General features: G+C 73.5%; 48 protein-coding genes and 1 pseudogene (2 of these 49 cut by a window edge). 19 read left to right on the top strand and 30 right to left on the bottom strand.

The features are described 5' to 3' along the window. The 4 genes from ACZ466_RS04745 to ACZ466_RS04730 form a co-directional block, all read left to right on the top strand. Positions 1 to 319, top strand: the final stretch of a protein-coding gene (locus tag ACZ466_RS04745; protein ID WP_378282053.1) for a TIM barrel protein. It extends 539 nt beyond the left edge of the window; the window shows 319 of its 858 coding nt (coding positions 540-858); its start codon lies beyond the left edge, outside the window; the stop codon is at positions 317 to 319. A 79-nt stretch (positions 320 to 398) separates the two neighbouring features. Next, a complete protein-coding gene (locus tag ACZ466_RS04740; protein WP_378282054.1) occupies positions 399 to 1,430 on the top strand; it encodes a sugar ABC transporter substrate-binding protein in 1,032 nt (343 codons plus the stop codon). 40 nt (positions 1,431 to 1,470) lie between these two features. After that, entirely contained in the window at positions 1,471 to 2,520 is a 1,050-nt protein-coding gene (locus ACZ466_RS04735; protein ID WP_378282055.1) for an ABC transporter permease, read from the top strand. Continuing rightward, positions 2,517 to 3,356 carry an ATP-binding cassette domain-containing protein gene (locus ACZ466_RS04730; protein ID WP_378282056.1) on the top strand — a complete coding sequence of 280 codons (840 nt, stop codon included), beginning with the start codon at positions 2,517 to 2,519 and terminating at the stop codon, positions 3,354 to 3,356. Before ACZ466_RS04735 ends, ACZ466_RS04730 begins: the two co-directional genes overlap by 4 nt. A gap of 54 nt (positions 3,357 to 3,410) precedes the next feature. On the opposite strand, the gene ACZ466_RS04725 is transcribed toward ACZ466_RS04730, so the two are convergent. From ACZ466_RS04725 to ACZ466_RS04710, 4 genes are all read right to left on the bottom strand, one after another. Further along, positions 3,411 to 4,106: a ferric reductase-like transmembrane domain-containing protein gene (locus ACZ466_RS04725; RefSeq protein WP_378282057.1), complete on the bottom strand. Its 696-nt coding sequence runs from the start codon at positions 4,104 to 4,106 to the stop codon at positions 3,411 to 3,413. Then, entirely contained in the window at positions 4,096 to 4,671 is a 576-nt protein-coding gene (locus tag ACZ466_RS04720; protein WP_378282058.1) for a hypothetical protein, read from the bottom strand. The genes ACZ466_RS04725 and ACZ466_RS04720 overlap by 11 nt, the downstream gene beginning before the upstream one ends. Before the next feature lie 69 nt (positions 4,672 to 4,740). Next, entirely contained in the window at positions 4,741 to 5,064 is a 324-nt protein-coding gene (locus tag ACZ466_RS04715) for a hypothetical protein (RefSeq protein WP_378282059.1), read from the bottom strand. Positions 5,065 to 5,082: 18 nt separating this feature from the next. Continuing rightward, positions 5,083 to 5,850: a sulfite exporter TauE/SafE family protein gene (locus ACZ466_RS04710; protein WP_378282060.1), complete on the bottom strand. Its 768-nt coding sequence runs from the start codon at positions 5,848 to 5,850 to the stop codon at positions 5,083 to 5,085. Between the two features lie 181 nt (positions 5,851 to 6,031). On the opposite strand from ACZ466_RS04710, the gene ACZ466_RS04705 reads away from it, so the two are divergent. Further along, a complete protein-coding gene (locus ACZ466_RS04705; RefSeq protein ID WP_378282061.1) occupies positions 6,032 to 8,293 on the top strand; it encodes a hypothetical protein in 2,262 nt (753 codons plus the stop codon). A gap of 6 nt (positions 8,294 to 8,299) precedes the next feature. On the opposite strand, the gene ACZ466_RS04700 is transcribed toward ACZ466_RS04705, so the two are convergent. Together ACZ466_RS04700 and ACZ466_RS04695 are read right to left on the bottom strand one after the other, a co-directional pair. Then, on the bottom strand, positions 8,300 to 8,974 hold the full coding sequence (locus ACZ466_RS04700) for a response regulator transcription factor (protein WP_378282062.1): 675 nt from the start codon (positions 8,972 to 8,974) through the stop codon (positions 8,300 to 8,302). Further along, positions 8,971 to 10,116 (bottom strand): sensor histidine kinase, encoded by a 1,146-nt coding sequence (locus ACZ466_RS04695; protein ID WP_378282063.1) that lies wholly within the window; start codon positions 10,114 to 10,116, stop codon positions 8,971 to 8,973. Before ACZ466_RS04695 ends, ACZ466_RS04700 begins: the two co-directional genes overlap by 4 nt. 105 nt (positions 10,117 to 10,221) lie before the next feature. Here ACZ466_RS04695 and ACZ466_RS04690 point away from each other — a divergent pair, with 105 nt between their 5' ends. Beyond that, a complete protein-coding gene (locus tag ACZ466_RS04690; protein ID WP_378282064.1) occupies positions 10,222 to 11,805 on the top strand; it encodes a DUF1349 domain-containing protein in 1,584 nt (527 codons plus the stop codon). On the opposite strand, the gene ACZ466_RS04685 is transcribed toward ACZ466_RS04690, so the two are convergent. Then, complete coding sequence (locus ACZ466_RS04685; protein ID WP_378282065.1) at positions 11,693 to 13,873, bottom strand: MMPL family transporter; 2,181 nt, start codon at positions 13,871 to 13,873, stop codon at positions 11,693 to 11,695. The two genes, ACZ466_RS04690 and ACZ466_RS04685, sit on opposite strands and share 113 nt — an antisense overlap. Positions 13,874 to 13,983: 110 nt before the next feature. On the opposite strand from ACZ466_RS04685, the gene sigJ reads away from it, so the two are divergent. Beyond that, positions 13,984 to 14,886 (top strand): RNA polymerase sigma factor SigJ, encoded by a 903-nt coding sequence (gene sigJ / locus ACZ466_RS04680; RefSeq protein WP_378282066.1) that lies wholly within the window; start codon positions 13,984 to 13,986, stop codon positions 14,884 to 14,886. Positions 14,887 to 14,890: 4 nt separating this feature from the next. Here the strand turns inward: sigJ and ACZ466_RS04675 are convergent, their stop codons facing one another. Beyond that, positions 14,891 to 16,024, bottom strand: a complete 1,134-nt coding sequence (locus tag ACZ466_RS04675; RefSeq protein WP_464042890.1) for a serine/threonine-protein kinase — start codon at positions 16,022 to 16,024, stop codon at positions 14,891 to 14,893. Positions 16,025 to 16,297: 273 nt separating this feature from the next. Between ACZ466_RS04675 and ACZ466_RS04670 the strand changes: the two genes are divergently transcribed. Further along, the gene (locus ACZ466_RS04670; RefSeq protein ID WP_378282068.1) at positions 16,298 to 17,116 is read left to right on the top strand and encodes an NmrA family NAD(P)-binding protein; all 819 of its coding nucleotides are present in this window, start codon (positions 16,298 to 16,300) and stop codon (positions 17,114 to 17,116) included. Positions 17,117 to 17,194: 78 nt separating this feature from the next. Beyond that, positions 17,195 to 18,258: pseudogene (locus ACZ466_RS04665) on the top strand (IS701 family transposase); the annotation flags it as partial. Positions 18,259 to 18,610: 352 nt separating this feature from the next. On the opposite strand, the gene ACZ466_RS04660 reads toward ACZ466_RS04665, so the two are convergent. From ACZ466_RS04660 to ACZ466_RS04650, 3 genes are all read right to left on the bottom strand, one after another. Beyond that, positions 18,611 to 18,889, bottom strand: a complete 279-nt coding sequence (locus ACZ466_RS04660) for a DUF397 domain-containing protein (protein ID WP_378282069.1) — start codon at positions 18,887 to 18,889, stop codon at positions 18,611 to 18,613. A 79-nt stretch (positions 18,890 to 18,968) separates the two neighbouring features. Further along, the gene (locus tag ACZ466_RS04655) at positions 18,969 to 19,160 is read right to left on the bottom strand and encodes a DUF397 domain-containing protein (protein ID WP_378282070.1); all 192 of its coding nucleotides are present in this window, start codon (positions 19,158 to 19,160) and stop codon (positions 18,969 to 18,971) included. Continuing rightward, positions 19,160 to 19,972, bottom strand: a complete 813-nt coding sequence (locus ACZ466_RS04650) for a helix-turn-helix domain-containing protein (protein WP_378282071.1) — start codon at positions 19,970 to 19,972, stop codon at positions 19,160 to 19,162. Before ACZ466_RS04650 ends, ACZ466_RS04655 begins: the two co-directional genes overlap by 1 nt. A 102-nt stretch (positions 19,973 to 20,074) precedes the next feature. Between ACZ466_RS04650 and ACZ466_RS04645 the strand changes: the two genes are divergently transcribed. Continuing rightward, entirely contained in the window at positions 20,075 to 20,494 is a 420-nt protein-coding gene (locus ACZ466_RS04645) for an ATP-binding protein (protein ID WP_464042887.1), read from the top strand. Positions 20,495 to 20,824: 330 nt separating this feature from the next. Here ACZ466_RS04645 and ACZ466_RS04640 read toward each other — a convergent pair whose 3' ends face one another. Next, positions 20,825 to 21,424 (bottom strand): hypothetical protein, encoded by a 600-nt coding sequence (locus ACZ466_RS04640; protein WP_378282072.1) that lies wholly within the window; start codon positions 21,422 to 21,424, stop codon positions 20,825 to 20,827. Between the two features lie 178 nt (positions 21,425 to 21,602). Here ACZ466_RS04640 and ACZ466_RS04635 point away from each other — a divergent pair, with 178 nt between their 5' ends. Further along, the gene (locus tag ACZ466_RS04635) at positions 21,603 to 22,538 is read left to right on the top strand and encodes a phosphotransferase (RefSeq protein WP_378282073.1); all 936 of its coding nucleotides are present in this window, start codon (positions 21,603 to 21,605) and stop codon (positions 22,536 to 22,538) included. 38 nt (positions 22,539 to 22,576) lie between these two features. On the opposite strand, the gene ACZ466_RS04630 is transcribed toward ACZ466_RS04635, so the two are convergent. Beyond that, positions 22,577 to 22,930, bottom strand: a complete 354-nt coding sequence (locus ACZ466_RS04630) for a hypothetical protein (protein WP_378282074.1) — start codon at positions 22,928 to 22,930, stop codon at positions 22,577 to 22,579. A 75-nt stretch (positions 22,931 to 23,005) separates the two neighbouring features. Further along, complete coding sequence (locus tag ACZ466_RS04625; RefSeq protein ID WP_378282075.1) at positions 23,006 to 23,815, bottom strand: TauD/TfdA dioxygenase family protein; 810 nt, start codon at positions 23,813 to 23,815, stop codon at positions 23,006 to 23,008. A 96-nt stretch (positions 23,816 to 23,911) separates the two neighbouring features. Here ACZ466_RS04625 and ACZ466_RS04620 point away from each other — a divergent pair, with 96 nt between their 5' ends. Continuing rightward, positions 23,912 to 24,565, top strand: coding sequence for a TetR/AcrR family transcriptional regulator (locus ACZ466_RS04620; protein ID WP_378282076.1), 654 nt, complete (start codon positions 23,912 to 23,914; stop codon positions 24,563 to 24,565). 10 nt (positions 24,566 to 24,575) lie between these two features. Here the strand turns inward: ACZ466_RS04620 and ACZ466_RS04615 are convergent, their stop codons facing one another. From ACZ466_RS04615 to ACZ466_RS04585, 7 genes are read right to left on the bottom strand one after another with little or no spacing between them, the layout of a single operon-like run. After that, positions 24,576 to 26,141: a serine/threonine-protein kinase gene (locus ACZ466_RS04615; protein ID WP_378282077.1), complete on the bottom strand. Its 1,566-nt coding sequence runs from the start codon at positions 26,139 to 26,141 to the stop codon at positions 24,576 to 24,578. Between the two features lie 14 nt (positions 26,142 to 26,155). Continuing rightward, the gene (locus tag ACZ466_RS04610) at positions 26,156 to 27,721 is read right to left on the bottom strand and encodes a serine/threonine-protein kinase (protein ID WP_378282078.1); all 1,566 of its coding nucleotides are present in this window, start codon (positions 27,719 to 27,721) and stop codon (positions 26,156 to 26,158) included. Between the two features lie 53 nt (positions 27,722 to 27,774). Continuing rightward, entirely contained in the window at positions 27,775 to 31,164 is a 3,390-nt protein-coding gene (locus ACZ466_RS04605; RefSeq protein WP_378282079.1) for a hypothetical protein, read from the bottom strand. A gap of 26 nt (positions 31,165 to 31,190) precedes the next feature. After that, entirely contained in the window at positions 31,191 to 34,334 is a 3,144-nt protein-coding gene (locus ACZ466_RS04600; RefSeq protein ID WP_378282080.1) for a coiled-coil domain-containing protein, read from the bottom strand. Further along, positions 34,331 to 35,032 (bottom strand): hypothetical protein, encoded by a 702-nt coding sequence (locus ACZ466_RS04595; RefSeq protein ID WP_378282081.1) that lies wholly within the window; start codon positions 35,030 to 35,032, stop codon positions 34,331 to 34,333. Before ACZ466_RS04595 ends, ACZ466_RS04600 begins: the two co-directional genes overlap by 4 nt. Further along, a complete protein-coding gene (locus tag ACZ466_RS04590; protein ID WP_378282082.1) occupies positions 35,029 to 35,583 on the bottom strand; it encodes a hypothetical protein in 555 nt (184 codons plus the stop codon). The genes ACZ466_RS04595 and ACZ466_RS04590 overlap by 4 nt, the downstream gene beginning before the upstream one ends. Next, positions 35,580 to 36,806, bottom strand: a complete 1,227-nt coding sequence (locus tag ACZ466_RS04585; RefSeq protein ID WP_378282083.1) for a hypothetical protein — start codon at positions 36,804 to 36,806, stop codon at positions 35,580 to 35,582. The genes ACZ466_RS04590 and ACZ466_RS04585 overlap by 4 nt, the downstream gene beginning before the upstream one ends. Before the next feature lie 169 nt (positions 36,807 to 36,975). Between ACZ466_RS04585 and ACZ466_RS04580 the strand changes: the two genes are divergently transcribed. Both ACZ466_RS04580 and ACZ466_RS04575 read left to right on the top strand, forming a co-directional pair. After that, positions 36,976 to 39,453, top strand: coding sequence for an ATP-binding protein (locus ACZ466_RS04580; protein ID WP_378282084.1), 2,478 nt, complete (start codon positions 36,976 to 36,978; stop codon positions 39,451 to 39,453). Between the two features lie 64 nt (positions 39,454 to 39,517). Further along, positions 39,518 to 40,456, top strand: coding sequence for an AMP-binding protein (locus ACZ466_RS04575; RefSeq protein ID WP_378282085.1), 939 nt, complete (start codon positions 39,518 to 39,520; stop codon positions 40,454 to 40,456). A gap of 15 nt (positions 40,457 to 40,471) precedes the next feature. Here ACZ466_RS04575 and ACZ466_RS04570 read toward each other — a convergent pair whose 3' ends face one another. Then, the gene (locus tag ACZ466_RS04570) at positions 40,472 to 41,905 is read right to left on the bottom strand and encodes an aldehyde dehydrogenase (protein WP_378282086.1); all 1,434 of its coding nucleotides are present in this window, start codon (positions 41,903 to 41,905) and stop codon (positions 40,472 to 40,474) included. Between the two features lie 151 nt (positions 41,906 to 42,056). On the opposite strand from ACZ466_RS04570, the gene ACZ466_RS04565 reads away from it, so the two are divergent. Then, the gene (locus tag ACZ466_RS04565; protein ID WP_378282087.1) at positions 42,057 to 42,689 is read left to right on the top strand and encodes a mycothiol-dependent nitroreductase Rv2466c family protein; all 633 of its coding nucleotides are present in this window, start codon (positions 42,057 to 42,059) and stop codon (positions 42,687 to 42,689) included. 22 nt (positions 42,690 to 42,711) lie between these two features. On the opposite strand, the gene ACZ466_RS04560 is transcribed toward ACZ466_RS04565, so the two are convergent. Together ACZ466_RS04560 and ACZ466_RS04555 are read right to left on the bottom strand one after the other, a co-directional pair. After that, positions 42,712 to 43,197: a cytidine/deoxycytidylate deaminase family protein gene (locus tag ACZ466_RS04560; RefSeq protein WP_378282088.1), complete on the bottom strand. Its 486-nt coding sequence runs from the start codon at positions 43,195 to 43,197 to the stop codon at positions 42,712 to 42,714. Then, positions 43,190 to 43,879: a RibD family protein gene (locus tag ACZ466_RS04555; protein WP_378282089.1), complete on the bottom strand. Its 690-nt coding sequence runs from the start codon at positions 43,877 to 43,879 to the stop codon at positions 43,190 to 43,192. Before ACZ466_RS04555 ends, ACZ466_RS04560 begins: the two co-directional genes overlap by 8 nt. 106 nt (positions 43,880 to 43,985) lie before the next feature. Between ACZ466_RS04555 and ACZ466_RS04550 the strand changes: the two genes are divergently transcribed. Both ACZ466_RS04550 and ACZ466_RS04545 read left to right on the top strand, forming a co-directional pair. Beyond that, complete coding sequence (locus tag ACZ466_RS04550) at positions 43,986 to 45,137, top strand: exonuclease SbcCD subunit D (RefSeq protein WP_378282090.1); 1,152 nt, start codon at positions 43,986 to 43,988, stop codon at positions 45,135 to 45,137. Next, entirely contained in the window at positions 45,134 to 48,175 is a 3,042-nt protein-coding gene (locus ACZ466_RS04545) for an AAA family ATPase (RefSeq protein WP_378282091.1), read from the top strand. Before ACZ466_RS04550 ends, ACZ466_RS04545 begins: the two co-directional genes overlap by 4 nt. A 20-nt stretch (positions 48,176 to 48,195) precedes the next feature. Here the strand turns inward: ACZ466_RS04545 and ACZ466_RS04540 are convergent, their stop codons facing one another. The 6 genes from ACZ466_RS04540 to ACZ466_RS04515 form a co-directional block, all read right to left on the bottom strand. Beyond that, positions 48,196 to 48,981, bottom strand: a complete 786-nt coding sequence (locus ACZ466_RS04540; protein WP_378282092.1) for an SAM-dependent methyltransferase — start codon at positions 48,979 to 48,981, stop codon at positions 48,196 to 48,198. A gap of 81 nt (positions 48,982 to 49,062) precedes the next feature. Further along, positions 49,063 to 49,383 (bottom strand): GroES family chaperonin, encoded by a 321-nt coding sequence (locus tag ACZ466_RS04535; protein WP_378282093.1) that lies wholly within the window; start codon positions 49,381 to 49,383, stop codon positions 49,063 to 49,065. A 9-nt stretch (positions 49,384 to 49,392) separates the two neighbouring features. Next, positions 49,393 to 50,331: an NAD-dependent epimerase/dehydratase family protein gene (locus ACZ466_RS04530; RefSeq protein ID WP_378282094.1), complete on the bottom strand. Its 939-nt coding sequence runs from the start codon at positions 50,329 to 50,331 to the stop codon at positions 49,393 to 49,395. Positions 50,332 to 50,361: 30 nt separating this feature from the next. Then, on the bottom strand, positions 50,362 to 51,324 hold the full coding sequence (locus ACZ466_RS04525) for a DMT family transporter (protein ID WP_378282095.1): 963 nt from the start codon (positions 51,322 to 51,324) through the stop codon (positions 50,362 to 50,364). A gap of 91 nt (positions 51,325 to 51,415) precedes the next feature. Continuing rightward, positions 51,416 to 52,195, bottom strand: coding sequence for an SDR family NAD(P)-dependent oxidoreductase (locus tag ACZ466_RS04520; protein WP_378282096.1), 780 nt, complete (start codon positions 52,193 to 52,195; stop codon positions 51,416 to 51,418). A gap of 21 nt (positions 52,196 to 52,216) precedes the next feature. Beyond that, positions 52,217 to 53,689, bottom strand: coding sequence for a flavin-containing monooxygenase (locus tag ACZ466_RS04515; RefSeq protein ID WP_464042879.1), 1,473 nt, complete (start codon positions 53,687 to 53,689; stop codon positions 52,217 to 52,219). Positions 53,690 to 53,817: 128 nt separating this feature from the next. Between ACZ466_RS04515 and ACZ466_RS04510 the strand changes: the two genes are divergently transcribed. Both ACZ466_RS04510 and ACZ466_RS04505 read left to right on the top strand, forming a co-directional pair. Next, positions 53,818 to 55,680 carry a DUF4132 domain-containing protein gene (locus ACZ466_RS04510; protein WP_378282098.1) on the top strand — a complete coding sequence of 621 codons (1,863 nt, stop codon included), beginning with the start codon at positions 53,818 to 53,820 and terminating at the stop codon, positions 55,678 to 55,680. Then, positions 55,677 to 56,888, top strand: partial view of a DUF4132 domain-containing protein gene (locus tag ACZ466_RS04505; RefSeq protein ID WP_378282099.1) — the 5' portion only. The gene runs 999 nt beyond the window's last position; only the first 1,212 of its 2,211 coding nucleotides appear in the window; the start codon lies at positions 55,677 to 55,679; its stop codon lies off the right edge, out of view. The genes ACZ466_RS04510 and ACZ466_RS04505 overlap by 4 nt, the downstream gene beginning before the upstream one ends.

Raw genomic sequence — 56,888 nt, 5'->3', positions numbered from 1 at the left:
CGACCCCCTGCTGCTGGCGCGGTTCGCCGCGCCGCGCGTCTCCCACGTCCACCTCAAGGACGTGGACGTGTCCCTGGCCGACCGGGTGCGGGAGGGGCGGACCTCCTACACCCGGGCCGTGCGCGAGGGCCTCTACCGGCCCCTGGGGCAGGGGGACATCGACATCTCCGGGATCATCCGCGCCCTGGAGTGCTCCGGCTACGACGGCTGGTACGTGATGGAGCAGGACGCCGTCATCACCGAGGAGCCCGAACCCGCCTCCGGGCCGTACGAGGACGTCCGCGCCAGTCTGGAGTACCTGTCGGAAGTGGCGGCATGAAAGTCACCACCGAAACGTAAGTCACTTCTGATACATACTCAGTTCATCCCAGACCATTCGGGGAGAACGGAGCCCAGCGATGAGCCGCACCCGGAGGCAAGCCGAGAGCACGAAGCGCACCGCGCCCAGACGCCCGCGGGCCCTGCCGGCCCTGGCGGCCGCCGGGGTGCTGGCCCTGGGCCTGAGCGCGTGCAGCGGTTCGGGCGGTAAGAAGGCCGAGGAGTCCGCAGGCACCGGAGGCGCCAAGACCGAACGGATGACCGTCGCCATGGTGACCCACTCCGGGCCCGGCGACACGTTCTGGGACATCGTCCAGAAGGGAGCGCAGGCGGCCGCGGCCAAGAGCAACGTCGAGTTCCTGTACTCGGCCGACCCGGACGGCGGCAAGCAGGCCCAGCTCGTCCAGACCGCCATCGACAAGAAGGTGGACGGCATCGTCGTCACCTTCGCCAAGCCCGACGCGATGAAGGACGTGGTCGCCCGCGCCGCCGCCGCGAAGATCCCGGTCGTGTCCATCAACTCCGGCGCCGACGTGTCGGCGCGGTTCGGGGCGGTCGCGCACTTCGGGCAGGACGAGTCGATCGCGGGCGAGGCCGCCGGGCGCGAGCTCGCCAAGATCGGCTCCAAGCGGGCGCTGTGCGTCATCCACGAGCAGGGGAACGTGGGCCTGGAGGACCGCTGCGCCGGGGCGAAGAAGACCTTCGGCGGGGAACTGGAGAACCTGTTCGTCCAGGGCACCAACATGCCGCAGGTGAAGTCGTCCATCACCGCCAAGCTGCAGGCCGACAAGGACGTCGACGGCATCCTCACGCTCGGGGCGCCGTTCGCCGCGACCGCCGTCGACTCGGTGAAGGAGACCAGCAGCAGGGCCAAGGTCGCCACCTTCGACATGAACAAGGACCTGGTGGCCTCGCTCAAGGCCGGGACCATCCACTTCGCCGTCGACCAGCAGCCCTACCTGCAGGGGTACGGGGCCGTCGACGAGCTGTGGCTGCTGAAGAACAACGGCAACGTGATCGGCGGCGGCCGTCCGGTGCTGACCGGGCCCGCCATCGTCACCAAGGACACCGCGGCGGCGATCGAGCAGTTCGCCAACCGAGGGACCCGATGAGCGGCGGAGCCGTCCGGGGGACCGCCGCCGGGGAGGCGGCATGAGCCAGGCCGTCGCCCCGCCGCCGGTCGCCGCGGACGAGCGCCTGGCCCGGAGTTCCCCGCTGCGCCGGATGCTGGGCCGCCCGGAGCTGGGGGCGCTGCTGGGCGCGGTCGCGGTGTTCGCGTTCTTCTCCGTCGTCGCGGACGCGTTCCTGCAGGCCGGGTCGTTCTCCACGGTGCTGTACGCGAGCTCCACGTTCGGGATCATGGCCGTGGGCGTGTCCCTGCTGATGATCGGCGGGGAGTTCGACCTGTCCGCCGGGGTGATGGTGACGACCTCGGCGCTGATCGCGTCGCTGGTCAGCTACCAGCTCACGCTGAACGTGTGGGCCGGGGTGGCGATCTCGCTGGTGCTCACCCTCGCGCTGGGGCTGCTCAACGGCGTCCTCTATGTCAGGACGGGGCTGCCGAGCTTCATCATCACCCTCGCCACGTTCTTCATGCTCGCGGGGGCCAACCTGGGCGTCACCAAGGCGATCACCGGCAACGTCGCCACCGACTCGATCCGCGACATGGACGGCTTCTCCTCCGCCCGCGCGGTGTTCGCCTCCGACGTCGACCTCGCCGGGGTCAACGTCAACATCACGGTGTTCTGGTGGATCCTGCTGGTCGCCGCGGCGACCTGGCTGCTGCTGCGCACCCGCACAGGGAACTGGATCTTCGCGTCGGGCGGCGCGGCGGCCAGCGCCCGGGCGGTCGGCGTCCCGGTCGACAGGACCAAGATCGGCCTGTTCATGGGGGTGGCGTTCTGCGCCTGGGTCTCCGGGATGCACCTGCTGTTCGCCTTCGCCTCCGTCCAGTCGGGCGAGGGCGTGGGGAACGAGTTCTTCTTCATCATCTGCGCGGTGATCGGCGGCTGCCTGCTGACCGGCGGCTACGGCTCGGCCGTCGGGGCCGCGATCGGCGCGTTCATCTTCGGCATGACCAACAAGGGGATCGTGTACGCCGAGTGGAACCCCGACTGGTTCAAGTTCTTCCTCGGCGCGATGCTGCTGATCGCCACCGTGGTCAACCTGGTCGTGCGGCGCAGGGTGGAGGACTCCCGATGACCGGGCACGCCCTCGTGAGCCTCGACGCCGTCGGCAAGAACCACGGCAACGTGATCGCCCTCCGCGAGGTCTCCCTGGACGTCGCCGCGGGCGAGGTGACCTGCGTGCTCGGCGACAACGGCGCGGGCAAGTCCACCCTCATCAAGATCGTCGCCGGGCTGCACCGGCACGACTCCGGCACCTACCGGGTGGAGGGGACGCCGGTCGCGTTCGACTCGCCCCGCCAGGCCCTCGACCGGGGGATCGCCACCGTCTACCAGGACCTGGCCGTCGTCCCGCTGATGCCCGTCTGGCGCAACTTCTTCCTCGGCTCGGAGAAGCGGAAGGGCCTCGGCCGCCTCGACACCGAGCACATGCGCCGCACGACCAAGGCCCGGCTCCTGGAGATGGGCATCGACCTGCGCGACGTCGACCAGCCCATCGGCACGCTGTCCGGCGGCGAACGGCAGTGCGTCGCGATCGCCCGCGCCGTCCACTTCGGCGCCAAGGTCCTGGTCCTGGACGAGCCCACGGCGGCGCTGGGGGTCAAGCAGGCCGGTGTCGTCCTGCGCTACATCGTGCAGGCCCGTGAACGCGGGCTCGGCGTCATCTTCATCACCCACAACCCCCACCACGCCTACCCGGTGGGGGACCGGTTCCTCGTCCTCAAGCGGGGCCGCAGCGTCGCCTACCGTGCCAAGGAGGACATCACGCAGGAGGAGCTGACCGCCCTCATGGCGGGCGGCGCCGAACTGGAGCAGCTCGCCCACGAGCTCCAGGCCGTCACCGACGGCGGCGCCGCCGCGGAGATGACCCAGGAGGCCGAGCGCCTGGGCATCACCCCCGACCGCGAATGAGCCCGGGCCCGGCGCCTTCCCGCCCCGCCCGGGCTTCCGGAAGGCGCCGGGTGCTCAGGGGGCGTCCCGCCGGTGGCGGCGCAGCGGCCTCACCACCAGCAGGTGGACGGCCGTCGCCGCGCCCGCCGCCAGTCCGGTGACCAGCAGAAACAGCTCCGCTACGCCGTCCAGGGGGCCGCGCAGCAGCACCACGTGCGCGAACGCCGTCCCGGTGATGGCCACGGCGAGCGCCGCGTGCAGGATCCGCCAGTTGGAGTAGTGCAGCCCGAGCCGCCGCCGGCCGAGCGCCAGTACCACCGACAGCGCCAGGCAGAACGCGGAGACGACGCCCAGCCTGCTGTAGGTGGGCGCGTCCAGGACGAGCGCGTCGGTGATGTCGTCGGGGCCGTTGGCGTACAGCAGCGCGATGTGAGCGGCCACCAGCCCCGTCACGGCGAGGCCGACGGCGCGGTGGAGGCGCAGCGGGCGGGCGCCGAAGACGCGGGCGAGCAGGCGGGTCCGGTTGGGCAGCGTGATCTGCATGATCAGCAGGGCGAGCGCCACGACCCCCGTCACCGAGGCGAGCGTCCAGGTGAACGAGCGCCCCTCCTGGAGCGGGCTCGCCACGACCGCGGCCACGGGAACGGCGACCAGGGCGGCGGCGAACGCCAGCCCGGCCCACCGGACCGCGCCGCCGCCCCGCTCCGCCGGGGGCGGTGCCGCGTGGACGCCGCGCGAGCGGGGGCGCGTGCCCTCGGCCCTATGCGCCACGGCGCTGGAGGACGAAGTCGACGGTGATGGACGGCTGGTCCTCGTCGTCCAGCACCGGCCGCAGGAACAGGGGTGCGTACGCGTCGTCGTCATAGGCGATGTGCACGTGCGGCTGCCCGAACATCGGGACGACCGGCAGGCTCTCCAGCCGGTACCGCCCCTGCGCGTCGGTCATCACGCTTCCCCGGTTGCTCGCCAGCGCCTCGTGGCCGCGCCTGGTGTGCATCCAGATCTGGACGCGCGCGTTCCGCACGGGCGCGCACGAACCCGCCTCCCGCACCGTCCCCGAGACCACGAAGCCGCGGCCCAGGTCGGAGACCACCGGCGCCCCGGCGGTGTAGCTGTTGTCGCCTCCCGGCATCGTCTCGGTCGCCGCGCACCGGCCGCCCCCGGCCTGCGGTCCCGAGGCCGACAGCTGGGCGCTGCCCGGCCCGTCGGACTCGCCGGTGACCAGCACCCAGGTGATCCCGGCCGCCAGCAGCAGGACCGCGAGTCCCGTGATGATCCGTCCCCGCACCGACGGCCCCCGCGTGCCCGCCGCGCGGTCCGGGTCGTCCAGCGTCATGAGCGCCCCCTCTCGATCCCCGTCCGGCCCGATCAAAACAAGCCGCGCCGAAAGAACCGATAAGGACGCTCACGCGCCAGCGTGCCCCCGGCCCTCCTCAGCGAGGCGCCAGCGCGTCGTGACGCCGTCCGGGCCCTCCAGGACCCCTTCGGACAGCGCCGCCTCGATCCGCTCGCGCACCTCGGCCTCGTCCGCCGGGTCGGCCAAGAACAGCACGCGCAGCCTCACCCGGTCGCCGTCGCGCTCGGCGGTGGTGCGGTGGGGCGCCAGCGGGCAGGGCGGCTCGTGCTCCCAGTGCCCGCACAGCGCGACCGTGACGGCCCCGCCCGGGGCCCGGACGTCCCCGCCGGGTTCCAGCAGAAGGACCGCCTCGTGGGCGAAAGACCGGCGCACCCGTCCAGTATGACCGGGTCAGCGGACGAGGAGCTGGACGATGGCCGTCCCGCCGACCACCACGATCAGCGACCGCAGCACCGCAGGGCTGAAACGGCGCCCGGCCACGGCCCCGGCCTGGGCGCCGATGGCCGAGCTCACCGCCAGGAGCGCCACGGCCGTCCAGTCGAACTCGGCGGCGAACAGGAAGAACGCGGCGGCGACCGCGTTGACGAGGGCGACGAACACGTTCTTCACCGCGTTGAGGCGCTGCATGTCCTCGTCGAGCAGGATGCCCATCAGGGACATGTAGATGATCCCCTGGGCCGCGGCGAAGTAGCCGCCGTAGACGCTGGCCAGCGCCAGCCCGGTGAACAGCAGCGGACCCCCGTCGGGGCGGGCGACCGCACCGGACCGTTCGCGGCGCTCGCGGAGCCTCCCGGCGATCCGGGGCTGGAGGACGACCAGGACCAGCGCGAGGCCCACCAGCACCGGCACGACCGCCTCGAAGACCGAGGCGGGCAGCACCAGCAGCAGCGCCGCCCCGGTGACCCCGCCGAGCAGCGACGCGGCACCGAGCCGCAGGACGCGCCGCCGCTGCCCGGCCAGCTCCCTCCGGTACCCGATGGCACCGCTGATGGAGCCGGGGATCAGGCCGAGCGCGTTGGAGACGGTGGCGGTGACGGGCGGCATCCCGGTCGCCAGCAGCACCGGAAAGGTGATGAGCGTCCCGGACCCGACGGCCGTGTTGATCGCCCCCGCGCCCAGCCCCGCCCCGAACACGGCGACCGCCTCACCCGGCGTCACGCGCGTACCGCCGCTGGCCGGACGGGTCGGGGGGAGACGTTCACGGAGCGCAGCATACGAGCCGATCGTTTCGCCCCCGATCGAAGGGTGGACGCACCGTCAAGGCGTCCGCCGGGTTTGCCGATGCCGCGACTCGAAGGACTGTCCCACGTGACGTGACCGGCCTTGGAGAGGTGCGCGTATGGCGGAAGGTGTCGAGGCTCCCCGGGACACCGAAGACGACGGCCGGGCAGACCCCGCTCCCAGCGTCGATGCCGAGAGCTTCGGAAAGGTGCTCGCGCTCACCGGACGATTGCTGGTCGGGAACCTGATCGCGCTGGTCACACCGGTGGCACTGCTGTCGGTGCTGGTGACCGCGACCGCGGGCGCGGCCGTCCTGCTGCGCCTGGACGGCCGGGCGCTGATCATCAACGGCGAGCTGCTCCTGGACGAGCCGCGCCAGGGGCTGCTGGTCACCGGCCTCGCGCTGACCGCCCTGGTGATGGCGGCGCACCTGGTCATGCTGGCGATGGTCGTGGTCATGTCGGCGGGCATCCTGCTGGACCGGCCCGTGGCCACCGGGAGCGCGATGCGGCGCGCGGTACGGCGGTCAGGCCCGCTGCTGGTGCTGCTGACCCTGGCGTGCGCCGCCGTGCTGGTGGTGACCCTGCTCGCCGCCCTCACGCCGCTGGCGGGAACGTGGGCGTACGTGCCGCTGGTCGCCGTCGTGGCCGCGGCGGCGGCGTGCCTGCTGCTGCTGACCGTGCCGATCGTCGTCCTGGAGAACGCCGGACCGCTCCGGGCGTCGATCCGGCTGTGGCAGATCGCCAAGGGGCGCCGGATGCACATGATGTGGAGCCCGCTCCTCATCGCGGTCGTGCCCCCGGCGCTGCTCAGCGCGGGCGCGCGATGGATCGCCTCGTACAACACGGGCATGGAGCACAGCCCGTGGGAAGTGGGGGTCCTGACCGTCATCAGCGTGCTGACGGTCGTCGTCCAGGGCACGGCCCTGACGGTGGTGACGCTGAACCAGTCACTCACGTACTGGGACGAATCGGGCCCTGTATGGCGTCGCCGCGGCCCGTCCCACACGATGGACCTGGACGAGGTGGCCGCCCGCCTCCCCGCCCCCGCCGAGGCGCGGAGGCGGAGACCTGCCCGCGCCGCTGTCCTGGCGGCACTGGCGGTGTTGGTGCTGGCGAGCCCTGGAGTCCTCTACCACCTGTACGTGGAGGCCAACCCGGTGGGGCTCCCCGACGTCGACTACCGGCGAACGGCACCTGCGGCCTTCGAGCACCGGCTCACGCTGCTCGAAGGCGACCGGGTAGCGGTGCTGGGCAAGAGCCGCGACCAGTACGACGACAAGATCCAGGTGTGCGATGACCGTGGCTGCCCCGGCGCCGCGGCCTACCGGTATCCGCGTCTGGACGCCGCGAAACGGGTTCGCGCGACCGGGCTGCCGGACGGTTCCATGGCCGTCGCGTGGATCCGTCCTGAGGACGGGTCCGCGAACCGCGTCCCGGACGGCGACGACCCTCGCCCCATGGCGGTCCGGCTCATGCGATGCACGGATCGGGACTGCCAGCGGGACCTCGAGAAGACCCCGGTCATCGCGCGGGGCCACGCCGCCGACATCACCGAGGAAAAGCGCGAGGCCGCGGTCGCCGTCACCACCTCCGGTCAGGGCGTGCTGGCCGCGGTCCTGCTGGACGCCGAGAAGGACGGCGACGACGAGCGCACCACGTTGCGGATCGTGCGCTGCGCGGACATGGCCTGCACGGAACCCCGCACGCTGATGACGACCCGGCTGGAGACGACCAGGGACTGGTACGACGACAACGACGCGCAACTGGAGATCACGACCGGCGCCGGAGGGCGCCCCGTCGTGGCGTTCGAGAACTACCGCAACGGCGCCGTCACCCTCGTCGGCTGCGACGACGCCGACTGCCGCCGCCCGGTGACGCGGCGACTGGTCGGCCCCTCCGAAGACGGGGACTACGAGTACCTGAGCACCAACGGCGTCGGGCTCGCCGTCCCTTTGGACGACCACCCGGTCCTCACCCACCGGCGGATCCAGGACGGGCAGATCCGCCTGCTGCGCTGCCGCACCCGGGACTGCGCTGCGGTCGACGCCGTGCCCCTCGCCGAACCGGGTCCGGGGCGGGGCCGGTTCGTCCCCGCCGAGATCTGGCCCAACCACGCTCTGGCGCTGGGGAGGGACGGCCTGCCGCTGATCGCCACCTACGACATCGACCGCGGAAAACTGATTCTCCTGGCCTGCCGGGAGGCCGCCTGCACACGCCGCGACACCGTCGTCCTCCTCCACGACATCGCCGCCCGCCACCGCCTCGACATGGAGGTGGGCCGCGACGGGCGACCACGGGTGCTCCGCTACGGCATCCAGTTCGAGGATCATGTGGGCGCGGCCCTGCTGACCTGCCGCGACGTCCGCTGCGGCGCCTGACCTCGCTCAGGGCCGCTCGGCCGGGTCGGTGACGCGGTAGCCGATGCCCGGGGTGGTGGTGATGATGGGCGGGGGGCCGAGTTTGCGGCGGAGGCGTCCGACGGTGACGGGGACGGTGTTGGTGAACGGGTCGGCGTTCTCGTCCCAGACCTGGTCGAGGAGGTCCTCGGCGCTGAGAAAGGCCGGAGCGGCGCGCAGCAGCGCCTCCAGGACGGCGAACTCCTTGACGGAGAGGCTGAGCTGCCGTCCGTCGCGGGTGGCCAGGCGGCGTACGGGGTCGAGTTCGACGCCGGCGGCGCGCAGCGTCCGCGGGCGGGCGGAGGGGCGGCGGCGGGCCAGCGCGCGGACGCGCAGCACCAGTTCAGGGAAGTGGAACGGCTTGGCGAGGTAGTCGTCGGCGCCGAGCGTCAGGCCCGTCACCCGGTCGCCCGGCGACCCGGCCGCCGTGAGCATGAGGACCATCGCGCGGTCGCCGCGCTCGCTGATCATCTGGCAGAGGGTGTCGCCGTGCAGGCCGGGCAGGTCCCGGTCGAGGACGACCACGTCGTAGCGGGCCAGGTCGAGCTTGGCGGCGGCGGTCAGCCCGTCGTGGGCGATGTCGACGGCCATGCCCTGGTCGCGCAGCCCCTCGGCCACGACGTCGGCGAGCGCGACCGCGTCCTCGACCACCAGGATCCTCACGCGGTGCCGCCCGGCAGCGAGACGGTGGCGCGCAGCCCGCCCTCGGGCGGGGCGTGCAGGTCCAGGCGGCCGCCGTGGGCGTCGACGATCGCCGCGACGATCGACAGTCCGAGGCCCGACCCGGTTCCCGAGCCGGTGCGGTCGGCCGCGAGCCGTTGGAACGGGCGGCCGAGCCGGGCGACGTGCCGCGGATCGAGGACGGGGCCGCCCGTCTCCACGACCAACCGGACGGTCGCGCCGTCGGCGGCGGCTGCGACCCGGATCCGGCCCCCGTCGCGGTTGTGGACGACGGCGTTGTCGATCAGGTTGTCGGCCATCCGGGACAGCAGCGTCCGGCTGCCCCGGGTCCACGCCGTGGCTTGCAGGCCGCCGTCGTGCACGGTCAGGTTCCGTGCGGCGATCGCGGGGGCGCGGGCGGTCAGCGACGTGGAGACCAGGTCGCCGAGCGGGACCGGTTCGCTGTCGGCGAGCGCGCCGTGCTGCGCCTGGGCCAGGACGAGCAGTTCCTCCAGGAGGCCGTCCATCCGGTCGAGTTCGGTGCGCAGCCGGTCGGCCAGCGCGACCGTCGAGGGCGGGGCAGGCTCGGGTTTGGCCAAGGCGACGTCCACCGAGGCCCGCATCGTGGCCAGGGGAGTGCGCAGCTCGTGGGAGGCGTTCGCGACGAACCGGCGCTGGGCGGCGAAGGACGCCTCCAGGCGTTCCAGCAGCCCGTCGATGGTGTCGGCCAGGTCCTTGACCTCGTCGGCGGGGCCCGCGACGGCGAGCCGTTCGTGCAGGTTCTCGGCGGTGATCCGGCGCGTCGCGGCGGTGATCGTCCGCAGCGGGCGGAGCACCCGGCCGGACGCGGCGTTGCCGAGCGGGATCGAGACCGCCGCCATCACGGCCAGCGCGACGAGGGAACCGGTCAGGAACTGCCTCGAACTCGACTGCTCAGCCTCCGAGAGCCGCGTCTCCAGGTCGGCGATGCGCTGCCGGGCGCCGGCCTCCTGGACGGTGACGGTCTGCGCGGGCGCGGCGACCTGGGTGGAGCTCGCGCCCACCAGCAGGTTGGTGAGGGCCAGCAGGAGCAGCCCGGACGCGAGAAAGAGGGCGGCGTACAGGACGGTGAAACGCAACCTGACCGGACGTGCCCTCAAACCCATGCCTCCCCCTCGCGTGCCGTCCCCCAGGATGCCGGACGGCACCTAACAGCGGCATAACCGCGGTCGTTGGGGCCGCGTTATGGCCGGACGCCTAGAACCGGTCGCATGCAAGCGACCGACAAGACCACCGCCGTCCTGCGCCGCGAGTGGGCCGGGTTTCGCACCCGCGGCCGGCTGATCGCCATCGCCGCCGTGCCGCTGACCGTCATCCTGGTCGGCCTCCTGTACGCGTTCGGCTTCTCCGCGGGCACCTGTAGCGAAGGGCCCGTGGAGGTGCCCTGCCCCACCGATCCCGTGGGGCCGGACGGGCAGGGGGTGAGCGACACGTTCTCCTTCGTCCACCGGCCGCTCGGCGAGCAGGGCTCCATCACCGTGCGCCTGACCTCGATGAAGGGCATCATCACCTACCCGCCGCCTGACCATGACGAGATCGTCGAGGGCCTGGTGCCGTGGGCGAAGGCGGGCATCATCATCAAGGACGGCCTCTCCCAGGGGTCTTCGTACGCGGCGCTCATGGTCACCGGAAGCCACGGCGTGCGGATGCAGCACGACTACGTCCACGACGTGGCGGGCAGCCCGCGAGGCGTCTCCGCGGGGGAGCCGCGCTGGCTGCGCCTGACCCGCTCCCGCGACACCATCACCGGCAGCGAGTCGGCCGACGGCGTCCGCTGGACGAAGGTCGGCACCGCGCGCCTCCCCGGCCTTCCCGCCACGGTGCAGGTCGGGTTGTTCGCCGCGTCTCCAGGCGATCTGACGCTCGTGCGCACGGCTCTGGGGGCGAGCCTGCCGGAGTCGCGCTTCACTCAGGCCACCGCCGCCTTCGACAGCATCGCCCTCGACGGCGCCCCGGTCGCCGGCTGGAGCAGCCGCTCGATTGGGCGACAGGGGGAGACCGACTGGGAACGCTTTCACCGAGCCCCCGGACTCGTCGAGTCGAACGGGACGTTCACGCTCACCGGAAGCGGGGACATCGGCCCGGTACCCGAGGGCGGCGGCCCCGGAGGACCGAGCATGAGCAGCACCCTCATCGGCGTTCCCATCGGAGCGGTCATCGCGCTCGTGGTCGCCGCCCAGTTCGGGGCGAGCGGCGGCCGGGCCCTGGCGGCGAGGGCCACTGTGATCGGCGGGACCGCCTTCGTCGCCGGACTGGTCGCCGCGGGACCCGTTGTGCTCGCCGCCCCGGCGATCATCAGATCCCGCGGCGTCAGCGTCGCCGCCGTGCCCGCGCTCACCGAACTCAGAGTGGTCCTTGGCGTCGCCGCGTTGCTCGCCGGGGCCGCCGTCCTCGCACTCTCGCTCGGCGCGCTGCTGAGGCGTGCGAGGGCGGCGATCCCCATTGCGGTCTCGGCGGTCGTCCTTCCCTACCTCCTCGCGACCCTGCCGCTCTTCCCGGACGAGGTCGCCCGGTGGCTGCTGCGCGTCACCCCGGCCGCGGCGTTCGCCGTCCAGCAGACCGTTCACGAGTACCCGCAGGTGACGGCCCTCTACGCGCCCTCGGGCGGCTACTTCCCGCTACCCTGGTGGGCCGGGCTGGCCGTCCTCTGCGGGTACGCGGTGGCCGCCCTCGCCCTGGCGCTCAGTGCCGCTCCAGCTCCACCTTCGGCAGCAGCCGGGCCAGCGGCGCCGGAAGCCACCAGGCGCGGCGGCCCATCAGCTCCATCGCGGCCGGGACGATCAGGCAGCGGATGACGACCGCGTCCACGAAGATCGCGACCGCCATGCCGAAGCCGGCCTGCTGGAGCATCCGGTCCGGGCTCAGCATGAACGCGCCGAAGATCACGATCATGATCGCGCCCGCCGCCGTGATCACGGAGCCGGTGTGGGCCAGCCCTTCCCGTACGGCACGGGAGGGGTCGTCCCCCGAGCGCGTCCACTCCTCGTGGATCCGGGAGATCAGGAAGATCTCGTAGTCCATGGAGAGCCCGAACACGATCGCGAAGACCATCACCGGCAGGTACGCGACGATCGGGCCCGGCTCCACCCCGAACCAGCCGTGCTGGAACACCAGCGTCATCGCGCCGAGCGCGGCGCCGATGCTGAGCAGGTTCAGCAGCGCGGCCTTCAGCGGGATGAGCACCGAGCGGAACACCGCCATCAGCAGGAGCAGCGAGAGGCCGACGACGATGGCCATGAACAGCGGCAGCCGGTCGGCGACCTTGGCGGAGTAGTCCTCGGACGCGGCCAGGGACCCGCCGACCAGGTACCGCGCGCCGTTCTGCTCGGACAGCCCCGGCAGGACGTTCTCGCGCAGGGTGCCGACGAGCTCGGAGGTCCGCTCGTCCTGCGGCGCGGAGGAGGGGAAGACGAGGACGGTCGCGGCCCGGCCGTCCGGCGTGGGCACGGGGGGCGTGGCGGCCTGGACGCCCGGGGTGCCGCTCAGCGTCCGGGTCGCCGCGGCGGCGGCCTGCGCGGCGCCGCCCTGCCCGCCTTCGGTCACCACCAGCAGCGGGCCGTTGAACCCGGGGCCGAAGCCCTCGGAGAGCAGGTCGTAGGCCTGCCGGCTGGTGCTGTCAGGCGTGTCGTTGCCCGCGTCGGCGAAGCCGAGCCGCATGCCGAACGCCGGGAAGGCCAGGGCGCCGAGGAGCACCCCCGCCGCCAGCAGGGCGGCCAGCGGGCGCCGCTGCACCACGGCCGCCAGCCGTCGCCACGCGGTGCCCTCGGCGGCCCTGCCCTTGGCCTGCCGCCGCTCCGCGCGCCGGGTGAACTGCCGGGCGAAGCGGCGGCCGAAGACGCCGAGCAGCGCGGGCAGCAGGGTCAGCGCGGCGAGCATCGTCACCAGCACGGTCAGCGCGACCGACAGCGCCATGCCCTGCAGCGAGCCGAGGCCGAAGGCGACGAGGCCGAGCAGCGCCAGGATGACGGTGCACCCGGCGAAGAACACCGAGCGGCCCGCGGCGTCCATCGCGTTCACGGTGGCCTGCTCCGGGTCCGCGCCGCGCACCAGCTCGGCGCGGTAGCGGGCGAAGATCAGCAGCGCGTAGTCGATGCCGACGCCGAGACCGACCAGGATCATCACCGGCGGCGTCCAGTCGGCGATCGTGAAGACGTGCGACGCCAGGACGATGACGCCGACCGTGGACCCGACGGCGAACAGCGCGATGACGATCGGCAGCCCCGCGGCGATGACCGTGCCGAACATCAGGACCAGCACGACCAGCGCGGCCAGCAGGCCCGCGCCCTCCGCGACGCCGGTCCCGCCCTGCGCCAGCAGCCGGGCCGCGCCCCCGCCCAGCTCGGCCCGCAGCCCGCCGCCCTCGACCTTCTGGGCGGTGTCGAAGATGCGCTCGGTGTCGGCCTTGGGCATGTCCTCGGAAGGAACGTCGAGCACCACGGTCGCGTAGCCGATCGTGCCGTCCGCCGAGATGGCGCCCCCGCCGCCGTACGGGTCGCGGACCTGGCCCACCTTGGGCAGCGCGGCGACGTCGTCCAGCATGGCCCGCACCCTCCCCTGGACACCGGGCTCGCGCAGACCGCCGTCGTCGTGCAGGACGATCTCGACGGTGTCCGCGGCGCGGGCGGCGCCGTGCTCGGCCAGCAGGTCCGCCGCCCGCTGCGACTCGGTCCCCGGCAGGGAGAAGGCGTTGCGGTAGTCGTCGCCCGCGACCGACGCGACGGTCCAGACGCCGCCCAGGACCGCCGTCCACAAAATCAGGGCGAGCCATCGGCGGCGGTGGGCGAAGCCCGCGACGCGGACGAACACCCCTTTCCGCGAGGGAGGTCGGGTGCTGTCTTCCCGGCTCACTTCGGTCAGTGTCATGGTCTCTTTCTCCGAAGGTCGTCATCCATTCGGCTGATGACGACGCAGCCTCCCGAGGTGTGACGCCGGCGCCCGTGTCACACCCGGACCGGCCGCGTCGTCACCAGGGCATGGGAACGGAACGGGGAGTACGAGACGCCGGGGAACTGCTGGCGCGGTCCTTCGAGGCCCACCGGCCGCGGTTGCTGCGCGTGGCGTACACGATGACGGGCTCGCTGGCCGAGGCCGAGGACTGCGTCCAGGAGGCGTGGCTGCGGCTGCGCGGGCTCGACGACCCGGCGGTCGTCCGCGACCTCGCCGCCTGGCTGACGACCACCGTCAGCAGGCTGGCGCTGGACGCCCTGACCAGCGCGCGTGCGCGCCGGGAGCAGTACGTCGGCACCTGGCTGCCCGAACCGCTGGTCGAGACCCGCTCCAGCGACCCGGCCGACCGCGTCACGCTGGACGAGTCGGTGAGCATGGCGCTGCTGGTCGTCCTGGAGCGGCTCTCACCCGCCGAGCGGACCGCGTTCGTGCTGCACGACGTCTTCGGCCTCCCCTTCCCCGAGATCGCCGAGGTCGTCGGCCGCTCACCGGCGGCCGTGCGCCAGCTCGCCTCAAGGGCCCGCCGTCACGTCGAGGACGGCCGACCGCGCACGCCCGCGACGGAAGCCGAGCAGCGAAACCTGGTCGAGGCATTCGCGGCCGCCTGCCAGAACGGCGACCTGCCGGGGCTCATCGCCGTGCTCGACCCCGACGTCGTGCTGCGCGGCGACGGCGGCGGCAAGGTCATCACACTCCGGCACGTCGAGCGGGTGGCCGCCCGGGTGGCCCCCATCATGCTCGCCCAGGCCCGCCGCGCGGGCCCGATGGACATCGTCCCCACCCGCGTCAACGGCGCCCCGGGCCTGGTGATCCGGGACACCGAGGGCGGCGTGTCGGTCATGGCGTTCACGGTGGACGCCGGGCTCATCACCGCGATCGACTTCGTCCGCAACCCGGACAAGCTCGCCAGGCTCCCCGACCTGGGCTGACGCCTCAGCCGATGTAGAAGGTGAGGACGAGTGAGCCGTCCGTGGCCTTGGAGATCGTCGCGCCCGACACCGTCTGGGACGGATCCGTCCGGACCGAGATGTAGCAGCCGCTCACGCTGAGGCAATTGCCCGTGGCGGTGTCCACCACGCGCACGCCCTGCTGCTCGGTGAGCCAAGTCCGGGTGGCGGTGACCTGGCCGTCGACGTCGCAGTCCTGCATGTCGAAGCACAGGGTGCGCGTGACCTGCCACCTGTCGGGGGTGAGGTGCTCGACGGACCTCCCTTGACCCGGTGGTTTACCGAGCGCCTGCAGCTCGCGCATGGTGGCCCGCTGCCGCTCCTCGTCCGACGGCCCGCTCCACCACATGAACGCCGCCGTCGCGCCGCCCGCGACCAGCACGAGCGCCGCGACGGCGGCGGTCACCGCCCGCCTGCGCCCCGGTGACGGAGGGCGGGGCGGCGCCGCGTCCACCGCCGTCGGTGCGGCGGACGCCTGGGAAAGGCGAGCGAGCGCGTCGTGGAGCTGCTCCGGGGACAGGCGCTGGCGCGGATCGCGTTGCAGCAGGGCCATGATCGTGGGCCCGAGGGGACCTGCCCGCCCGGGGGAGGGGGGATCCTCGGTCGCCACAGCGACGAAGACCGCTCCCGCGTTGGGCCCGTTGAAAGGCGGACGGCCTTCCACCGCCGTGTAGAGCGTCGCGCCGAGCGACCACAAGTCGGAGGCGGGAGTGGCGCCCTGGCCGCGCACCTGCTCGGGGGACATGTAGGCGGGGGTGCCGATGGCCACGCCCGTCCGGGTCAGGGCCACGTCGCCGTCGACCGCCGCGATCCCGAAGTCGGTCAGGACGACGCGGTCGTTCTCCAGCAGCACGTTGGCCGGTTTGATGTCGCGGTGCGTGATGCCCGCCTGATGGGCCGCGCGCAGGGCGGCCAGCACCTGCATGCCGATCCGCGCGACCCGCTGGGGTGGCAGCGGCCCCTCCGCCTGGAGCAGGTCTTCCAGGGAGCGTCCGTGGACCAGTTCCATGACGATCCAGGGGGGCCGTCCTCGCCGGTGACCCGGTCGTGGACGGTGATGATGCCCGGGTGTTTCAGCCCTGCGGTGGCACGTGCTTCCCGGTCCAGTCGCGCGATCCATGTGCGCCGCTCGTCGTCGGTCAGGTCCTCGAGGAGGCGGAGCTCCTTGACCGCCACCTCGCGGTCGAGCCGTTCGTCGCGGGCCCGCCAGACGGCCCCCATCCCGCCCCGGCCCAGCAGCGAGCCCAACCGGTAACGGCCCGCCAGCACAAGATCGTCCACGGTACTCCAGCCGCACTTGGCGATCTCGGTCTGATCGCTCCGAGAGCCGCTTGACCTCAAGTGATCTTGAGGTTCTAACGTCGTGGTGATATCCCACGACGGAAGGAACGTCATGACCATCCTGGTCACCGGAGCCACGGGGAACGTGGGCCGTCATGTGGTCGAAGAGCTGCTCAGCGGGGGGCACAGGGTGCGGGCGTTGACTCGTGCCCCCGCGGGCGCCGGCTTGCCTCACGGCGTGGAAGTGGCAACCGGCGATCTTGCGGTCGTCGACAGCCTGGCACCCGCGCTGGAGGGTGTGACCGCCGTGCACCTGATCACCTTTGACGCTGGGGACGGCGCTGCGTTGCGCACCGGTCCGCAGATCGCGCGGCTGGCCACCAAGGCGGGCGTCGGGCATGTGACGATGCTGTGGAGCGGCGAGCCGGGCCCGGTCGAGGAGGCCGTGGCGGCCGAGGGACTGCCGTGGACCACCCTCCAGCCGCAGGAGTTCATGTCCAACGCCCTCCTGTGGACCGGCTCGGTCCGGGCCGAGGGCGTGGTGCGCGAGCCGTTCGGCGCCACCCACAGCGCCATGATCCATGAGGCCGACATCGGTGCCGTGGCCGCCAGGACGCTGACCGAGGACGGCCACGTCGGCAAGGAGTACGTGCTGACCGGCCCTGAGGTCCTGGACATGCCGCAGAAGCTGGCCGTTCTGGGCGAGGCCCTGGGTCGCGACCTCCGGTTCGTGGAACTGACCGAACAGCAGGCGCGCGAGCGGATGCGCCGGGCGGGCGCCTCCCAAGAGGCCATCGACCACGTCATCGGCTGGTACGCCGACCCGCCCAAGGAGGCGTACACGGTGACCGACACCGTCGAGCGGATCCTCGGACGCCCGGCCCGGACCTTCGCGCAATGGGCGCGGGAGAACGCCGAAGCCTTCCGCTGATACTCCAGCCACGCTTGGCGATCTCGGTCTGATTGAACCAGATGATCGGCGGTGGCCGTGCCGCCCACTGTGGAGGAGATCGATCCTGCGGGGTGGGTCGATGGGCTCGAGGAGTTGTTCGCGCAGGTGGCGGCACCGTTCAGGCGGAGCGAGCCCCGGTTGCGTGCCCGGTCGTATCTGCGGGGGTTGTTGAGCGGGCGGGAGCGCAAGAACGGGTGGTCGCTGGCGGAGTTCGCCGGGGACGTCACGCCGGACGGGATGCAGCGGCTGCTCAACCATGCGAAATGGGACGCCGACGCGGTGCGGAACGCGTTGCGGTGGCAGGTGGCCGAGCGGCTCGCTTTCCCGGAGGGGGTGCTGGTGGTCGATGACACCGGATTTGAGAACAAGGGACGCCGGTCGGCGGGGGTGCAACGCCAGTACACCGGCACCGTGGGAAAGATCACCAACTGTCAGATCGGGGTGTTCTGCTCATATGTGAACCCCGCCAAGGATCGGGTGCTGATCGACCGGGAGCTGTATCCGCCGGAGTCCCGGCTCGCCGGCCCGGAGCGTCTGGCGGAGGCCGGTGTCCCGGACGGGACGGTGTTCGCTACCAAGCCGGAGCTGGCGTGGCGGATGATCGAGCGCGCCTGCGACGATCCGCTGCTGGTGTTCGGGTGGGTCACCGGTGATGAGGCCTACGGCGACAACCCCTCCTTCGTGAACGCTGCCGGAGCCGCGGGGTGAACCAGATGTTCGCCGTGTTCTTCGATCACCCGATCAGGCTGAGGCGGGACAAGACCCGTGCCGACCACGCGTTCGCCGCCATGGACGCTGGTGCAAGGCAGCGGTACTCCTGCGGGGCCGGCGCCAAGGGGCACCGGTTCTACGACTGGGCATGGATCCAGACGGACGACCACCAGGACGACCACCAGGGCGGCCAGCAGGGCGGCCAGCAGGGCGGCCACGGGTGGGTGCTGGCCCGGCGCTCCATCCCGGTCTCCTTGCCCGAACTGGTGTGGGGCGCCGGGGCCCGGTGGAGCGTGGAGGCATGTTTCCAGGCAGCCAAGAACGAGGTCGGCCTGGACCACTACCAGGTCCGCAAGCACACCGCCTGGTACCGGCACATCACCCTGGCCATGGTCGCCCACGCCCACCTGGTCTTCCTAGCCGCCAGGCGCCCACCCGACCCCGGCGACCGGCACAACCACCGGCACGGCGAGGACCTCGACGACCTCGCCACACAGGGGGCCACCACAGCAGGGACGATCGCCCTGTTACCGGCCGGACGAGGACGATCCGGGCGTGCTGATCCCGCTCACCGTCAACGAAATCCGCCGCATACACGCCCTCCTGCATCGGCCTTGGCACCCCGTCCAACACCATCTGCACTGGTCACACTGGCGACGACGCCACCAAGCCCGCGCCCGAGGATGCCACTACCAGCGGCAACGACGCCTCATCGACCACTAAATGCGGCTGGAGTAATAGACCCTAACCGGATCACAGGGGTCAGGCTCGGTCGAGTGCGCCGTCCTTGATGTTCTTCACCAACTCGCCGAACGCTGCCCCGCTCACGGCGAGCCGATCACCGTCGGGATCTTTGGAGTCCCTGATCCCGACCAAACCCCGCAGCCCGGCCACCTCGACGCACATCTCATCGCTTGAACCACCGCTGTAGGAGCTCTTGCGCCACGACAAGGCGAGATCGTCGGGGAGTGAGGCGACTTCAACGCACGTCGCATCTTTCGCGCCTCCGCTGTAGGAGCTTTTGCGCCACTGGACGGTCATTGGGGTCTCCTGGTGTCCGGTCGGCTGGTGGCGAGGTGCTGTGGTTTGTCGGCGCCTCGCCACCACTCAAACACCGGGGTCAGCCTCGGTCGAGGTTGCCGTCCTTGATCTTCTTCACCAGGTTGCCGAACGCGGCGCCGCTCACGGCGATCCGCTCTCCGTCAGGATCTTTGGAGTCTCGAAGCTTCACGGCTCCGGAAAACTGGGCAACTTCAACGCACATCTCGTCGTTTGAGCCACCGCTGTAGGTGCTCTTGCGCCAGTGGGCCATCAGCCATATCCCTTCATGAGCTTCCCGATCAGGGTCCGGGAGGTGTCCTCGGACGAGGCTCTTGCCCCGATCATCTCGAAATCTACGGCTAGATCGCGAACCTCGGAAGGGTCTTGAATCAAGCGCCCTCCCCCGAAGGCGCCGATGTACGCAACATCCCTGTTCTCAAGGCTCATGATCTGGAAGGGCCCGTTCATGCCGTGGTGAGCGCCCTCGGACTTCGCGATCACGCGAATGATGACGTTCGGCTGCTCACCCAGATCGAGCAGGCGCTGGAGTTGTGCTCTCATGATGCTCTCACCGCCTACCGGGCGGTCGAGCGCTTCTTCGGTGAGCTGTACCACGAGCAACGGCGGATCTTCGCCGCCGAGGATGCCCTCCTGCCGGTTCATCCGCCTCTGGACGGCCTCTTCGACGTCCTTCGTCCGACCCACGCTGATAACAGCGCGGGCGTAGTCCTCGCTCTGGAGCGGGATGGGGATGAGCAATCCCTGGTAGATGCGGATGATCCTGGCCTTGGCCTCGTACTCGGTGCTCTGACGGAACCAGTCCGGGTCGTGGGCGGCGCGGGCGAACCAGAGCAGCCGCTGGAAGTGGCCTCCGGTGTCCCACAGTTCGTCGAGGGCCTTGGCCTGGGACATGTCGATCCGGGCGCGTCCCGCCTCCAGGTTCGCAACGTGCGACCGAACGCAGCCGATGATCTTGCCGATCTGTGTGCCGGTGAGGCCGTGTTTCTGCCGGTAAAACCGCAGGTCGTGGGCCAGCCACGCGTAGAGCGAGGAGTATGGGTCGAGGTCGTCGGCGGCGGACATCGAGGCGCCTCCCATGTTTGGGATGTTTGTTAATACGCGACACCCTACTCCGAGCAAGTGATTCTTAAAGGGGAAAAGGAGAAGTCGGAGAAAGGTGGGTGGATGGTGGCGACAGGTCGAGATTGTCTGCTTATTTCCATGTTGGCATCCGCAGCTGCTGCCGGGTTGGCCCGAACTCTGATGAATGCCAGACTTTCTTCATGGGGGTGCGCGCATATTTCAGACGATGCCGCCCTCATCGCATCTGAGTTGATCAACAATGCGATCAACGAGACGCCCGGCAGGGAGATCCGTTACCGGATGAGCCTGGAGGGCGACGAGGTCCTCATGGCCGTGTGGGACTCGTCCGAGCGCACGCCGTGCCCCAGGGAGCCCGCCCACGTCGCGCTCGACCTCTCGCCCGAGGCCTGGGACGACAACGGCGGCTGGGGCCTGTCCATCGTGACCGCGCTCGCGGTCAGCTCCGGCTACACCACCGACCCGAGTGGCGGGAAGTGGGTGTGGGCCCGTCTCAAGCCCTGAGGCCGACGGGCGGAACGGGGCGAAGTGGGGTGACCTTCCGGGCGTCCGTGGCGAAAGGGAGATGTCCGAAGCGAGATCGAGTGCAGGTGACGATCGGAGCCGCAGTGGTTCTCACAGCCCGCAGGTCCTTGGGTGAGGACGAGGTGACGCTCTCGCTGCGCGAACTCGGCGGAGAGTTCACGGTTTAGGGGCGGACCGGCTGGCCGGTCGTCATCTCGGGTGTCCGGTACTGGGAGCCGCGGTTCGAGGCTCAGAACGAGGACGCCGTCGGGCAGGTGACGGCGGAGGGAGCGGGCCATGGAGGAGGACACGTTCTGACGTCGTCATGCCTCACGGGTCGGGTCGACCGGTCGCGACCAGGAGGAGGGACGCGAGGAAGATCAGGCCGAGTTCGGCGGCGCCGAGCAAGAAGATGTGACGGTGCTCCATGGCCCCCTTGTCACCGGCCAGCCTTGCCTCGTCCGAACTCCCCTCGGGGTCGTAATGGACGCGGACGTGCTGGTTCACCCGCAGGGTGCGGTCGGACCGGGTGATCGAGGAGGGCCCGCCGCCGTCGCAGGCCAGCCGGTGGGCGTAGACGGTACCGGCCCCGTTGAAGCCCTCCTCTTCGGTGATGGTCAGGATCCGGCAGGTGGTGAAGCGTCCGCGCTCGTGCAGCAACCACTCGCTGAACCCGGCCGGAACGGTCCCGGTGAAGAACAGGGCGACGAGCCCGGCGAAGACCACGCCGCCGGGGTGGGCCCCGGCCTTGATCAACAGGACCGTCCATAGCCCCAGCACCACGAGACCGGCCAGGACGAACGCCAGGATCAGCGCCCATCCCCGTACGCCGCCGGGCCCGTCGAAGATCGCCCACGACATGCCGAACACCGCGGCGGCCAGCAGCGACAGCAGTCCCGCCGCCGCCACGCATCTCAAGAACCGCCGCACGGCCGCCTCCTCCGTCCGCCCACGACAGGATCCCATCGGGGATACGGGCCCGTCGGCTCTCCGGACCTCTCAACACCGCACGGTATGAACCTGGGGCATGGCCGTGCGTTCGTCGCGCTCCCCGGTGTCGACGCGGCAGGCTCGCGGGTGGTGCGCCGGATCGGTAGCGTCGCCTGCCATGGACGCCACCGCCCGGGAGTGGGCACCCGAGCACGAGGTCGGTCCGGACCTGGCGGCGCGGCTGGTGGCGGAGCGCTTGCCGGAGTTCCGCGGCGTCGCGATGGAGCCGCTGGGCATCGGATGGGACAACACCGTGTTCGTGGCCGGTGGCGAGTGGGTCTTCCGCTTCCCGCGCCGCTCGATCGCGGTCCCCCTGATCGAACGGGAGATCGCCGCGTTGCCCGTCTTGGGCCCCAGGCTGCCGCTGCCGATCCCCGCACCGGAGTACGTGGCGCGAGGCGGGTCGCCCGACTTCCCCTGGCCGTTCTGGGGCGCCCGGATGGTGCCCGGACGCGAACTGGCCGAAGCCGGACCGGGCGACGGCGCGCGGGAACGGGCGGCGGCCGGGGCCGGAAGGTTCCTGCGTGCGCTGCACGATCCCGTCCTGGTCCCGCGCGTCGACCTGCCCAGCGACCCTCTGCGCAGGGGCGATGCACCGTACCGGGCGGGCCTGGCCCGGACGAGGCTCCAAGCGCTGGCGGAGCAGGGGCTATGGGAACCCGACCCGGCCGCGTGGGCACTGCTGGACGCCGCCCCTGGCGCGCCGCCGCCCGGCGGAACCGCGGTGTGCCACGGCGATCTGCACGCGCGCCATCTCATGATCGGTGACGATGGGATAGCGGCCGGGGTCATCGACTGGGGAGATGTCTGCCTGGCCGACCCGGCGGTAGACCTGTCCCTGGCGTACGGGGCCTTCGCCGGTACGGCCCGTGCCGTGCTGCTGGAGGCCTATGGACGCCCGGTGCCTCCCGAGCGTGAACTGGCCGCCCGTGTCCTGGCCGTGTTCCTCTGCGCAGCCCTCGCCCAGTACGCCGCGGCCGAGGGACACCGCATGCTCTTGGCGGAAGCCCTCACCGGCATTGGCCGAGCTGCACGGGACTGCCGGGAGCGGTGAAACGGCCGGCCCCGCCGAGACCGGTGTGCCTGTGAGCGTCAGCTCCCGAGGCGTTCGCGCCAGGCGCCGCCGTCGTCGGGGACGATGGCGACCACCTCGATCTCGACGCCCTTGTGGACGCCCTCTGCCAGGAGATGAAGGGTCTCGCGCCGTGCGTTCTGTCGCGTGACCACGTCCACTTTGAGGAACCGGGCCCACTGCTCGATCTCGTCGTGGGCGGCGCCGATGCCGTCCGGTGTATCGCTGCCTGAGTGCTCGACATTTCCGTGGAGGCAGGCCGGGGAGCGGGCGTACACGCTCCAGGCCGTGGGCGGCAGGTCCTGGGCCAGCAGCTCGGCCAGCACCTGAACCGCCTTGAGCTGGGCCGCTACGTCGGTCTTCGGTTTGCGCACGGGAGTGATCCTTTGCGACGACGGGCCGGTGCGCAAGGGGGCGCCGTCACAGGAAGGAACGCCGTGTCGCCGGTCCTAGACGGCGGCGGGGAGCAGCGGACGGCCCTCGACCTCGACGCGGTGGATCCTTCGGGCGGCCGGCCCGTAGTCGTTGATCGCGTAGTGCAGGACGAAGTGGTTGTCCCAGATCGCGACGTCTCCCACCGACCACCTCCACCGGCACACGGCCTCGGGCACGGTGATCGACTCGTACAGCGTCCGGAGCACGGACCTGCTCTCCGCGCTCGTCAGCTCGACGATCCGCCGCGTGAACGTCGGATTGACGAACAGCGCCCGCCTGCCGGTGATCGGATGCCGGTGCACGACCGGGTGCACGGCGTGCACCGCTCCCGCTCCCAGACCGTGCTCCGCCGTCAGCGGTTCGAGGAACCGCTTCATCGGCTCTGACAGGCGGTCGTAGGCGTCGATCTGGCTGGCCCACATCGTGTCGCCGCCCGTCTCGGGCAGCACCCGCATGTGCAGGACGGAGTAGCGGGGCGGCGCCGGTGCCCAGGTGACATCGGCGTGCCACGTGTCGGCGGCCGCCGTGCGTTCGTCGGCCGTGCTGATGACCCCGATCTGGGGGAATCCGTCGTCTTCGAGAGTGGGCAGGTAGTCGGGCGGCGTTCGGATCTCGCCGAGCAGGCGGGCGAGTGCCAGGTGACCGGCGGGCTCCAGCTGCTGCCGGGGGAACACCACCACGCCCCAGCGCGCGAGCACTTCGCGCAGCTCATGGACCGCCTCCGCATCCAGCGGCCGGCGCAGGTCCGTCCCTCGTATCTCCGCGCCGACCCGTCCGGCGAACGGCCGGACCTCGAACCGACCCGCGATCGCCACCACGTCCATCGGGCCCTCCTCTCTATAACAGATGTTTTAAATACAAACATGTGTTGGAGAAAGGTGTCAACGGCGCCCTGGGCGCCGCATGAGAGGATGCGGGGTGTGACAGGGCGACCGTCGGTCCGGGAACGAAGTCCCGTCGAGCTGATCGAGACGGCGGAAAGGCTCTTCGCGGTCCATGGCATCGACGGCGTGTCCCTGCGCCAGATCGGCAGTGAGGCGGGCCATCGCAACCCCGCCGCCGTGCAGTACCACTTCGGCTCGAAGGCGGCGCTGATCCGGGCCGTCCTCGAGCACCGGGTGCCGGCGATCAACGCCCGCAGGCTCGAGCTTCTCGAACGGCTTCGCGGCGAGGGCCGGCAGGACGACCTGCGCGGTCTCGTCGAAGCCATGGCCCGGCCACTGCTCGACCTGGATCCGCAGGCGCATCACTACGTTGTGTTCCTCGCCCGGCTCATGTCCCACCGCAGCGAGTTGCGGGCCGCCTACACCGCGACGCTGACCGACGCGATCAGCGCCGCCCTGGTCGCCCAAGGCATCAAGGCGGCGCTCGCCGACCTCCCCGAACCCATCCGTGAGCACCGCTTCTCCATGGCCATGGAGCTGATGGTGCACGTGATCGCCAACCGCCAGGTCCGGACCGGCGACCGGCGGCGCGACGGCCTCACCGAGGCCCTGTTCGCGAACGACCTCATCGACGGCATGGTCGGACTGCTCACCGCACCGCACACCCCCGCGGGCCGCCGACGAGCGTGATCGCCCCCTGTCAGGTCCATTGGGCGCGGGCGAGGATCTGCGTCAGGTTCGGGGTGTTCCATTCGTCGACGATCAGGATGCGCGAGGTCGGCAGGTACCACAGGCGCTGGACGAAGAAGACGTTCACCGGCCGGAGGCGTGTGTCGGCGCACTGCATCCGCCATTCGCGGTACTCCGCCGTACGGTCGCCGACCTGGACGAAACTGTTCTTGAGCAGGCGTTCACCGCTTACCGCCCGAAGGCTAGGGCGTGGTGGGCAGTCGTGCGACGGGTCGGTTCCCGGGTGCCACGCATAGTCGGGCCTATACCTCTCGAAGCCCGCGCCCACGGGCGGGTCGATCGACCGGCGGCCGAACACCCAGATCTCAGGGCAGAGTTCGTTGCGGGATTCATCGGGCATGCATCGGCCGGGCAAGTGGATCCGGTATCCGCCCAGTCCTCCCGGTATATGGGTGACCCGCCAGGTCAGGGGGGTGGTGATGGAGAAGTCGCCGAGGTTCAGGCGCTTGCTCGGTGGGCTGGGGCTGACGGTGGCGGCTGCGGGGCGTTCGACGGGTTCGGGGCGGGTGGCCTGGTAGACGCCGACGCGGCCGCCCACGGTGGCGGTGGCGACGGCGGTGCCTGCGACCGCGATGCCGGCTTTGGTGCTGAGGGCGGCGATCACGCCGGTGCTCGCCGTCGTGGTCGCGGAGCCTCCGGCCGACGCAAGCCCGGCGGCGGTCAGGGGGAACAGCGCGGCCAGGGCGACGACGCCTCCGGCGAGTGCGCGGGTGCCGCGGGTTTCCCAGGTCGGTCCGTACGCCTTGTTCGCGACGTTCTCTAACTCCGCGACGAACGCTTCGGCGCTGTCGGGGCGTTCGGTGGGGTCCTTGGCCATTCCGCGGGCGACCAGTTCGCGCAGTTTCTCGGGGACGTGTTCGATGGGGACGGGTGTGTTGAGGTGTCCGGCTCTGATGGCGGCGCGGTCGCCGGGTGGGTAGGGGCGTTGGCCGGTGATGCATTCGTAGAAGACGCAGGTGGCGGCGTAGACGTCGGTGGCCGGGCTCGCAGGGTCGCCGCGCCACTGCTCGGGGGCCATGTAATACGGCGTGCCCTCCTGGCTGCCCTCTCCGGAGTAGACGGCGACGCCGAAGTCGATGAGCTTGCTGCGGCCGTCGGCGGGGACGATGACGTTGGCGGGTTTGTAGTCGCGGTGGACGACTCCCGCGTTGTGTGCGGCGGCCAGGCCGAGAAGTGAGCCTTTGAGGACGGTCAGGGCGGCCTCGGGCTGCAACGTTCGGTGGTGGGCGAGGACCTTGGTGAGGGGGACGCCGTTGACCGCCTCCATGACGATGGCGATGCCGTTGTCGTTCTCCACGAGCCGGTAGAGGCGGGCGACGTGGGGGTGGGTGACGCGGCCGAGCATTTGGGATTCGTGCCGGAAGCGTTCTCGGCTGTCGGGGTCGGCTTCGGCGGGGAGGTACTTGATGGCGACGGGGGTTCCGGCCTTGGCGTGGCGGGCCAGGACCACCTGGCCTTGGCCTCCGCGGCCCAGTTCTCGGACCTCTTTGAAGCCGCGTACCTGCCAGTCGGTCACCGGTCGCCTCCTCGTCAGGTCCATTGGGCGCGGGCGAGGATCTGCGCCAGGCCGGGGGTGTCCCATTCGTCGACGATGAGGATGCGCGAGGTCGGCAGGTACCACAGGCGCTGGACGAAGAAGACGTTCACCGGGCGCGCGGTGAAGTCACCGCACTGCATCCGCCATTCGCGGTATTCGGCCGTGCGGTCGCCGACCTTGACGAAGCTCTTCTTGAGAAGGCGGCCTTGGCCTGCCGCCGGGAGCATGGGGCGGGGCGGGCAGTCGTGCGACGGGTCGGTTCCCGGGTGCCACTCGTAGTCGGGCTGGTAGCTCTCGATGTGCGCGTCCCCAGGCGGGTTGATCCACTGGCGGCCGAGGACCTTGATCTCCGGGCAGAGTTCGCCGCGGTACTCCGTGCGCGAGCATGTGCCGGGCACCCGGATCTCGTAGCCGCCCAGTTCTCCCCTCATGCGGGTGACGCGCCAGGTCAGGGGAGTGGTGATGGAGAAGTCGCCGAGGTCCAGCCGCTTGCCCGGCGGGCTCGGGCTCACGGTGGAGGCCGCGGGGCGTTCGACGGGTTCGGGGCGGGTGGCTTGGTAGACGCCGACGCCGCCGCCCACGGTGGCGGTGGCGACGGCGGTGCCCGCGACCGCGACGCCGGCCTTGGTGCCGAGGGCGGCGATCACGCCGGTGCTCGCCGTCGTGGTCGCGGCGCCTCCGGCCGAGGCCAGCCCGGCGGCTGTCAGGGGGAGCAGTGCGGCCAGGGCGACGACGCCTCCGGCGAGGGCGCGCATGCCGCGGGTTTCCCAGTCCACGCCGTAGGTGGTGCGGGCGACGTCCTCCAGTTCCTCGACGAACGCTTCGGCGCTGTCGGGGCGTTCGGCGGGGTCCTTGGCCATTCCGCGGGCGACCAGTTCGCGCAGTTTCTCGGGGACGTGTTCGACGGGGACGGGTGTGTTGAGGTGTCCGGCCCTGATGGCGGCGCGGTCGCCGGGCGGGTAGGGGCGTTGGCCGGTGATGCATTCGTAGAAGACGCAGGTGGCGGCGTAGACGTCGGTGGCGGGGGTGGCCGGTTCGCCGCGCCACTGTTCGGGGGCCATGTAGTAGGGGGTTCCGGCGAAGCTGCCTTCTCCGGAGTAGACGGCTACGCCGAAGTCGATGAGTTTGCTGCGGCCGTCGGCCGGGACGATGACGTTGGCGGGTTTGTAGTCGCGGTGGACGACTCCCGCGTTGTGTGCGGCGGCCAGACCGAGGAGTGAGCCTTTCAGGACGGTCAGGGCGGCCTCGGGTTCCAGCGTCCGGTGGTGGCTGAGGATTTTGGTGAGGGGGACGCCGTTGACCGCCTCCATGACGATGGCGATGCCGTTGTCGTTCTCCACGAGGCGGTAGAGGCGGGCCACGTGCGGGTGGGTGACGCGGCCGAGCATCTGCGACTCGTGCCGGAAGCGTTCCCGGCTGTCGGGGTCGGCCTCTGCGGGGAGGTACTTGATGGCCACGGGGGTGCCCGCGCGGGCGTGGCGGGCCAGGACCACCCGGCCCTGGCCGCCGCGGCCCAATTCGCGCACCTCGCTGAAACCGGAGACCGACCACTCGCTCACGCGCCCTCCCCACCGCTCGTCGGTGCGTGTGACGCTCGGAGGGGAGCGCGGGTTCATTCCTCCGCGGTCAGAATGGTGCGCGCCGCGTAGGTCACGTCGGGGTTCGGGTGGACGCGCAGGCGGCGGAGTACGGCCCTCCACTCCTCCGGCCAGCCCGCGCGCGGGCCCTGCGTGTCGGCCAGGGCGCAGGCGAAGAGGCCGGAGGCCAGGTCGTCGCGGGAGGCCAGTCGTACGGCGTGCGGCAGGGCCGCCTCGGGGCCCGGCTCCAGTGCGCCGTGGTACCAGGGGGCGACGCCCTCGTCCAGGTCCAGGACGTGGCGTCCGAACGCGAGCGAGCGCGCGACCCGTTCGACGGCGAAGGCGCCGCCGATGGGCCGGGCGGCGAGGGCGTCCAGCCGCGCCTCGGCGTCCGGGGCGTCCCAGGGGAGCGTGGCGGCGAGGAGCTCGGACGCCAGCGGCTCGGGGAGGCAACCGTCGAGGGCGCGGACGACGGGTTCGTTCTGGGCGCGGTTCATGCCGTGGCTGGTTCGGGCGTGCCCGACGATCGAGGCGAGGCGCTGCGCGGCGGGCAGGTCGCGTTCGGCCTCGGCGTCGCGGGCGTCGCGGGCGGCGGCCAGGTTCTGCACGGCTGCGGCCAATTCCTCCAGGCCGTGTCCGGCCTGGACGCACTGGAAGAGGGAGCCGAACGCGGAGTCCCAGGTGCCGGTCCGGTCGAGGTCGGTCAGGTGCCCGGCCAGGAGCGCCGGGACGCCGGGCGCGTAGGTCGCCCACATGTGCAGCCAGGGCAGCGCGGACGTCGACGCCTCCGGGTCGTCCGAGCGGGCGACGTCCAGGACCAGCTCGGCGAACCGCGGGCGGTGTTTCTCCTCGACCATGTACGGGCGGGCGTCGATGACCTGCCGGGCCACGTCGCGGGGGCCGCGCGCGGCCTCCTCCAGGATCCGCAGCGCCCGCGGGTCGTCCAGCCGGTCGCGGGCGGCCGAGGCGATCGCCGCCCGCACGTCGCGGTGCTGGCCGGGATCGTCCCAGGCCGCGGCGACCACGCCCATCGCGTCCGGCACCCGGTTGCGCAGCAGGATCCGCAGCGCCTCCTTCCGCGCGGTGATCTTGCCGTCGGTGAGTACGGGGGCCAGCAGGGCGGTCAGCTCGGACGGCGCGACGAACCGGGTGGCCCGGCTCGCGGCGTACATCGCCACGTGCGCGTCGTCGGAGGAGGCCAGGTCCAGCAGGTCGGGCAGCAGTTCGCCCGGCGCGGCCAGCCAGACGGAGGAGGTGAGCGCCAGCCGGGACAGGTAGGCGTCGTCCTCTTCGAAGTAGGCGCGCAGGTGGGGGTCGTAGTAGCGGCGCAGGTCGTCGGGCGTCGCGCCGGGTACCCGGGCGACGATGGAGACGGCCCGGCCGCGCTCGCTCGTGGGCGTGGCGGAACTGGCGGCGATGCGGTGCAGCAGGTCCCGGTACTCCTCCTGCTGGCGGCCGGTCCAGCGGCGGGTCAGTGGTGGGTCCGCCAGCGGTACGTACCGGACGTCGGGGTGGCGGAAGCGGCCGGGCGGCGCCTCGTCCGACAGCGCCACGTTCAGGAGGTCGGTGCGGTCGCGGGCGATCGCGTTGAACACGGCCGGGATGAGGACGGTCGACGGGTCCTTCTCCACGACGCGGCCCACGCGCTCGGCGCGGGCGCGCGGCGCGGCCAGCCAGAGCCCGATCGCCTCCCGGATCACGCCGTCGTCGCGGGCGTCCAGGGCGCGCTCCAGGCCCTGCTGGATCTCCGGGACCCCGGCCGCGCGGTCGCGCAGCGCCCGCGCGAGGGCGAGTACGAGGCGGTGGTCGTCCCGGGCACCCGACCTGTCTAGGTGCGCGGCCAGGGCGCGGCCGAGGGCCAGCTCCCGGCCCTTGGGCAGGCCGTCGCGGAGCCGTCCCAGCCGCAGGGTGCCGGACTGTCCGGCGAGCCTGCGCAGCATGTCGAACGCCAGCTCCAGCAGCTCGGCGCCGGCGTCGGCGGCGCCCTGGCGGCACAGCGCGACGGCGAGCCGGGTCAGCTGGTCGCGGGTCCCGTACGAGCAGTCGCGGGCGGTCAGCGCGTCGCCGGTCATGCGGGCGAACGCGGGGACGTGCGCGGCCCGCAGCATCGCGGTGGGCAGCGCGGCGAGCGAGCTCAGGGCGCTGAGCCGCACCGGGTCCTGCTCGTTGCGGAGCCGCCCGAGGTCCTGGTCGAGCAGCCGGGTCAGCACCTCGGGGGAGCGGGCGCGCCCGGCGCACATGATCAGCAGCTGGTAGCCGGTCGCGCGCTCGTCGGCGTCCGGCCTGCGGGTCAGCCCGCCCAGCACGGGCAGCGCCTCGTCGTAGGGGAGGAAGGAGGTGAGGTACCAGACCTTGCGGTGGTCCTGGGCGACCCGGGTCAGGCCCAGCGTCCGGCGGGCCTCGCGGGCGCGGGCCGCGTGCGGGAGCACCTCCATGAGGCCCTGGTCGAGCTCGGCGGTGGACAGGTCCACGCCCGTCATCGCCGCCGTGAACAGCTCGTCGCGGCGGGACGGCGGGGCCGCCTTCAGCAGCAGCGTCAGGGCGTGCGTGTTCTCCCGGACGGCGCGCGCGAACGCGGCCTCGTCCAGGTCGCCGAGGCGGATCAGCCGCTCGCGCACCGCCCGGGGGACCAGCAGGCCGGGCAGATGCCTGCGGTGCTCCTTGGCCAGCAGCAGCCGCTGCGTGCGCTCGGGGTCGGCCTTGAGTAGCTCGCCCAGCCGCGGCACCAGCGTGTAGGGCGGCGGCTCCTCGCCCCAGTGGCGCTCCAGCAGCGCGAGCACGCGGCCCGGGTCGTGCGGGACCGCCGCCGCGACGCCCGGACCGTGCCAGGCCCACCAGTAGCCGCGGAAGTTGTCGGGCGTCCGCTCCAGCTGGCGCTCGGCGTAGTCGAGTACGACGTCCGGGTGGGCGGTGCCGAGCGACTTCCAGTTCGGCACGGCGTGCGCGAGGCCGTCCAGGCGCTCCCGCACCGCCTCCTCACCGCAGGCCGGCAGCAGCGCTGCCGCCTCGGCCGCGCCCCACAGCTCGGCGACGCCGTCGATGAGCCGCTCGGCCAGATCCGCGCGCCGATACCGGCGGACCGCCTCGTACGCGGCCGCGCGCAGCGCCGAGGGGGCGTCCCGCAGCAGTTCCTCGAACGGCTCGGGCGGAGCCCCCAGGCGTACTGCCCAGCGCACCGCGTCGAACGCCAGGTCGGTGGCCGGGTCGCGCATCGTCCGGGCGATGTGCGCGATGGACGCCTCGTCCCGCACGGCGGTCGCGGCGAACAGCGCCAGCGAACGCTCGTAGTGGCCGCGACCGTCCAGCTCGTCCAGCAGGTCGCGCAACTCCGCCGACCCCGCGATCCGGCGCAGGTCCGCCAGGCGGCGGCAGCGTGCGGAGTAGGCCAGCGGTTCGATCTCGGCGAGAAGTTCGTCGGCGCGCATGCCGCGCCATACTGCCGGATCAGCGATCAGGATTCATCTGGAATATCCGCGTCCTCGGCGGGCCGCGCGGCGGTGACCTGGGCCGCCAGCATCCGCACCCGGGCCGCGTGCTCGTCGTACCCGACCACCACCGGCGGCTCGTTGTAGGGCATCGTGTCCGACGAGCGGCGCAGCTTCACGTACTGGCCGCACGCGTCGATCGCGTACGGCTCCATGTCGTCCTGCAGCGCGCCGATCACCGTGATCCCGTGCGTCTCGCCGATCTTGCGGAACAGCGCCACGGCCTCCTTGCGGTGCTCCTTGCCCAGGTTGCGGCCGAGCTCGTCCAGGACCAGGCAGAGGCGACCGCCGCCGGAGCTGGCCAGCGCCGCCGCGCACACCAGCTTGACCGCCTTCTCGTCCATCAGCGCGGTGTTGGCCCGCCGGTTGTACGGCACGTACCGCTGCCCGTCCGAGCGGCGCCACTTCGGCGTGACCCGCCACCGCCACTCCTGCTCGGGGTCGCCGGGCGGCTCGGGCGTCGGGAACTCCAGCGTCGCGCCGTAGCCGCCGTAGGACACGTCCAGCTTCTCGAACTCCTCCGACACCCGCTGCAGCCGCGCCCAGATCGCGGCGGTCAGCGCGGTGCGGTGCGCCTCGGCCGCGCCCGCCGCCTCCTCGGCGCCCTTCTGCGCCTTCTCCAGGTCGGTGCGGCGGCCCGCCAGCTGCACCTCGATCTGCCGCCGCTGGTGGCGCTCGTAGTCCTCCTGCTGCCGCAGGTAGCCCTCCAGCGCCTTCACCAGGCGGGGGAAGGTGGACTGCTCGCGCTCGGTGCGGCGGCCCTCCCCGTCGGTGCGCTCGCGCAGCAGGAACCGGATCTCCTCCGGCATGTCCTCGTCGGACGGACCCTCCGGGAACACGTGCCGCAGCGCCTCCGACAGGTGCTTCTCCGCGCTGTGCCACCACTCGGCGGGCGTCCAGGTGCCCTCGTCGGCGTCCAGCGTCGCCAGCCACTCGGCGGCGCCCTCCCGCGACCCGCCCCAGTCCTTCTCCAGCTCGGCCAGGCCCAGTTCGGCGCGCCGGTCGGCCAGCTCGGCGGACGCGGAGCGGATCCGGTCGCGCTCGCGCTCGTGCCCCTCCCGCCGCCCGCGCAGCCGGTCGACCTCCAGGGCCCGGGTGTCGGCCTTGGCCTGCAACCGGCGCAGCGTCTGCTCGGCCGCCCCCAGGCGCGGGCCGAGCCGCGCCTCGCCGCCCGCCAGCTCCTCCAGCCGCTCGCGCAGCTCCACCATCCGCTCCCGCACCGCCTGCAGCTCGGAGGCCGCGCGCGCCGCCGTCAGCCGCCGCCCGGCCACCGCCACGTCGGCGGCGGCGTCCTCGGCCCCGCGCCGCGCCTCGCCGAGGGCCTCCCCGGCCTCCTCCAGCGCCGCGCGGGCCGCCCGCATCCGCGCCTCCCGGCCGGTCACCGGCTCGGGGAAACCGCCCACGATCACCACGCCCGTGCCGTCCCCGCCGTCGAGCGCGGTGAAGAACCCGGTCAGCGGCCGGACGCAGCGCACCCCCTCGGGGTGGCCGCCCGCCTCACCGGCCGTTTCCGCGTCCGCCGGAACGATCATCGAACCGGGCAGCCCGGCCAGCGCCTCCGCCGCGCCGTCCAGATCACCGGGGCCGACCACCACGGCCTCCCGGTACGGCCACAGCGCCGCCTCCCAGCGGTCCCGGACCTCCGGCGCCAGCTCCACCGAGTCCAGCAGCCCGACCGCCGCGATCCCCGCACCGGCCAGCGCCCGGATCTGCGCCGGGGCGCTGCTCTCGCCCGCCTCGGCAGCGGCCACCGCCCGCTCCGCCCGCGCCACGGCGCCCTTGGCCATCCCGAACCGCTGCTGCGCCTCGTCGCGTCGCGCCTCCGCCTCGGCCAGCTCGCGGGACGCCGCGTCCACGTCCCGGCCGTCGGCCTCCCGGAGCCGCTCCTCCAGCGCCGACACCTGGTGGCGCAGCTCCTCCAGCCGGTTGCGGGCCACCGCCTTGTCCGCGCCCAGCGTGTCGGCCTGCCCCTTCAGGTCGGCCAGCGCCGCGCCCGCCTCGGCCAGCCGCTCCTCCAGCGCCCCGCCGGTGAGCTGCTCGATCTCCTTCTCGGCCGCGCGGATCGCCGCGACGGCCTCCTCGTTCTCCTGCCGCAGCCGCTCCTGCCCGGACGCGTGCGCGGCGTCGGCCGCCGCGGCGTCCACCAGCAGCCGCGCCTGCCGCGTCCGCCAGAACCGCTGCGCCCCCGCCACCGCGTCCCGGGCCCGGTCCCGCCGGTCGAAGGTCTTCAGCAGCGCCGCCGCCTCGCCCTCCCACCCGGCCAGCCGCTCGGCCGCCTCCGCCGCCCGCGCCCGCTCCCGGTGCTCCTCGGCCCGCGAGGTCCGCTCGGCCTCCAGCTCCCGGTCCAGCCCGGTCAGCGCCGCGATCGCGCTGAAGATCCGCTCCGGGGTGATCTCGTTCAGCGGCTGCGACAGCAGGTTGGTGGCGACCTTGGAGCGCACCGAGGTCGACAGGAACGACACGCACCGCACCTTCCCGCCGTACAGGACCCGGTTCAGGTCCTTGGCGACCAGGTCGCGGCGGCCCGCGCTGCGCGGCAGCCCCGCCCACAGCCGGTCGGCCAGCGCCACCCGCTCGGCCTCCGACGGCGCCGCCGCCAGATGCACGCCCGGCTGCCAGCGGATCTCCAGGTGCGGCGCGTCCACGTTCACCCGCAGCCACACCGTCAGCGGGCCGTCATAGGGGTCGGCCTCCTCGGGGTCGGCGGGCTCGGCGCGGACGGGCTCGGCGTCGGCGTGGTCGAAGACGCCGACGATGTACCCGTGGTCGGCGCTGGCCCACTGGCTGTCGCCCTGCGCCGCCAGCTCCGCGTTGAACAGCAGCTCCGCCACCGCCCGCGCGCCCGACGCGAACCGCCACTGCTCGTCGCCCAGCAGCGCCGTGATCGCCGCGATGAACGACGACTTGCCCGCCCCGTTGGAGTCCTTGGGCCCCTGCCCGGCCACCACGATCAGCGTCCCGGGCACGGTCGGCACCGGATGCGTCGACAGCCGCGAGATGTTCACCGCCTGCACCGCCACCAGCGTGCGGTCGCCGACGATGTCGTCCCCGGCCGGTCGCGCCGCCGCGACCCCCGGCAGCAGCGGTTCCGGTTCCAGCACGGCCGTCATGAGCTCCCCCGAACGTCGTCGAACTCCCGGCCCCGGCGGCGGGCGCGGATCGCCGCGGCCAGCGGCGAGTCCGGCCCCGCGGCCAGGATCAGCTCCTCCTGGAGGCGGCGGCGCGCGACGGGCGTCAGCCGGTGGAACTGCGCCCCCGGCACGAACCCGCCCGCCTCCTCCCCGGCCCCCTTGACCTGCGCCACCAGCCCCGCGGTCCGCAGCCGCCGCAGCGACGCCTCCAACTCCCCGACCGGCAGCTGCGACCGCCGCCGCAGCTCCTCCAGCGGAGCCGGGTACGTCGAGGTCCACGCGTCGTCGGCCAGTAGCCCCGCCGCCCGCGGGATCGCCACACTGTGGATCAGCACCAGCACCAGCGCCGCCCGGTCCTCGACCGGCAGGACGCAGTCCGGATCGGCGCCCAGCACCGCCGCCACGTCGTCCCGGTAGCCGGAGACCCACCCCGTCCCGTCACCGCGGGCGGACGGACCGCCGCGGCCCCCGGACCGGCTCGACCGCACCAGCGTCCGCCCGCCCAGCCGCAGCATCTCCTCCAGCGTGCGGCGCAGCGCGGGCTCGCGCAGCGCCGCGAACCGCACCTCCGGAACCGGCTCGGCCGCGTGCTCCACCGCCATGTACGCCGCCACCAGCTCCGCCCGACGCCGCTCGTCGTACGAGCGCAGCAGCGGCTCGAACATCTCCCCGCTCATCCGCTGCCTTCCGGTTCTTCCGGGGGCGGCTGCGGGAGGCGGCGCAGCAGATCGCGGAGCGAGGCCAGCGACTCCTCCCGCCACAGCGCCACGCGCGGCCCCGGCCGGACGGTCCCGCCCGCCTCGTCCAGCAGCAGCCAGCCGGTGTCGGCCAGCCGGCGCAGCTCACCGGTGGCCCAGCGGCGCGCCAGCTCCGGATCGCCGCGCGACATCCCCGCGTACACCTCCAGCACGGCCGCGACCGCCGCCGCCTCACCCGGCCACGGCGCGTCGTCCAGCCGCGTCCAGCAGCAGCGCAGCGCCGCCGCCAGCACCCGCCGCGCCTGCCCGGTGCGGTCCAGCGGCACGGGCGCGACCTCGTACTCCTCCAGCAGCGCCGGAGTCGCCCCGTCGGGCCACGACGGCAGCGGCCACACGCGCTCGCCGTCCGACGCCCCCGCCATCCCGGCCGGCATCGGCTCCGACACCGCGACCGGCGCCGGCCCCATGACGCGGGCCCGCGCCCGCGCCAGCACCTCCGGATCCACCCCGGCGGCGAACTCCCCGGTCACGGGCCCGTCCTCTCGAAGACCCCCGGCGTGACCCAGCTCGGGACGCCGTCGGGACGGGCGTGCAGGCCGTCCGACCACACCAGCCGGTAGGGCAGCTCGGGATGCAGGTTGACCGACGACAGATCCGACAGCAGCCGCCGCGCCGCCACCCAGTCCTGGGCGAGGACCTCCTCCACGGCCACGCGGTCACGGCCCCGCAGCACCTGCTCGGCCACGCCGCGCAGCCGCTCCACGGCCGCGGCGTCGCCGCCGGTGTCGTCCGACAGGCCCCGGTCCGGCAGCGACGCGCGCGGCGGCGCCGGACGCGGCGGCGTGGTGCGCGGGCCGTCCTCGACCGCCGTCACCACCGCCGACGGCTCGTGCCACGGCGCCGCCGCGTCGAACACGAACCCGTCCAGGATCCCCGCCAGCTCCTCGCGCGAGGCTGTCCGCGCGAACGTCCGCCACGTCTCCGGCGGCAGCAGCGTCAGGTTGCGGGTGGTGCCCGCCGAGTCCGACAGCCGCGACGCCGCGCGCCGCGAGGCGTCGCCGTAGGAGTAGATGGCCGCGCGCAGGTCGGTGCAGGCCCGGTCAAGCTCAGGCCAGCGCCGCAGGATCGCCCCGTGCAGCCGCTCGGCCCGCCGCAGGATCTCCTCGGTGCCCCACAGCTTGGGCGCCTGCTCCCGCAGCTCCTCGATCGTGCCGTTGGTCAGCGTGACCAGCTCCACGCTCCACAGCCGGAACGCCCGCGCCAGCCCCTCGGCCCCCGCCCGCGCCTGCTTCGCCGTCATCCGCGGGTCGGCCACATTCAGCTGCTCCAGCGCCAGCAGCCGGTGCATCTCGCTCTGCCCGCCGTCCAGCATCATCCGCCGCACGAACATCAGCCCGACGACGCTGGTGAACGACGCCCGGTAGCGCAGCTGGTTGGGCTTGGGGAACACCTCGCGGATCGCGCCGAGCCCCTTGAGGACGCGCAGCCGGTTCTCGAAGACCTCGGTGGAGTAGCGGCGGCACACGTACCGCATCTGCTCGCGGCTCAGCCCCTCCTCGCCCGCGTCGGCGAAGGCGGCCAGGAGCGTCTCGGCGACGTCCACCAGCTCCGGATCGTCCACCACGGCGCCGCTGTCGCGGGCCAGCGCGGCGAACATCTGCCGGTAGACCCCGAGCACGGCCTCGCCCACCAGCACGTCGTCGAGGCTGGCGGCGCCGGCTCCGCCGGCCGCGTTCTCTGAGGTGGGGGACACGGCGCACTACGGTACGGCCACACGGCCCCCAACGTGGAATCGGCGCCACTGGACGCTTCGTCAATACCTGTCAAACCAGGGACGCAGCAGGTGCGGCGGTGCCACACTCGGGACACCACACGGGGAAGTCACGGGCCGCCCATCTGAACAGTTGAACAGTTGTGGACGCATGACACCGCTCAAGAGCACGACCGGCGGCGACGCCGCCGGAACCAATCTGCCCGTCGAACCCGACCCCTTCATCGGACGCGAGCGCGACCTCGCCGACCTGCGCGCGCTCCTGGAGACCGTCCGCGCCGTCACGCTGTGCGGAACCGGCGGCATCGGCAAGACCCGGCTGGCCGTGCGCCTCGGGCACGCCCTGCGCGGCGCGTACGCGGACGGCGTGTGGCTCGCCGAGCTGGGCGACCTGCCCGCGCACGGCCCGCCGGACCCGGTCGCCAGGAGGGTCGCGTCCGTGCTGGGCGTGGCCGAGGAGGACGGGCGGCCGCTGCCGGAGACGCTGGCCGACGCGCTGCGCGGCCGGCAGGTGCTGCTCGTCCTGGACAACTGCGAGCATCTGGTCGCCGACTCCGCCCGGCTGACCGGCGCGCTGCTGGCCCGCTGCCCGCGGCTGCGGGTGCTGGCCACCAGCCGCGAGCCGCTGCGGATGGCGGGGGAGACGGTGTGGCGGGTGCCGCCGCTGGAGCCCGCCGAGGCCGCCCGGCTGTTCGAGGAGCGGGCCCGCGCGGCCCGTCCCGACTTCACCGCGGGCGGCGGCGCGGTCGAGGAGATCGGCCGGGCGCTGGACGGGGTGCCGCTGGCGCTGGAGCTGGCGGCGGCCCGGGTGCGGGTGCTGTCGGCCGAGCAGATCGCGCACCGGCTGGCCGACCGGTTCCGGCTGCTGAACGCCGGCGACCGCACCGCGCCGCCGCGGCAGCGCACGCTGCGCGCCGCGATCGACTGGAGCCACGAGCTGCTCGGCGAGGAGGAGCGGGTCCTGCTGCGCCGGCTGGCGGCCTTCTCCGGCTGGACGCTGGAGCAGGCCGAGGCGGTGTGCGCCGACGAGGTCCTCGGCGCCGACGAGGTGCTGGACCTGCTGGCCGCGCTGGTCGACAAGTCGCTGGTGACGGTGGGCGCCGAGGTCGCCGGCGAGGTCCGCTTCCGGATGCTGGACAGCGTCCGCCGGTACGCGGCCGAGCGGCTGGACGCGGCGGGCGAGGCCGCGGCGGTGCGGACCCGGCACCGCGACGCGCTGCTGGAGGCCGCCGAACGCCACGGCGAGATCGGCATCGCCGAGCAGGCCGCGCCGTGGGCCGCCCGGGTCGAGCTGTTCCGCCGCTATGACGCCGAGCTGGGCAACCTGCGCGGCGCGCTGTCCTGGTCGCTGGAGAACGGCGACATCGAGGAGGGCCTGCGGATCTGCACCGCGCTGCGGACGTACTGGATCGTGCGGGGCCAGGCCGCCGAGTGGGCTGAGTGGACGGACCGGTTCCTGGAGCGCGGCGACGGCCTGCCCGCGCCCGTGCGCGGTCCGGCGCTGGCCGGGCGCGCGCAGCTGGCCGTCGGGGGCCGCGACTTCGCGCAGGCGCGGGCGTTCGCGGAGGCGGCGCTGGAACCGTGCCGGGAGGCCGGGGACGACTTCATGACCGCGACCGCGCTGGTCACCCTCGCCGAGGCCGACACCCGCGCGGGACGGCTCGCGGAGGCCGCGGCCCGGCTGGCGGAGGCCGACGCGCTGGCCGCGCAGCCGGGGCAGGAGTGGAACCGGGCGTACGGGTCGATCGCGCGCGGCTACCTGCGCATCCGGGAGGGGCGGCTGCGCGAGGCGCGCGAGCCGCTGGAGTCGGGGCTGGAGACCATGCGCGGCATCGGGCAGCTGTGGGGCGCCGCGCACGCGCTGATCGGGCTGGGCCGGCTGGACGAGGCGCGCGGCGACCGGCCCGCCGCCCGCGCGCACTACGGCGAGGCACTGCCGATCCTGCGGGAGATCGGGGCGCGCCCGGAGCTCGCGCGGGCGCTGGCCGGGCTGGGCCGGGTCGCGCTCGACCAGGACGACCCTGGCGCGGCCCGCGCCGCGCTCACCGAGAGCCTGCGGCTGAGCCGCTCCACCGGCATCCGCCTGGACATCTCCCGCGCGCTGGACGCCTTCGCCGAACTGGCGGCCCGGGAGGGCGACCCGGCCGGGGCGGTGTTCCTGGGCGGCGCGGCGGCGGCGCTGCGGGAGGCGGCCGGGCGGGCACCGGACGCGGGCGCGCGGTTCGAGCGGGAACTGGAGCCGCTCCGCCGCGAGCTGGGCGAGCCGCTGGTCGCGCAGCTGTGGGCGGAGGGCCGGGCGGCCACGCTCGACGAGGCGGCCGGGCGGGCGCTGCGCGAGCCGGACCCCGCCGGGACGGCGGCGGCCGCGCCCGCCGCGCCCGCCGCTCCGGTCACCCCGCCCGTCACCCCGCCCAGCGTCCTCACCGCGCGGGAACGGGAGATCGCGCAGCTGGTCGCGCGCGGGCTCAGCAACCGCGCCATCGCCGCGGAACTGGTCATCAGCCCCGCGACCGTGGCACGGCACGTCACCAACATCCTGGCCAAACTCGGGTTCGGCTCGCGCGCCCAGGTCGCCGCGTGGGCGGTCGACCGGCTCGACTGCGGACCCGGCCCGGTGAGGAATGGGTGACGTACACACCCGACTACACACATCTTCGGATGTGGGGCGGGGCGCGGCGTCGTACGGTCGGGCCATGTTCGACCGGGACACCGGCCTGCCGGCCGTTTCCGAGATCACGGTCACCGGGACCGTCATGGAGGCCGCCCTCAGGCACGCCGCCGCCCGGCGCGACCGGCCCGCGCTCATCGGCTCGGGCCGGTCGGTCGGCTACCCGCGGTTCGCGGAGGTCGTGCCCGCCGCCGCCGCGGGACTGGCCCGGTACGGCGTCCGCCCCGGCGACGTCGGCGCGATCCACCTCGCCGACCCCTGCGACACCGCGCTGGCCGTGCACGCCGTGACCGCGGTGGGCGCCGTGCCCGCCCCGCTGCCCGCGCACGCCTCCGCCGCCGAGCTGGCCCGGCTGATGAACGAGTGCGGCGCCCGGTTCCTGATGACCGGCTCCGGGGAGGAGGCGGTGCTGGCGCTGGCCGCGACCGAGCGCGCCTACGTGCGGCAGGTGTTCGCGTTCGGCGACCTGCCGGGCGCCACGCCGTTCGCCCGGCTCGTCGACGACCACGGCGGCGCCGCTCCCCCCGCCGCGATGATCGACCCGCTGCACGACGTCGGGCTGCGGCTCAGCGAACCGCCCGAGGACCTCACCCACGCCGACCGGCTCGCCGACCTGTACCGGCTGGGCGGCGCGGCCGGGATCGTCCCCGAGGACGTGGTCGCCTGCTGCGCGGACGACTGCACGCCCCCGACCTGGCTCGGCCTGATGGACCTGTGCCTGGCCCAGGGCGCGACGTTCGCGGGCGTGCACGACACCGGCGCCGCCGCGCTGCTCGCCGCCGTCGAGGCGCACGGCGCGACGCTCGCGGTCGCCGGGCCCGCCAAGCTGCGGGCCCTCGCGTTCGAGACCGCGCCGCTGGCGGCCGCCCGCGAGGTGAGGCTGCTCGTCACCGGGCCGACCGGGCCCGAGGTCGTGCGCGCCTGCCGGGAACGCCACGGCTGGGCGGTCACCTTCCTCGGCTGACCCCGGGCGCCGGGGTCACGCCGGACGCGGGATGGCCTTGTGCTCCAGGTAGGGGGAGAGGCCCTCGGGGCCGAGCTCGCGTCCGAGGCCGCTGTCCTTGTAGCCGCCGAACGGGGTGTTCGGGTCCAGGACGTACAGGTTGACGCCGCAGCTCCCGGTGCGGATGCGCCGCGCGACCTCCACGCCGTGGTCGACGTCGGCCGTCCACACCGAGCCGCCCAGCCCGTAGTCGCTGTCGTTGGCGATGCGGACCGCGTCCTCCTCGTCGTCGTAGGGCAGCAGCGCCAGCACGGGCCCGAAGATCTCCTCACGGGCGATGCGCATGTCGTTGGCGACGTCGCCGAACAGGGTGGGGGCGACGTACCAGCCGCGGTCGTGGGGACGGTCCAGGCCGCCGGTGATGAGCTTGGCGCCCTCGTCCTGCCCGACGCGGATGTAGCCCTCGACGCGCTCCTGCTGGCGGCGCGCGGCCAGCGGGCCGATCTCGGTGCCGTAGTCGGCGGGGTCGCCGACGTTCAGGCCCGACACCATGGCGGCCAGCGCGTCGGCGACCTCGTCGTAGCGGGACCGCGGCGCCAGGATGCGGGTCTGGGCGGCGCACGCCTCCCCGTTGTTCATCAGCGAGGCCATCTTGAAGCCCTCGATGGTGGAGGGCAGGTCGGCGTCCTCCAGGATGATCGCCGCCGACTTGCCGCCCAGTTCGAGGGTGGCGGGGCGCAGGCGGCGGCCGCAGGCGGCGCCGATCTGGCGGCCCGCCTCGGTGGAGCCGGTGAAGGCGACCTTGTCGACCCCGGGGTGCTCGACCAGGTAGGCGCCGGTCTCGCGGCCCGCCGGGACGAAGTTGACCACGCCCTCGGGCAGCCCGGCCTCCTCGATCCACTCGGCCAGCAGGTAGGCGTCCAGCGGCGCCTCGGGGGACGGCTTGGCCACCACCGTGCACCCCGCGATCAGCGCCGGGGCCAGCTTCATCATGAGGGTGAACTGGGGGACGTTCCACGGGTAGATCGCCGCGACCACCCCGACCGGCTCGCGGGTGACCGTCACCGGGCCCAGCATCCCCGGACGCTCCTCCTCCCAGGTGAAGGAGGCGGCCAGGTCGACGTAGTACTGCAGCACCATCTGGGGGAGCGCGGCCTGCCCGAAGATGGAGAACAGGATGGGCGAGCCCATCTCCTCGGTGACCAGGTCGGCCATCGCCTGCTGGCGCTCGGCGTAGATGGCCGACAGGCGGCCCAGGATCTCGGCGCGCTCGGCGGGGGCCATGCGCGGCCAGGGGCCGTGGTCGAAGGCGTGCCGGGCGGCGGCGACGGCGGCGTCGATGTCGGCGGGGAGGCCGTCGGGGACCCGCCCGACGACCTCCTCGGTGTGCGGCGAGAGGACGTTGATCGTGCCGGTTCCGGCCGGGGCGGTCCACTGGCCGCCGATGAACAGCCGATCGTGCTCGCGCATGCTGCCGCACCTCCGCGCGGGAAAGTCTTTGACCGAGTGCTTGCTTGGTCCTGCTCGGTCACAGCATCGCACGCCTCCCCCGGGGATTGGCAAGGGAGAACGAGACTTGCGTCTCATGCCCGTTCCGCCCGGGTGGTGCCATCCTGGGCCGATGCGACGGACAGAACCCCCGGCGACGAAGCGCGCCGACATCTGGTTCGACCCCTCCTGCCCGTACACCTGGATCACCTCGCGCTGGCTGCTCGAGGCGGCCCGGGTGCGCGGGTTCGAGATCGGCTGGCACGTCCTGAGCCTGTCGGTGCTCAACGAGCACCGCGACGACGACCCGGAGGGCGACCCCGAGGGCTACCTGTGGCTGCCCGTGCGGATCTGCGCCGCCGTCGCCGAGCGCCACGGCCAGGAGGCCCTCGGCCGCTACTACACCGCGCTCGGCACCCGCGTCCACGAGGCCGGAACCTGGGACCCGCGGATCGTCCCGGACGCCCTCGCCGAGGCCGGGCTCCCCGGCGACCTGGCCCAGGCCGCCGAGACCGACGCCTGGGACGCCGCCGTCCGCGCCTCGCACGCCGAGGGCATCGCCAAGGTCGGCGACCACGTCGGCACCCCGATCATCGAGGCGACCGCCGGGGACGGCGCGCGCACCGCCTTCTTCGGCCCGGTCGTCTCCCGCATCCCGCGCGGCGAGGAGGCCGGGCGGCTCTGGGACGGCACGGTGCTGGTCTCCGCCGTCGGCGGGTTCCACGAGCTCAAGGGCGCGCCCCACGCCGAGCCCGACTACCGCTGACGGGAGGCCGGGGCGAACGCGTTCAGCCGAGCAGGTGCGCGTTGGGCACGCGGGCCCGGCCGGCCAGTTCGGGCAGCTCCACGACCTCCACGCCGTGCGCCCGGAGCCGGTCCACCCCGGCGCCCGCGCCCGGCACGAACAGCGGCGGCTCCCGCCAGGCGAACACCACCCGGCGCAGGCCCGCCGCGACGATCAGATCCGCGCACGGCGTCGGGTGCGAGGAGCGCTCGCCGCACGGCTCCAGCGAGGTGTAGATCGTCGCGCCCGCCAGGCCCGTCCCGGGCAGCGCCGTCAGGTCGGCGGGCGCCGCGCCGCCGTGCCGCCGCGCGACCTTGCCGAGCGCGGACTCCTCGGCGTGGTCGCGCGGATCGTCCTCGCGCGAGAAGCCGCGGGCGAGCTCCGACCCGCTCGCGTCCACGACCACCGCGCCCACCGAGAACGCGGTCGCCGACGGCGGGCAGCGGCGCGCCAGATCGCACGCCAGCCGCAGCCACCGCAGGTCATCCACGGCCGTTGCCGTTGAGGAGGTAGCGCAGGAGGACCAGGTCGCCGATCCGGGTGGCCTCGGCCAGCCGCATCGGGCGCCCCGGCGACTGCGGGAACACCCCCGGCCCCGCGAACCGCGGCGCGGACGGGTCGCCGATGAAGAACGGCGCCACCACCAGCTGCAGCTCGTCGGCCAGCCCGGCGGTGAGGAAGCGGGTGTGGATCTCGCCGCCGCCCTCCACCATCAGCCGCCGCACGCCACGGGAGGCCAGGTCGGCCAGCATCACCGCGAAGTCCACCGGGTCGCCCGCGCCGACCACCTCGGCGCGGTCGCCCAGCCGCTCGGCCAGCGCGGGCACGGCGGACGGCGGCGCGTACACCAGCTTGGGCGACTCGCCGGTGGTGAAGAACCGCGCGTCCGGGTCGAGGTCGCCGCCGGCCGTCACCGTCACCTTGGTCAGGTCGGCCGGCAGGCCGCGCTCCACCCGCCGCTTGCGCCGCGTCTCCGAGCGGATCAGCAGCTTGGGGTCGTCGCGGCGGACCGTGCCGGCGCCGACCAGGATGGCGTCGCAGGCCGCGCGGACCCCGTCCACCCGGTCGAAGTCGGCCGGGCTCGACAGCCGCAGCCGTTCGGGACTCGCGTCGTCGATGTACCCGTCGACCGACATCGCGCAGCTCAGCAGCACCTGGGGACGCTCGCTCACGCAGCCACCCTACGCGCACCCCGGCGCGCCGCATTCGGCCGGTTCGGGGAACCACGGCGTTTCTGCGCCGGATGTGTCGGAGGTGATGCCTAGGGTGTCTGGCGACATGCGACTCCTCCACACCTCCGACTGGCATCTCGGCAGATCCTTTCACCGCGAGGGCCTCCTCGCGGCCCAGGCCGCTTTCGTCGACCACCTGGTCGAGACCGTGCGTGCGGAGCGGGTCGAGTGCGTGCTGGTCTCCGGCGACGTCTACGACCGCGCGCTGCCCGCCGTCGACGCCGTCCGGCTGTGCGACGAGACCCTGGTCAGGCTGCGCGAGCTGGCCCGGGTAGTGCTGATCGCGGGCAACCACGACTCGGTCCAGCGGCTCGGGTTCGGCTCCGCGCTGATGGACGACTCGGGCGTGCACATCCGCACCGACCCGGCCCGCGTGGGGGAGCCCGTCGTCGTCGGCGACGCCGCGATCTACGGCATCCCCTACCTGGAGCCCGAGCTGGTCCGCCACCCGTGGAGCCTGGACGAGCGCAGCCACGCCGCCGCGCTCACCGAGGGCATGCGCCGCGTCCGGGCCGACCTGGACGCGCGGCGGCGGCAGGGCCTGCACTCGGTGGTGATGGCGCACGCGTTCGTCACCGGCGGCGAGCCCAGCGAGAGCGAGCGCGACATCTCCGTCGGCGGCGCGGCGAACGTCCCGGCCGGCGTGTTCGACGGGGTCGACTACGCCGCCCTCGGCCACCTGCACGGGCGGCAGCGGATGACCGACCGGGTGCGCTACTCGGGCTCCCCGCTGGCCTACTCGTTCTCCGAGGAGCGGCACGTCAAGGGCTCCTGGCTGATCGAGCTGGAGCAGGGCGGCGCCGGCGGCGCCGCGCTGCGGTCGGAGTTCGTGGAGGCGCCGGTGCCGCGCCGGGTCGCCCGCGTCCGGGGCCGGATCGACGACCTGCTCACCGACCCGCGCTACGAGACCTACCGGGACCACTGGCTGCAGATCACGCTCACCGACCCGCGCCGCCCGTCCTCGGCCATGGAGCGCCTGCGCCGCCGCTTCCCGCACGCCCTGGTGCTCGGCTTCGAGCCCGAGGGCGGCTCCGGGGAGGACGCCCGCACCTGGTCCGAGCGGGTCAGGGAGCGCTCCGAGCTCGACATCGCGGGCGACTTCGTCGCCGAGATGGGCGAGGCCGCGGCGTCGGAGGCCGAGCGGGAGCTGCTGCACGAGGCGTTCGAGAGCTGCCGGCAGAGGGACGCGCTCCTATGAGACTGCACCGGTTGGAGATCACGGCGTTCGGGCCGTTCTCGGGCACCGAGGAGATCGACTTCGACGCGCTGTCGAACGCCGGGCTGTTCCTCATCCAGGGGCAGACCGGGGCGGGCAAGACCAGCGTGCTCGACGCCGTCTGCTTCGCCCTGTACGGGCAGGTCCCCGGCGCCCGCAACGCGGTGAAGGGCCTGCGCAGCGACCACGCGGCGGCGGGCACGGCGCCGCGGGTGATGCTGGAGGTCACGATCCGGGGGCGGCGGCTGCGGATCCACCGGTCGCCCGCGTGGGACCGTCCCAAGCTGCGCGGCTCCGGCACGACCCAGGAGAAGGCCAAGGTCCTGCTGGAGGAGCTGGAGCACGGCGCGTGGATCGCGCTGTCCACGCGGCTGGACGAGGCGGGCGACCAGATCGGGCAGCTGCTCGGCATGACGGCCGCGCAGTTCTGCCAGGTGGCGATGCTGCCGCAGGGCGAGTTCGCGTCCTTCCTGCGCGCGGGCGCCGAGGAGCGCCGCAAGGTCCTGGAGCGGCTGTTCGCCGCCGAGGTCTACACCCAGGTCGAGAAGTGGCTGGCCGACCGCCGCGCAGCCACCGGGCGCGACGCGTCCGAGCTGCGGGCGGCGGCCGAGTCGGTCGCCGACCGGATCGCCGAGACGACCGGCGCCCCGCCCCCGCGCACGGCTCCGCGGCCGTCCGGGCCGGTGCCGCGGCCGCGCCGGGGCGAGCCCGCCGCCGAGCCGGACGAGCCGTTCGGCGACATCCAGGCGCTGCCCGCGTGGGCGGCCGAGCTGGCGGGGCAGCACCACGACGTGCGCCGGTCGGCCCAGGAGCTGCTGGGCGGGGCCGCCGAGAGTGTGGAGGCGGCGCGCGCCGCCTACGACGACGCCCGGGGCCTCGTCGACGCGCGCCGCCGTCACACCGACGCGCTGCGCCGCCGCGACGTCCTCCAGGAGGGCGCCGAGGAGCGCTCCCGGCTCACCTCGCGGCTCGACGCCGCCGCGCGGGCCGACCGGGTCGTCCCGCTGGTCCGCAACCTCACCGACCGCACGCACCGCGCCAAGAGCGCCCACGACAGCGCGGGCCTGGCCCGGTCCCGGGTCGCCGCGCTGGTCGGGCCCGGCGCCGCCGAGGACGTCCTGGCCAAGGCCGAGCGGTCGCGCCGCGACGACATGGCCGCGCTCGACGCCAAGCGCGCCGTCGCCCAGCGGCTCACCCAGGTCACCGCCGAAGGCCACCGCCTGGCCGCCGAGCGCGAGCGGCTGGAGCCCGAGGAGGCGCGGGCCGCCGCGTCCCTCGACGAACTGCCCGCGGTGCTCGAGCAGCGGCGGGCAGCCCACGAGGACGCCCGGATCGCCGCCGCGGTCCGTCCCGGCGCCGAAGTCACCGTGCAGGACGCGCGGCGCCGCCTCGGTCTCGCCGAGCGCCGCGACCAGGTCCTCGGACGGCTCGGGCAGGCCGAGGACGAGCACCGCGCCGCCGTCGACGCCGCCCAGACGGCCCGCGAGCGCTTCCAGGAGCTGCGCCAGGCGCGCTTGGAGGGCATGGCCGCGGCCCTGGCCGACGACCTGAAACCTGGCGAGCCCTGCCTGGTCTGCGGCTCCACCGAGCACCCCCGGCCCGCGTCCACCCTCGGGGCGCTCATCGGCGAGGACGACGAGGCCCGCGCCGAGTCCGCCTACGACCAGGCCCAGCGGCGGCGCGAGGACGCCTCCCGCGCCGTCGAGTCGCTGCGCGCCGAACGTGACGCGATGCTGGAGGAGGTCAAGGAGACCGGCGTCGCCGAGCTGGCCGCCGAGCTGGAGGACGCCGAGCGCGCCCTTGCCGCCGCCGTGGCCGCCGCGGCCGAGGCGGAACGGCTGGAGGACGCCGTGCACCGCGCCGAGCGGGAGCTGGAGCAGGCCCGCGAGCGCCGCGACGAGATCGCCCAGGCGCTCACCGCGAACCGGGCCCGCGACGGCGAGCTGGTCGCCGAGCAGGCCCGGCTGCGCACCGAGCTCGACGCGGCCCGCGGCGACGACCCGTCCCTGGAGGCCCGCGCGCAGCGGCTGCGCCGCGAGGCCGACGGCCTCGCCGAGGCGGTCCGGGCGCTGCAGGAGGCCGACCGGGCCGCCGGCGAGCTGGCCGCCGCCCGCGCCGAGGCCAAGGCCGCCGCGGCGAACGAGGGCTTCCGCGACCCCGCCGAGGTCACCGCCGCCGCCCTCGCCGACGAGGACCAGGCCGTCCTGCGCGACCGGGTCCGCCGCTTCGAGGACGAGGAGGCCGCGATCCGGTCCGCCCTCGCCGACCCCGCGCTCAAGGCCGCGGCCGCCGCGCCCGCCCCCGACCTGCCCGCGCTGGAGGCGGCCGTGGAGCTCGCCGAGTCCGCGCGCGAGGCCGCCGTGAGCGCCGTGGCGCAGGCCCGCCGCCGCTGCGACCGCCTGGCCGAGCTGCGCGCCGAACTGGACGGCGCCGTCCGCGCCTGGCGCCCCGCCGCCGAACGCCACCGGGTCGCCGAACGCCTCGCCGGGCTCGCGTCCGGGAAGTCCGCCGCCAACCGGCTCGGCATGTCGCTGTCGGCGTACGTGCTCGCCGCCCGGCTGGAACAGGTCGTCGACGCGGCCAACGAGCGCCTCGACCGGATGTCGGCCGGCCGGTACGCCCTCCAGCACACCACCGACAAGGCCGCGGGCGACCGCGCCAAGGGCGCCGGCGGCCTCGGCCTGCGCGTCGTCGACGGCTGGACCGGGCGGCAGCGCGACCCGGTCACGCTGTCGGGCGGCGAGTCGTTCATCACCTCGCTGGCGCTCGCGCTCGGTCTCGCCGACGTCGTCACCGCCGAGGCCGGCGGCACCGAGATCAACACCCTGTTCGTCGACGAGGGCTTCGGCACCCTCGACGAGGAGACCCTCGACGAGGTCATGGACGTCCTGGACGGCCTGCGCGACGGTGGCCGCGCCGTCGGGATCGTCAGCCACGTCGCCGAACTGCGCGCCCGCATCCCCGCCCAGCTCCGCATCGCCAAGGCCCGCGCCGGGTCCACGGCGGCGATCGTCGTCTGACTCCGGCCCCGGGCCGCGTTTCAGACCTTGCGGGCGACCGCCGCCAGCAGCCAGCCGGTGGGCTCGTCGTAGGGGCGGTCAGGCCGCCACTCGGGCGCGTACACCAGGCCCGGCTCGACCGGCTCGAAGCCGTCCAGGAAACCGGCGATCCGCTCCCGGCACCGGAAGGTGACCACGACGCCGTTCCGCCGGGTCAGCTCCTCGCTGACGGAACGTTCCCGCGCGGTCAGGTTCTCGTCGGTGAACTCGCACAGCGCCAGGTGGCTGCCCGGCGCGACCGCGTCCCGGAACGCGCCCACGGCGGCCTCCGGGCCCTCCTCGTCCCGCAGATGGCACAGCACGCTGATCATCAGCACCCCCACCGGACGGTCGAAGTCGATCAGCGCGGCGACCTCCGGATGGTTCAGGATGCCCTCCGGCTCCCGGGCGTCCGCGTGCACCGCGATCGCGGTCGGCAGCGCGTGCAGCAGCGCCTGGAAGTGCACCACCGCGACCGGGTCGTGATCGACGTAGACCACCCGCGCGTCCGGATCGACCGCGTGCGCCACCTGGTGCACGTTGCCCTTCCCGGGCAGGCCGCAGCCGACGTCGATGAACTGCCGGACCCCCGCCTCCAGCAGGAAGCGCACCGCGCGCCGCATGAACTTGCGGTTCTCGCGCGGCAGGTGCCGGGCCGCCGGGAACGCCGCGAAGGCCTCCAGGGCGGCCTCACGATCGGAGGTGTAGTTGTCCTTCCCGCCGATCGAGAAATCGTAGATGCGGGAGCTGGCGGGGCCGCTCAGGCCGTGCGGGTCGCGCTCTGTCATGATCCTTACCTGGTCCGCGGGATCATCACATCTTGGCATCGGAGCGCGACTTTTACAGTACGCAGCGCTGACGAATGTCGGCTACAGGTACAGGCCGGTGCCGTGCTCGGGGCGCTCGTTGGCGATGGCGTGCAGGTCGCGCTCCCGCATGACCAGGTAGTTCTCGCCCTGGATCTCCACCTCGTACTGGTCCTCGGGATGGAACAGCACGCGGTCGCCGACCTTGACCGTGCGGGCGTGCGTGCCGACCCCGCAGACCTCGCCCCAGGCCAGGCGGTTGGACTGCTCCACCGTGGCGGGGATGACGATGCCTCCGGTGCTGCGGCGCTCTCCGGCCTCCTTCTCGACCTTGATCATGACGCGGTCGTGGAGCATCTGCACTTCGAACTTGGGCTCGGGCACGCTCGGATTTTATCCGCCCGCGGAGAGCAGGGCGGCCCACGCGTCCCCGATGATCTCCGGCAGCGCGGAGCGGACCGGCCGCCAGCCGAGCTCGCGGCGGACCGCCCGCGCGTCGCACACCAGCAGCGGCGGCTCCGGCTGCGGCGGGCGCCGCACCGTCGGCACCGCCCGCCCGGTCACCTCCTCCACCGCCGTGACCACCTCCAGCACCGACGCGCCCGCCCCGCTGCCGACGTTGTAGACCCGCTCGTCGCCGGGCCGCACCGTCTCCAGCGCCCGCACGTGCGCCGCGGCGAGATCGTCCACGTGCAGGTACTCGCGGACCGCCCCGCCCGAACCGTTGATCTCCAGATGCGGGGCCGTCCCGGCGGCCACCGCCAGCGCCTTGGGGATCAGCCGGGTCTCGTCCGGATCGGGCCGCCCGTCCACCGACCCCGCCACGTTGAACGTGCGCAGCACCATCGCGCCCGCCGACCCCGCACGGGCGTGGAACCGCACCACCTGCTCGGCCGCCAGCTTCGACGCCCCGTACGGGCTCGTCGGCGCGGGCGTCTGCTCCTCGGGGATCGGCTGCCGGTCGGGCGTCCCGTACACGGCGGCGGTCGAGCCGTACACGATCCCGGCGACCGACGGCGGCAGCGCCTCCAGCAGGTTGACCGTCCCCTGCACGTTGGCGGTGAAGAACCGCAGCGGCTCGGCGAACGACTCGCGCACCCGGGTGAGCGCCGCCAGATGGCACACCGCGTCGTACGGCTCGTCCAGCACCGGGCCCAGCCCGGCCGGATCGAGCAGATCACCGATGATCGGCCGCACGCCCGGCGGCAGCACCCGGTCCGCGCCCCGGACCAGCCCCGTCACCTCGTGCCCCGCCGCCAGGAGCCGCCGCCCCACCGCGTACCCCACGTATCCCGCCGCACCCGTCACCAGCACCCGCATGCGCCCCAGCATTCCGGCACGGAAGGCCCGCGGGCAACGCGATCAGAGCAATGGGGACCGAGCCGGCCGCGCGGCCGGCGCCCGCCGCACCCGGGCCGCCTCCTCCGCCTCGGGCTCCTCGTACCGCGGGAAGCTCGCCAGCGCGATCAGCGCCAGCGTCAGCCCCCCGGCCCGCAGCAGGAACGGCCCCATGTCCTGCGGCCAGTCCTCCCCGAACAGCACGATGCTGCTGAGCACCAGGTACGCGCGCCCGATCACCGTCAGCACCGTCGCCACGATCGCCACCCGGCAGCGCTGCAGCGCGATCTGCAGCTGGATCAGCGCGAGCCCCGCCATGCCCACCGTCAGGTACGGGTAGGGCGACACCAGCACGCTCACGAGGTCGCCGGTGTCCTCGTACACCAGCGAGATCCCCCGGATCCCCGCCTCGGCCAGCCCGGCGCACGCCCCCGCCCCGATCCCGTACGCGACCCCGGCCAGCTTCCGGGCATGCCTCCCGCCCGCGCGGCGGTCCCCGACCAGCCACACCATCGCCGCCACGACCAGCGCCGGAGCCATCACCGCGAGCATCAGCCACGGCGCCTTCAACGTCTCCACCAGCGTGGCCTCGGCCTCCAGCGGCCGCTCCGACCCCGACGACAGCCCGATCAGGACCGTCGCGAGGACGAACAGCGCCACGCTGAACCACTCGCGGCCGTTCAACCGCTCGCCCAGGAACCACACCGCGTACACCACGAGGAACACCAGGCTGATCGCGAAGATCGGCTGCGCCACCGACAGCGGCATCGCGGTGAACGCCACCACCTGGTACGCCAGCCCCAGGAACAGGATCAGCCCCCCGGAGAACCACACCGGATCCGTCACCATGTGCCACGCCGCGTGGAACGGCCGGCTCCCGCGCAACGGCGGCATCCGCCCCGCCGCGATCCGGAACACGAGAAAGGCCACGTAGTAGGCGCTGGTGGAGAGCAGGGCAAGGGCGGCATAACCGAGGTCGCGACCCATCGGAGGCCTTTCACGGGACAGCACGGGGTGGGAGCCGGCGCCCCCTCGCCGACGCCTCCACCGTGCCCTGTCCCACACCCCGTGACAAGAGTCAGCGCTGGGGGCCGTACTTGCGGCCTGTCTTGTTGGAGAGGCGGCCCACCAGTTCTCGGGGGATGAGGCGGCTGACGCCGACGATGGCCTTGTACTGCGGGCTGGGGACGCTGACCTGGACGCCGCGGCGCAGGTCGCGGAGGGCGGCGTCGACGACCTTGTCGCGGTCGAGCCACATGAAGCCGGGGATGGACGAGGTGTCCATGCCGGCGCGGTCGTGGAACTCGGTGTGGACGAAACCGGGGCACAGGGCCATCACCTTGACGCGGTCGCCGCCGGGACGGCCGGCGATGTCCTGGGCCACGCCCTGGCTGAACGACACCACCCAGGCCTTGGAGGCGCCGTAGGTGCCGCGGGTGGCGAACGCCGAGACGGACGAGACGTTCACGACGCCGCCCCGGCCGCGTTCCAGCATTCCGGGGAGGGCGGCGTGGGTGAGGCGCAGCACGGCCTCGCAGTGCACCTTCAGCATGGTGATCTCGTCGGTGACGGGGACGTCGAGGAAGGTGCCCTTGTTGCCGAAGCCGGCGTTGTTGACCAGGAGGTCCACGCCCTGGCGGCAGCGGTCCTCCCCGGCGGCGAGGCCGTCCTCGGCGGACAGGTCGGCGATCAGGGGCTCGGTGCGGACGGCGTACTCGTCCCGCAGGTCGCGGGCGGTCCGGTCGAGCCGGTCGCCGTCGCGGGCGAGCAGCACCAGGTCGAATCCGTCGGAGGCCAGGCGGCGGGCGAAGGCGGCGCCGATGCCCGCGGTGGCACCGGTGATGAGAGCGGTCGGCATGCCCCGAGCCTAGACGGGCGGCTAGGGGTTGGCAGTGCGGCGCGCGCGGAAGTGGCGCGGGTCGGGGCGGCGGGTGGCGCGGCGGTAGGCGAAGGTGAAGCCCGGCCAGTTGTTGACGACCTTGCCGTCCTCGGTCATGTACCAGCTCGTGCAGCCGGAGTCCCACACGGTGGAGCGGAGCCGCTCGCGCATCTCGCGGCCGAAGGCGTCCTGCGCGTCCGGGCGGACCTCGATCCAGTCGAGGCCGGCGTCCCGCATGGCGTGCAGGCAGCCCAGCACGTACCGGATCTGGGACTCCAGCATGTAGATGATCGAGTTGTGGCCGAGGTTGGTGTACGGGCCGTACAGCAGGAACAGGTTGGGGAAGCCGCTGACCGTGATGCCCAGGTGGGCGAGGGCGCCCTCGCGCCACTCCTCGTTCAGCTCGCGGCCGTCCCGTCCGGTGATCTTCATGGGGGCGACGAAGCCGGAGGCGGCGAAGCCGGTCGCGTACACGATCACGTCGGCCTCGTGGTCGCGGCCGTCCGCGGTGCGGACCCCGGACGGGGTGACCCGCTCGATCGGGTCGGCGACCAGGTCGACGTGGGGTTCGGCGAGCGCCGGGTAGTAGTCGCTGGAGATGAGGATGCGCTTGCAGCCCATCGGGTAGTCGGGGGTGAGCGTCGCGCGCAGCGCGGGGTCGGCGATCTGGTCGCGCATGTTGGCGCGGAAGCGGCGCGAGAGCAGGTCCATCAGCTTCGGGTACTTGATGAAGCCGAGCGCGCGGGACTCGTAGAGCGCGTAGATGCGGGCGCGGCTCAGCTCGTGCAGGCCGGGGACGGACCTCAGCAGCGCCTTCTCCCAGCCCCGGTAGATCCGGTCGGGCTTGTCGATGACGTACGGCGCGGACCGCTGGAACACGGTGAGGTGCCGGGCCCGCGCGGCGATCTCGGGGATGATCTGGATCGCGCTGGCACCGGTGCCGACGATCGCGACCCGCCGGCCGTCCAGGGCGGCGCCGTGGTCCCAGCGGGCGGAGTGGAAGGAGGCGCCGGTGAAGGTCTCGCGGCCCGGGATGTCCGGCAGCACGGGACGGTTGAGCTGGCCGCACGCCGAGACCAGGACGCGGGCGGAGAGCGTGTCGCCGCGGCTGGTGGCGACGTGCCAGAGGCCGGCGCCCTCGTCGAAGCGGGCCTCGGTGACCTCGGTGCCGAACCGGATGAGCGGCATGATCCCGTACTCGCGGGCGCAGTCCCGCAGGTAGTCCAGGATCTCCTCCTGCGGCGGGAAGCGGCGGCTCCAGTCGGTCTTGCGCTCGAAGGAGAAGGAGTAGAGGTGGGAGGGGACGTCGCAGGCCGCGCCGGGGTAGGTGTTGTCGCGCCAGGTGCCGCCCAGGTCGGCGGCCTTCTCCAGGACGACCACGTCCCCGAAGCCCTCCTGGACGAGCCGGATCGCCATGCCGATGCCGCCGAAACCGCTGCCGATGATCACAACGTCGTGCGGAGCGCCCATCATCCGTCCCGAATCCGGTTCTGTTCGTTGTCCCGAGCGTAGGTGCCGCCCGGACGGTTGAACAGTGCCCGTTCCCACGCGGTTGTGAGGAAACCCCGGTTCTGTCCCTGCCGCATGTCAAGATCTTCCGCATGCCGAACGACAACCCCCCGGGCCTCGACGAGCACCTCGCCAAGCTGCAGGCCCCCCGCCCCGGGAAGCGCTGGCGGGAGCGCACCCGCGAACTGCTGCGGACCGCGGAGATCCGCGAGCACGTGCTGGCCACCGTGCGCGGGTACGCCCATACCGATCTGCCGGGGCCGAACAGGGGGGTCCCCGGCCGCGGCACCGCCCTCGTTCTGGTCGAGGACGAGAGCGCCCGCGGCTACGTGTGGGCGGCGGCGCTGACCGGCGAGGCCGCCGCGCTGGACGACCTCGTCACCGTCATCCGCCGCGCGGGCTGCGTCACCGCGGAGCCGGTGTGGGACGCCGCGCTGGCCAACGCCGCGATCAACGCGCTCGGCGCGTTCGGCGACCCCGCGGCGCTGGACGCGCTGCGCGGGCTGGAGAAGGAGCTGCGCTACCCCGGCGCGCGCAAGCAGGTGCAGGCCGCGATCCAGGCCGCCGCCGCGCTGCAGGGGATCACGCCCGGCCAGCTCCTCGAACGCGGCGTCCCGAGGCACGGCCTGGACCGGGACGGCTCGCTGGAGCGCCGGATCGGCGGCTACCAGGCGGTGCTGACGATCGAGGACCCGCGGACGGTGCGGTGCACGTTCACCGGCGCGGAGGGCCGCCCGCTGCGGTCGGTGCCCGCCTCGCTCAAGGGCGACGACGCCCACGCGGCCGGGATCAGGGAGCTGAAGACGGTCACCAAGGAGGTGCGCCGCACGCTCGCCGGCGAGCGCGCCCGCGTCGAGGGGCTGCTGTCGGCCGACCGCCACTGGGCGTACGGGGAGTGGTGCCGGCACTACCGCGACCATCCGCTCACCGGCGTCGTCACCCGCGGGCTGATCTGGGAGTTCGAGGGCCGGGACGGGGTGTGGCGGGCGGCGACGCCGGCCGATGAGGTGCTGGTGACCGTGGACGGCAACGAGCTCGCACGCCCGGAGCCCGGCGCGCGGGTGCGGCTGTGGCACCCGATCCGGGCGACGGCGCCGCAGGTCCGCGCCTGGCGGGCGTTCGTGGACGAGAACGCGATGGTGCAGCCGTTCAAGCAGGCGTTCCGCGAGATCTACCTGCTGACCCCGGCCGAGGAGGAGACCGGCGTCTACTCCAACCGGTTCGCCGCCCACATCGTCCGGTACGGGCAGCTGTACGCGCTGTTCAAGGAGCGCGGCTGGCAGTCCGACTTTCTCGGGCGGCACCACGACGGCGCCCACGGGCAGGCGAAGGGGGTCTTCGCGGAGGGCGGGTGGCGCGCGGTCTTCTACCACGAGCACGCCGAGGACGACTTCGACCACGCGCCCGCCTACGCCGCGACCGACCAGGTGCGCTTCGAGCGGCGCGACGGCCGCCGCTGGCAGGAGGCGCCGCTGGCCGGGGTGCCCGCCGCGGTGTTCAGCGAGGCGATGCGGGACGTGGACCTCTTCGTGGGCGTGACCTCGATCGCGGCCGACCCGGAGTGGGAGGACCGCGGCGAGGACCGGCACCTGGCGTACTGGCGGGAGACGAGCTTCGGCGAGCTGACGGCGAGCGCGGAGGTGCGGCGGGACGCGCTGTCCAGGATCGTCCCGCGCACCAGGATCGCCGGGCGGTGCTCGATCGAGGGGCGCTTCCTGGTGGTGCGGGGCGATCTGCGCACGTACAAGATCCATCTGGGCAGCGGCAACATCCTGATGGAGCCCGACGACTCCTACCTGTGCGTCGTCGCGTCGCGCCCCGCACCCACGGGGAAGGTGTTCCTGCCGTTCGAGGACGAGCGCCTGGCGCTGATCCTCAGCAAGGCGTTCCTGCTGGCCGCCGACACCGCGATCACCGACGACACCATCATCCGCCAGATCAAGGGGGACCGGTGACCGGGGAGACCGCGGAGCCCGGCGACGGCTACTCCCCGCAGGCCCTGCTCCAGGGCGTGGCCAGGGACCGGCATCCGACCTTCGGCCCGGCGGCCTGCGAACGGTTCCTCTCCTACCTGGCCGCCGACTCGGACCGGGCGGGCCCGCGCGAGCTGGGCGCGGCGCTGGGCGTGCTGGTGCGCTGCACCGGCCCCTGGCCCGAGGGCCTGTCCGGGCCCGCCCGAGTTCTCGCTCGCCGGGCGCTGGACGCGGGCTGGGACGGTACCCGGCCGTTCGCGCTGCTCGGTCTCGCCAGGCTGGCCGGGCCCGACCTGCACGCCGAGGCGGCCGCCCTGGCCGAGGAGGGGTGCGGCCCGATCGCGCGGGAGGAGCTCCGGCTGGTGGCCGGATGGGACGCCACCGGGTACGCCCTCCTGGCCGAAGCGTGCGACGAGCGCTGGTGGACCCCGCTCAGCCCGCTCCCGGACGTGTCGGAACGCCTGGCGGACCACGGCTACGCCGGCTTCGCGCGGTCCGTCCTGGAGCCGGCGGGCGACCGGGTCGAGGCCGTCCGGTCCGGCGAGATCCCCTACGAGGCCGACAAGGCGTTCGGCGCCGACGAGGTCGCCTCGCTCGGCCGCGCCGCCCGCGTCGCCCTCGCCCGCGACGAGCCGTGGCTGCCGGAGCTGCTCGACCGGATCGTGCGCGGCGTCGCGGTCGCGCCCACCGCCGCGAAGACGCTGCCCTCCCAGGCGCTGCTGTACGAGCTGGCCCGCGCCGCCCAGGACCTCCCCACCCCCGAGCTGGCGACCTCGCTGCGCACGGCCCGCACGATCACGCGGCACGGCGGCGTCCCCAAGCAGCTCGACAAGATGCTCAAGAGGATCGACGCCGCGCTCGCCGAGCGCGCCGAGGTCGCGCTGCGCCTCCCGGCCCTCGGCTTCGCCGCCGACGGGACGCACCGGACCCCGCTCGGCGAGCACGAGGCCGTCGTCACCGTCACCGGCGACGGCGCGGAACTGGAGTGGCGGGGGCCGGGCGGCAGGCCGCTGCGCTCGGTGCCCGCCGCCGTGCGCCGCGACCACGCCGCGGCCGTCAAGGACCTGCGCGACCTGGTCAAGCGGGTCCGCGCCCACCTGACCACCCTGGCCCGCGCCCTGGAGGGCGGGTTCGCGGGCGAGAGCGCGATGCCGTACGCCGAGTGGCGCGAGCGCCTGGCCGCCCATCCG

The sequence above is a fragment of the Actinomadura rugatobispora genome (assembly GCF_055379765.1).
This window is presented reverse-complemented; position numbering and strand designations above follow the sequence as displayed.

Coding starts and splice junctions, on each gene's coding strand:
- ACZ466_RS04735 (WP_378282055.1), top strand. CDS start 1,471: ATGAGCCAGGCCGTCGCCCCGCCGCCGGTCGCCGCGGACGAGCGCCTG.
- ACZ466_RS04625 (WP_378282075.1), bottom strand. CDS start 23,815: ATGGACGTGGTGGCGATCGCGGGTCGGTTCGAGGTCCGGCCGTTCGCC.
- ACZ466_RS04685 (WP_378282065.1), bottom strand. CDS start 13,873: ATGACACTGACCGAAGTGAGCCGGGAAGACAGCACCCGACCTCCCTCG.
- ACZ466_RS04540 (WP_378282092.1), bottom strand. CDS start 48,981: ATGACAGAGCGCGACCCGCACGGCCTGAGCGGCCCCGCCAGCTCCCGC.
- ACZ466_RS04650 (WP_378282071.1), bottom strand. CDS start 19,972: ATGTCCGCCGCCGACGACCTCGACCCATACTCCTCGCTCTACGCGTGG.
- ACZ466_RS04515 (WP_464042879.1), bottom strand. CDS start 53,689: ATGATGGGCGCTCCGCACGACGTTGTGATCATCGGCAGCGGTTTCGGC.
- ACZ466_RS04525 (WP_378282095.1), bottom strand. CDS start 51,324: ATGGGTCGCGACCTCGGTTATGCCGCCCTTGCCCTGCTCTCCACCAGC.
- ACZ466_RS04530 (WP_378282094.1), bottom strand. CDS start 50,331: ATGCTGGGGCGCATGCGGGTGCTGGTGACGGGTGCGGCGGGATACGTG.
- ACZ466_RS04575 (WP_378282085.1), top strand. CDS start 39,518: ATGTTCGACCGGGACACCGGCCTGCCGGCCGTTTCCGAGATCACGGTC.
- ACZ466_RS04600 (WP_378282080.1), bottom strand. CDS start 34,334: ATGACGGCCGTGCTGGAACCGGAACCGCTGCTGCCGGGGGTCGCGGCG.
- ACZ466_RS04545 (WP_378282091.1), top strand. CDS start 45,134: ATGAGACTGCACCGGTTGGAGATCACGGCGTTCGGGCCGTTCTCGGGC.
- ACZ466_RS04730 (WP_378282056.1), top strand. CDS start 2,517: ATGACCGGGCACGCCCTCGTGAGCCTCGACGCCGTCGGCAAGAACCAC.
- ACZ466_RS04550 (WP_378282090.1), top strand. CDS start 43,986: ATGCGACTCCTCCACACCTCCGACTGGCATCTCGGCAGATCCTTTCAC.
- ACZ466_RS04635 (WP_378282073.1), top strand. CDS start 21,603: ATGGACGCCACCGCCCGGGAGTGGGCACCCGAGCACGAGGTCGGTCCG.
- ACZ466_RS04695 (WP_378282063.1), bottom strand. CDS start 10,116: ATGGGTTTGAGGGCACGTCCGGTCAGGTTGCGTTTCACCGTCCTGTAC.
- ACZ466_RS04510 (WP_378282098.1), top strand. CDS start 53,818: ATGCCGAACGACAACCCCCCGGGCCTCGACGAGCACCTCGCCAAGCTG.
- ACZ466_RS04740 (WP_378282054.1), top strand. CDS start 399: ATGAGCCGCACCCGGAGGCAAGCCGAGAGCACGAAGCGCACCGCGCCC.
- ACZ466_RS04655 (WP_378282070.1), bottom strand. CDS start 19,160: ATGGCCCACTGGCGCAAGAGCACCTACAGCGGTGGCTCAAACGACGAG.
- ACZ466_RS04720 (WP_378282058.1), bottom strand. CDS start 4,671: ATGACGCTGGACGACCCGGACCGCGCGGCGGGCACGCGGGGGCCGTCG.
- ACZ466_RS04565 (WP_378282087.1), top strand. CDS start 42,057: ATGCGACGGACAGAACCCCCGGCGACGAAGCGCGCCGACATCTGGTTC.
- sigJ (WP_378282066.1), top strand. CDS start 13,984: ATGGGAACGGAACGGGGAGTACGAGACGCCGGGGAACTGCTGGCGCGG.
- ACZ466_RS04520 (WP_378282096.1), bottom strand. CDS start 52,195: ATGCCGACCGCTCTCATCACCGGTGCCACCGCGGGCATCGGCGCCGCC.
- ACZ466_RS04645 (WP_464042887.1), top strand. CDS start 20,075: ATGGTGGCGACAGGTCGAGATTGTCTGCTTATTTCCATGTTGGCATCC.
- ACZ466_RS04675 (WP_464042890.1), bottom strand. CDS start 16,024: ATGGATCGCGCGACTGGACCGGGAAGCACGTGCCACCGCAGGGCTGAA.
- ACZ466_RS04670 (WP_378282068.1), top strand. CDS start 16,298: ATGACCATCCTGGTCACCGGAGCCACGGGGAACGTGGGCCGTCATGTG.
- ACZ466_RS04690 (WP_378282064.1), top strand. CDS start 10,222: ATGCAAGCGACCGACAAGACCACCGCCGTCCTGCGCCGCGAGTGGGCC.
- ACZ466_RS04705 (WP_378282061.1), top strand. CDS start 6,032: ATGGCGGAAGGTGTCGAGGCTCCCCGGGACACCGAAGACGACGGCCGG.
- ACZ466_RS04595 (WP_378282081.1), bottom strand. CDS start 35,032: ATGAGCGGGGAGATGTTCGAGCCGCTGCTGCGCTCGTACGACGAGCGG.
- ACZ466_RS04660 (WP_378282069.1), bottom strand. CDS start 18,889: ATGACCGTCCAGTGGCGCAAAAGCTCCTACAGCGGAGGCGCGAAAGAT.
- ACZ466_RS04605 (WP_378282079.1), bottom strand. CDS start 31,164: ATGCGCGCCGACGAACTTCTCGCCGAGATCGAACCGCTGGCCTACTCC.
- ACZ466_RS04570 (WP_378282086.1), bottom strand. CDS start 41,905: ATGCGCGAGCACGATCGGCTGTTCATCGGCGGCCAGTGGACCGCCCCG.
- ACZ466_RS04580 (WP_378282084.1), top strand. CDS start 36,976: ATGACACCGCTCAAGAGCACGACCGGCGGCGACGCCGCCGGAACCAAT.